The sequence below is a fragment of the Paenibacillus camelliae genome (assembly GCF_023715345.1).
GTDB lineage: Bacteria > Bacillota > Bacilli > Paenibacillales > Paenibacillaceae > Pristimantibacillus > Pristimantibacillus camelliae.
Genome location: NZ_JAMBNY010000012.1, coordinates 57,672 through 115,342 on the forward strand (window position 1 = coordinate 57,672; position 57,671 = coordinate 115,342).

Here is a 57,671-nt window from a genome sequence, read left to right on the forward strand (position 1 = left end):
TGCGAACGGAGTATTAATGATGTGACCAATTAGGAAATAAGCTTCTTGAGACAAGCTTAGACCGTTAATACCGTCAGCTTTGAACTGCTCTAATTGTTGAACTAGAGAATTTGTATCCGTTACTTTAGAAGGGTCGTAAAGCTCTTTGTTGTACACAAGACCGAAGCCTTCAACACCGATTGGCATACCCACCACTTTACCGTCAATTTCTAGTGCCATGTTAGGAGAAATATACTCCGCATACGGCTCATTCGTCATATCATGGTAGTAGGAAGCGAATTTCTCAGCCTCTGCACCTGGCTGTACGGAGAAAATCGTTGGGCCTTCATTAGCTGCAAGCTTTGTTTGTAGCTGTGTAATGTAAGAGTCACCAGCGGATCCCCATACTTCAACTTCATTACCTGTTTCTTCTTTATACTTAACCACTAGATTTTCAAGTGCTTCAGCAATTTCAACTTTACTTTGGAACAACGTAATCTTTTCTAATTTTTCGCTTTGGTTAGCGTTGTTTCCTGTGTTGCTTGTGCCTTCATTGGCTTTGTTGTTTGCATTGTTGCCACAAGCTGACAATACAATTAACATCGCAGACAGTAGGACGAATGCCCATCTTTTCTTCATCATTGTAATACCCCCTAAAATTATCTTCCTTTTAATTATATTTTTTATCATCTACTGACCACAGGTGTTATATTCACCTAAATGAGTAATTTTTGAATCTGCTGTCCGAGTAAATAAATAAAAGCATCCAGCAACAGTGACAATCCTACAAATTCAGTAAGAGTTTGTCATTTATTGCTTGCTGGATGCTAATAAGTATTAAGTATTACGGCTTATACGTTTTTCTATAAGCGGTAGGCGTCATGCCTATATGCTTTTTGAACACCTTGCTAAAGTAATTAAGCTCTTCGAAGCCACTCTCCTCTGCTACTTCGTGTATCGTTAAGTCAGTGTGTACTAGCAGTGAGCAGGCCTTATCCATTCTAAGCTGAGATAAATAATTCATAATCGTTGTCTGATATTCTTCCTTAAATCGCTTAGCTAAGTATTGAGGAGAGAAATGAAATTGCTCGGCAAGACTTGCCAGAGTAATATCTTCCTTCATGTGGTCGTTTATATAGTTACGAACGGCAGCAATTGATTGTACAGAACCACTCTCAACTTTACTGTAATCGATAAGCTCGACAATGTCGCTAAAGGTCTGCTTCAGTCTCGCTGACCATTCCTCCATCTGAGCAAGCCATAAAGGCATCGTAGCATGAAAACGATCATCACTTAATTGAACATAGATACGCATCAATAGCAAATTTATCTCCACCGTATAATGCTGCAGCTCTCTTAACGTTAATCGGCCCCCGGCCGTCAATTCACGTGTAAACTCATCGACCAGCTCATGAAGGTATTGCTTATTTTTTGAGCGAACGGCTTCTACAATAACACGCTCCTTATCAATGAAAAACAAGGATGCCTCGGACTTTTCAATCTGCTTCGAGCTACTAAGGACATTGCTATTGAGGATCACGGACTTCTCCTCAAGCAATACTTGCTGAAGCTTATCTGCGGCTAAAGCTACACTGCGAAAGCCTACAAAGGAGGAAAGTCGAAGCGTGCGCTGCCATGCCTCCTGAAGTCTATAAACAGATTTCTCGATGTCATCGGGCAGCATTCTCGTGCTAACAAACAATATAATGAATGATTGGTACTGTAGCGAATACCAAGCTCCAAGCGGCGTGAATAACTCTTCTATTATATTTTTGACGGCAAAGTTGAACAATTGCTCGTCGCGTTCATAATATTGTTTAACGATAGCATCTTTATTTCTTGGTAGATATGTGATGACATAGAAACGATCAGGGTCAATGCCTAAGGTAGCTAAGAAGTCTGAAATCGCACGGCTTCCGTTCTGCTCTTCCTCGATTAGGCTTGCAAAGCGCTGTTCATTAACTATATTATTTACCTCATTTAAACGAAAATTGTTGCTTAGCTCTTTAAGCCGTGCCTGCTGTTCCTCTCTTATTTGCTTGCATGCCTTCTCAATCGCTTGATCAAGATCGCTAATTTTGAATGGCTTAAGCAAATAATCTATACCATTGGCAAGCAGTGTTGCGCGTGTATAAGTAAACTGCTGATATCCGCTCAACACAATAACCTTGGATGTCCAACCTTCCTCTCTTAGCTTCTCTAGAAACTGTGGACCATCCATAATATGCATGCTCATGTCCGAGATGATTAGCTCTGGATGATGCTGCCTAACCAGCTCCAGTGCTTCTAGGCCGTTGTCAGCCATTAGTATTTGATTAATCCCGTGCTTTGACCAATCAATGGAAAGCTCTATGCCCTCACGCACATGCTCTTCATCATCAACAATCAGCAGCTTCATGCTCGTTCCCCCTAGGTGTTTCGATTGGCAACCGTAATGCTACAACTGTGCGCTCATAAGACTTGCTCTCAATAGACCATTGGAACGCTCGGCCATAATACAGCGATAATCTTTTTAGTACATTGGACAAGCCAATTCCTTGTCTTTCTGTTACGATAACCTGCTGCTCAACGTAGCTTGCTTTTACTTGCTCAATTTGCTGCTCTGTAAAGCCTTTTCCATTATCTATTACTTCAACTAACATGTCATGCTGAGACAATGTAATATCAACAACGATATGAATATGTCCTTGCCCACGCTCCAACCCATGGATAATACTGTTTTCAATAAGCGGTTGCAGCATCATCTTCGGTACGTGAATGTGATGTGCTTCTTCAGGACACTTCAGCTCGAATTGGAGCTTTTGCTTATATCGTCCCTGCTGCAGCACCATATAATGCTTCAAATGCTCGATTTCCTCCCATAGCAGCACATCTTCCTTTTCAATATCCATAGAATAACGGAATAATGCGGCAAATTCAGCCAATCGATCACTCACCTCACTAGCATTAGATTTAATTGCTAGCGTGCCAATCGATTGCAATGTGTTGTAGAAGAAATGCGGGTTAATTTGTGCCTGCAGCATTTTTAGTCTTGCCTGAGACAGCTCTAGCTGATGACGATATTGCTTATTCCACAGCTCATCCAGCTCAATCGCCATTTCTTGAAACCGAATCTCTAGAAGGTCAAGCTCATCCGGCGTGGCAGGGGCAGCCTTCTTCATTAGTCGGAAATTTCCCATTTGCAGCTTTTTTATATTTCGCAGCATATGCTTAATTCTGCGCAGCATATAATACGAAATGATTGCTGCCAATATCGAAACAAATACAATCGAGATCACTTGAATCGACAAGGTCTTGCCTAATGCAGCGGTAAGTGCCTCATTAATGAGTGCTTGCGGTATGAACTTCACAAGTGTCACAGTCAAGCCATTATCTACTGTTTCCCGATAATAGACATAGCTGCCTTCCTTCGCTTGTAATTCCCCTTTGGATATGCCTATACTCGAAGCCTGCAATGCTGCCTCAAGCTCATTATGCCAAGCCAAGCTATGTTCTGTTAATGATGAAACTGCTTCACTCTCCGTTGCATAGAGCAGCTCCATCTCCTTACCGATAAACATGTATACCGGACCTTGCTCGCTTGTCGTTAACGATGCAAGCATGCTCTGTATTTGCGTGGTCTTCACATCAAATGTCGTGATCCCGATAACGTCTCGAGTAGATATATCAATGAAGGGCTTATTCACGCGCAGTCTTAGCTCGCGATTAATATTCGTTACTTGAAAGGGATGCTGAAGCTCGCTATGAGCATACGACAGCTCTCCATTTCGAAAGTCAGGTATCGTAATTTTCGAATTGTAAGTATTGCGAATATTGAATTGCTTATTCGTAAGTGCACTCTTGTAGGAGACCGTGCCTACTTCCCCGTAATTTGCATAAATTTGCCCAAGCCTTTGCGCAATATATACGCTTTCTGCCGGTGATTGTGGCTCTGTCGATGAAAGCAGTCTTACAAGCGCAGGATCAGAGAAGTACGATAAGCCAAGCAACGACAAATCATGGAGATAGGATTGTAACGCGGACATCGTAATCGACATTGAATTTTGATTCAGTTCTACGTACTGCTTCTTGATCTCTTTACCTGTAATCTGATAAGACAAATAGTTGGATATAATAAATGGTATAGTGGTCGCAATAATTAAGCTAATAATAATTTTAGATATGATGCTTCCTTTAATAAGCTTCATTCAAGCATCCTCCCCAGTATGCAAACATGTCAGTATTCGCAGTTCATTGTAGCATAGCAATGAGAGAAATGGATAGAAGAGCTAATTTGCAGTTTACTTCATTATTGGAACATAACGGATGATTATAGAGTGATAATAGGCATCGTTATTATACAGACTCTGCATCGATCCCTATACAGTATAGGAGGTGATTAATATGTATTTAATTACAGCTGTGTACATCATCATTCTTATTGCTTTTATCGTACTATTAGTATTGGGTATTATTCAATGTGCGAAAAACTCGTTCAAGGCTGGACTCATCTTCTTTAGCATGATGATCTTGCTGAAGGCTTACTCTTACATCTCTCCGCAATTTATCAATCGTATGCTACAATCTCGAGCATTCGATATAAGCATAGGCTTATTCATAAGTATTCATAATCTAGTGATATTATTGGTCGAAATCAGTGCTTACGTCATACTAGTCATTGGGCTCTACAATCTGTGGAGTAGTAAAAAAGCTAATTTCCATCGTTAGCACCATAAACAAAACACTCCTACAGTCGTGAGCTGTAAGGAGTGCTTTGTTATGTACATGGATATATTGTTTCTGCATGCTCACTGCAGATCTTGAGTGAACAATTTATCTATTGTGTTACAGGCTGGCTTGCTCAATCCAAAGCTTACGTTTCTCATACATCATCGTCAACTCATTTTCTTCTGCCCGTATACTAGCTTCAAGTGTATTAACGACCATCCTTACTTGATGAAGAGCATTCAATGTCTGCTGCTGAGCATCGTTGATTCTACCCTGCACAATCCAATCCGCAATTAACCCATCAAACCAGTAATCAGCCATTTTAAGTATTCCGCCTATATCTACTTGAACATCAATAGCTTGCTTCAGATCAGCAAGCTCCTTATGGAAGACTTCTAGCTGTCGATTAGCGTTATGAATATAGCTGCGCGCATCATCGATATGTTCGTGCTTAATATGAGTGCTTATTAATCCGCCGTTTGCCCACATATCCCAATTTCCCCAGTTCTCAGCTTTCTCTAAGCTATTGGAAGCATCACTTAGGTGTGACATTACACTTTTCCCAGCCGATAGTGCTTCACGCAGCTCTTTAAGCAACAGACTTTTTTCTGCAATTAGCAGCTCCATCTCATCAAGCTCAAGCGCTGATTGCGGGCATGTTCTTAGCCATTCTTCCTTTTCGTGCATTAGTCGGTTGTATTCGGATTCTGCATTAGCCAATTCAGCTAATTTCAAGCCGTTCTCTTTCTGCTCTTCCTTTAACTCTGCCAGCGTTTGCTCAGCTTCCTGCAGCTTCAACGCTGCTGCCAAGGCCTCCTGACGTTCAAGCTCTAACTGCTCCTCTTTGCTGCGCAAAATAGTATGAAATAAATTCGTTAGCGACATTGTTGTTAGCTTCTCTACATCCCGCTGCTCCATATCAAGCTTCACCTTAAGCTCAATAATTAGCGCTTCCTGCTCTCTCATGCGCTGAGCTAGCAGCTGTCGTCTGCTTTCCAACCGTGAATGCTCATGCAACCGTTCCTTTGTTTCAATCAACTGCTTAAAATCTATCGCCATCAAGTACCGCCTCCCATTACCGAATCTTTTATGTTTAATACGTAAAATTTAATTATTGGATTCATATAGTAGAAAATAATGAAATTTATGGTTAAAATTATATGAAAGAGGTGATTTGCTATCTTTATCAATTATTTGCAATTTGCATTTCCTATTATATTATTCATCTGTTTTATTGTCGGACTAATCTTAAGCAGCAAGCACGCTTTTCGAGAAGGCACTGTTTTTTTTCTATTATTAATAGTCGTCGAGATTATAAAATTTTTCATCTCTCTATTATCCGAACGGATTATTATATCGGCTCAAGACTTGTTTGGAATAAGTGGGGGGCAGCTTATTAGTATCATACACACTATGCTGACAGCTATAGAGCTCATTGCCTTTATTACCTTAATTCAAGGACTTTACCGCCTATGGAGAAAGAAGGAGAGCAATCCAGCATGATTGTTCTCTTTTACTTACATCTATTATATGATAACTAATTGTAACGTCTAATTTTTGCTGTAAGATAATGGTAGACTACTGCAGCTCCAGTGAGAAGCTAAAGAGCTATATAAAAATATAGCAACCTAAAAGGAGTAACTTAATGAGAAAAGCAAAACTCATTTTATGTGTTACCATTTTGTTTTCCATGCTTACGGGTTGTAGCACGAAAGATGAATCGAATAACTATTCGAACGTTCAGTTAATCCTTTCGAATGAAAATAATTTCCGATTAGAATTATTAGAGATTATCCACGAATATAGAGTCATCTTACAGTTCATTGTCGATGATCAAGAGCGAGAAAACATCGAGTATTTGGAAGGGCGTATAGATGGATTTCTAAGTCGCAATAATCAGACCATCTATAGCACACTAAATCAAGATAATATTAATAAGACGACTTTAGATGCTATCGTGCGAGACGAATTGCAAAAACCTTTATCCAGATTTATTAGTTTAATGTTTAATTCGTTAACTGAGATTAAGAATATCGGTATTGATAAGCTAGACGATTCTTACATTAAATATTATGACTCCGTACTCAGTCTATTAGAGGTATTCGACCATGCTCCTTCTAATCTATTTACAGATGAAAACTCCTCGAAATCGAAAGAAATACTAACTGCGATTCATTCAATCATTGAAAGGTATGAGGGTAATCACTAGTAATCACAAACTAAGCAAATAAGGCGAGGACAACAAATGTGATTTGTTGCCTCGCCTTGTCTCCGCTTATATTTATACCAAAACCGTGAGCAGCTCTCTCCCTACTTCAACAGAATCGCTCTTTAAGATCTTCACATCTGCGTATTGTTCTGAATTCGTACATCCACGTAAACTATAAGTTCAGTTGTTTCACTATATTGCTCTCTATACGATGTCGTGTGCTTTCATTTTGAGCAGCTCTTTTTCTTGTTTGTTTTTAAATGCTTTTCTCCCTTGTACCCATTGTCCTAAAAGAAAGGCAAGTCCAACAGCTATAATTAGTATTTGTGCTAAAACGTTATTATTCGTTGTGAAAAGTAGCGTCCCTCTCCAAATGACAAAAGCAGCAGGTAGTAATGCACCCCAAAATATATGATGACGGCTAGCTAAAAAATATTGCCCCCCTAAACAAGCTGCAATAATAAATACATCTGCTATATCTCCAAATCCAAACATTAATTTTCATTCCTTTCTTTTTTATATTTCTCAATAATTAATTTTGCTTCTTCTAATTCAATTCGATCATCAATAACAAGCTGTTTTACAAACTGAATAAAGTCTTCATTTTCCGTTTCGTCATTTAATTTGATTTTTTCAATTAAACGATCAAGCTTGATTCTCACAGTTGGATAAGACACTTCGTAAAGCTTTGCAACTTCCTTTAATGAGCCTGAATGAATGACAAATTTTTTGATAAACTCTATATCCTCTTTTTCTAATGCATAAATCCAACTAGGAATATCTTTACTTTCCATTCCTTCACCTCCACCTCACATTAATTAAATTTATTTATATTTTAATTTATAGTTAAATAAAAATCAAGTTTATTTTAATTTTATTAATCTTTTCATTTTTTATTGATAGTTATTAGAAGACCACAAAAGGACGATATTGACCGATCGTCCCTTTTAATGAGAGCTACACGTACGAGTAGTGACCTTCCCCAATATATTTTCGACTAGTCTTTCCAAAAAGTAAGCATCTGTTCCTTCTCTTACAATCCTATTCGTTTGAAACAGCGTATCGTCCAAATCAATTATGTACAAGCATCGTTATTCAACTATAATGACTTAAAACAAAAGCAAGGCACAGAGCGCAATTTCAGCCTCCATGCCTTGCTTCCAAACAGATTGTCTAGTTTAAGAGAACAAGCTTTAACTTTATCAACCAACCTACGTTGTACGGTATGACTTCAGGAATTTGACCGCTAGCGCAATATCCGCTTCAGGATTCGTGCCTACCTCTCGTTCTATCGTCAAATAGCCCTTGTAGCCAATATCATTTAACGCTTGTAAATAGTCGTTCCATTGTACTTTGCCTTCTCCAAGCGGTACTTCACGGAAGGATGGACCGCTCGTTGCCATCTCGGCAATTTTGTCGTGGTCTAATTCTGATTCGTAGCCATATTCACCGTAAACTTCTCTAGGGTCGACTTCAGCAGCCAGCTTAATGCCATCCTTAGCATGCGTATGAACGATATAATCCTTCAGCGTATATACCCCCTGCACCGGATCATCACCTGTAACCATGACCATATTGGCGGGATCGAAATTAACCGCGACTCCCTTCGAGCCAAGGCCATCTAAAAATGATTTCAGCTGTACTGCTCTTTCTGGACCTGTTTCTATCGCAAAATAAGCACCTAATCCGCTGGCATAGCTGCTTAATTCCTCACAAGCCTCATGCATCGTCGCATAAATTCTACTATTCTTATCCTCTGGCACGATTCCGATATGCGTAGTTACAATGTTCGTGCCAAGCTCCAATCCGAGCTCCATAATCCGTTTGGACTTTTCAATTTTTTCTTTATTTTGAGCAGGGTCCTGAAAGCCATGACCACCAAGATCGCCTACCAAAGCAGAGATTTCTAGACCTAAGGATGAGATGTAATCCTTCCATTCCTTGCGCGCGGCTGCTGATAGGTTCGCAGGATCGAACTCTCCCTTTACTGCATAAATTTGCACTCCATCTGCACCCAATTGCTTTGCCTTGAGCAGCCCTTGCTTCACTCCAACACCAAAGCTGTCAACAATAACACCAATTTTATTAGTCATGATTGGCCTTGTCATCGTATTCTCACACTCCTTAATTTTCAGATTAAAGCTCATCCCACATCCGTTTCACATAATCGAAGCCAAGCTTTGTACCTAGCTTGCATTCTTCCATTCCTTCAAACTCTATAGATATATAACCGTCATAGCCACTACGCTTAACGATCTCAACAATGCTTGGCATATCTATATCACCTTGCCCAACGATAGCGCCTCTGAGCCATCTTCCACCCGAGGAGCTGAACCAGCCTGCACCAGGCTTGATTCGTGCTGAGCGAACATAGAAGTCTTTAAAGTGCACCATCGAAGCAAGATGAATATTGTTAGCAACCGCGATCACAGGATCCTCATCGGCACATAGGAAATTACCGATATCAAGCGTCGTACGGAAATTGTCACGTGCCACTGCACCAACAATTGCTTGCACTCGCTCACTATGCTGAACAAAAAATCCATGGTTCTCAATACTCGTTGTAATTCCGTAAGCTGCAGCATAATCAGCGATCTGGCGGCATGCATCAACGAGTCCTGGCAGCTCTTCTAAAAAATTGCCGATCGATAGGTCATCACTTTTCGCTACATCATGACGCATACGCTTAATACCGAGCGTTGCGCACACATCAACCTCTCGCTTAACTCTTGCAATCTCCTGCTCTCTTTCCTCTTCATCTAGGCCAGAAAAGTTAGCACCAATGGCGTAATTAGACAGCTCTAACCCTGCATTGTTTGCTGTTTGCTTGATGACTTCGATCAGCTCAGCCTGCTCAACAAGGTTATATCCAATCGGGACGATCTCTGCATGCTCTGCACCAAGCTCCGCAATCGTTTCAATAACTCCTTCTAGCGTAAGCTCACCTGACTTGTAAGCGCCATGAAGGCTGTACGTGCTTATTCCTAGCTTCATTGTTCGCTCGCCTCCTCTACCGGACTTGCTATCTCGATCCACTCATCGCGATGTGCAAGAGCGGTTTGACCTGCCTCGATAAGCGCAATGACTGCCAACGTCTCCTCTGGCTGTACCGGCGGCTTGCCATTCTCGAAGAATTTTAATATAGCATCCATCAGCTGCTCAAACATGTTCGAGCATTGAGCAATAAGGCTTCCTTCACCGTTACTCCGTTGAATAATAGCCTGAAACGGTGCGCTTTTCATCTGAAGATATGAGGCCTGCCGCCCATCCGGCAGCTCTACAATGAGAAGGCGTCCATTTTCAGTCGATAGACTCTTTATTCGTTTATAGGTCGTTCCCATCAAGGTTACGATCATTTCAAACTGATGAACAGCATAATTCTCATATCTACCTGGTCCAGCTACGGCTAAGTATTCAATAGCATCCGCTTCGATTCTCGCCGCATGATCTTGAATTTCAAGCGCATAGCGTAGTGCTGATGTTGAGAATAGCGGTGTATTCCCTTCCTTCGCGTGCTTGAATATACGCTGTGCAGTCGCTAGATCAGGTGCAAACGTCTTATCCATATAGACGGGCTTGCCAGATTGTAGAGGGAGCTGAGCAAGACGTTCATGATGCTCCGGATGGTCAGGCGATAGGATGATGATTGCATCAGATCGCTCGATCAGCTCCTCAATCGTCGCTACTTGCTGCACGCCTTGTTCGATGCACCACTGTTCCGATGTCATACCGTTAGGCTTGTCGATTTCTGCCCATGCGTAGGCAACCTCCCATTCTAGCCCAAGCTGCTTAGCCCGCTCGGCAATCCATGCTGGATAGTTGTTAGCATGCCATTCATCTAGATAGTAATCTATGAAGCCTATCTTTTTCATAGAGTAACCTCTTTTCCGATAGCAGCGGACTCGTAGAGAGCATCCATCACTTGAGTTGTCACCAACGTATGATCGATATTGGCACGATTTTTCTCCATCGATTGAATCGACTCTAGAAAAGCTTTAACCTCAGCTGCGAACATATCCTCATGTGTAAAGCTTGCCGCTGTCTCATATAGCATGCCATTTTTACTTGTATATAACGTAAATTCACCGCCATATTGCAGCTTGATTCCAGCCTTACTTCCTAAAAATTCTACAAACATCGCCTTCTCGCCAATGTTCTGTGCCCAAGCTCCGTTCATACTAATCGTTGGACCCGACGTGCGGATTAGCCCCGTAATGAAATCCTCAACATCAAACGTTCCGTCTAGCAATGGTGGGCCTGCCCACATGCTCGTAAAAGCATACTCTTTAATATTGCGCCCTAGCTCACCATAAGCTGCACCTGACACGGTATGTGCCTTAATGTCATTACCTAGAATATAGAAGATAAGATCAAGGAAATGCACGCCCCAATCGATTAGTACGCCGCCGCCTGATTTCTCCTTCATTGTAAATGGGCCGCCTAATCCTGGAATTGAGCGATGTGAACGGAAGGAGCAATACACATGATAGAGATTGCCAAGCTCACCAGCATCTATAAGCTCTTTAATTTTGTTGACCGCTGTATTGAAGCGATTAACGACTCCAATGTTAAGAATTTTGTTGTTACGGTCTGCTGCCAGCTTCATCTCAGTTGCTTCCGCATAGGATAACGCAGCTGGCTTTTCGCAAAGCACGTGCTTACCCGCATTCAACGCTGCAATCGTAATAGGAGCATGCGAAGCATTCGGTGTACATACGGAGATCGCATCGATTTCCGGATCAGCCAGCACCTTCGCCAAATCAGAGGTCGGATGAGGGACGCCATATTCAGCAGCTAGCTCCTCTGCTCTCTCAATGACGTCATCTACCAAGTATTTAATGTCAGCTAAGCCGCTTTTCACATATGATGGTACGTGCTGCGTACGTGCAATTTGCCCACAACCGATAACTGCTACCTTTAATTTTTTCATTTTTGCCAGCCTCCTGAGCTTGATTTAGCTTTGTATAAAATTCGCTTATTACAATTGCACATTCTCATTTATATCAATTTATCGCTTTCTATCTCGAAACATCACGCGTACTATTTTTCATCGCATCCAGCACTTCCTGCTCTGTGGCTAAAGGCGTATCACCTGCAACCGTATGAGCGAGCATTGCTGCATATGCTGCAAATTCTACGGCATGTGCTGGCTCTGCTTCTGTCAGCTCACCATGAATGATGCCACTCGCATAGGCATCACCTGCACCTACACGATCATAGACAGCAAAGGTTAACGGATGAGAGTAGTAAAATTGACTATCCTTATATAAATATCCTCTTAGCGTGTGCGTATGATCAGTGTTGATCGTTCGATGTGTGCCAGCAGCTGCTTTAAGCTTATACTTCTCTGCTACGAGAGGAATCAACTCCTCAAGCTGCTCCGCTCGATCTTCCTTATGAGTAGACATGCCGAGCACATGCAGTGCATCTTTTTCATTCATAAATACAAGATCAGCAAGCTGCAGCAGCTCCTCATAGTGAGGCCTTGCTAGCTTATATCCGTCTTCTCCCCACAGTGATGGACGATAGTTACAATCAAATATAACCGTTCCACCTGCTGCCTTAACGGCCGCTGCCAGCTCCTTCATCGCTGCACGTACATTATCGTTCATTGCTAGCGTAATACCGCATAGATGCAATGCATCGATGTCACTGGCAACTTGGGCAAAGCTCGCAGCATCAAACGTAGCTGTATTAAAGCTGCTCCCCCAGCGGTCTGTATAGGTTACGCGGCTTGGCCTCGCGCCGAAGCCGTGCTCCAGAAAATAACTGCCGACATATTTGCCACCACGAGCGACATAGTCTGTGCTCAAGCCTAACCGCCGTAAATAAGCTACTGCCGCATCACCAAGCGGATTGCTTGGCAGCACTGTCACCATCTGCGAATGATGCCCATAGCGTGTTAATGCAGAGCCTACATTCACACCTGTACCTGAGAAGGAGTAAGTTAGTTGATCGCTTTGCGATAGCGTAGCATAGCGTGGTACCTCTAATCGCATCATGACCTCGCCAAAAGCAGCTACCTTACTCATAACGATTAACCAGAGCCTTCAAGGATGCATATAGCTTAACGACATCCGGAACCTTCGTTGCACCAGTCGCCGGATCGATGATGGAGCTGTATACGTGCGGGATTACTTGAGGTACACCAGCCTGAAGGGCTATCTCTACAATAGCCTCAAAATTATCAAGATCAATTCCGCCTGTAGGCTCAAGCGCAAAGCCTTCTTCACCGCACGCTTGTGCCACTGCGCGATATTCCTCCTCAAGCTTTAAGCCGCCCATTGGGAAATATTTCAGCGCATTCCCCCCCATATCACGAACAAGCGCAATGGCTGCCTTCACAGGAACAATCGCCTTTTCGCTAATTGCACTGCTTGCTACTCCTGTTGAGATATTGACGTAGCCTGGCTTACCGCAAGGAGATACTAAGCTGTTAACCCAGCTTTCTCTTCCGTTTAGATTAGCTCGCGTCGCTCCAACGGCAGGGAAGATTTGATTAATATGTGCGCCCGCATAGCTTTTAACGATCTCGGCGACAACAGCGGCCTGGCGATTATCTCCCGCTCCGAGTCCAATAGATACAGCATCGTCTATCGCAGCACCGTATTCCTTCATGGCCTCCACAGCTGTCGCTGCATCTGGGTAGGACTTGGAAAGCACACCAACTAGCACATGTCCCTCTGCTGCTTCAAAGATTTCCTTCGCATTCGTTATAGAATTCGTCAGTACATTTAATGCGGCTTTACCTTTGTACATTCGTTTGTTCATTATGCTCGTCCTCCGATGATTTCACGTATTCTGCTAGCGATAACTGTCATATCGTCACCTTGCAAGGAGCGAGGATCAATATCAAAATATCCTTGCTTCACGCCATAATCACGCGTATAAACGGCGATGTCCCCTTCGCGCAGTTGATCATTTACCACAGCTGCATTCATTCCTGCTTGACCTGCATCGATATGAATTCGACTACGGAATATAGCTCGACCCGCCTCATCCTGTACTACATTGACAGTAACACCTGGTAATTCTGACAAGCTGTCTAGCTCCGCGAGCGCAGCCTTCTCCTGCTCGCTCTTATCCAGCTTCACCATATACTCATCAAGCGCCTGCAGTAAGCCGAAGATGCTCTCCTTGCCGACCTTCATGCTTCTTCCGATACCGTGCAGCTGAGTTCTCACCCAATCCGTATATGGCTGCTTGCCAGCAACGATACCCGAGGTCGGACCTTCAATCGCCTTAGAGCCGCTATAAATGGCTAGATCGGCATAACGGATATATTTACGCAGATCCTCTTCCGCTGCAGCATCAACAATTAGTGGAATGCGATGACGGCGAGCTAGCTCGCTTACCTCTTCAACGCTGGCCATATTTTTTTGCACGCAATGATGTGATTTAACGAACAGAATAGCAGCCGTTCGTTCGGAGATGGCCTCCTCGATATGCTCTGTTCGTCCCTCGTTGGCGTAGCCCACCTCGATGATCCGACCACCACCAAGCGCCACCATCGTCTCAACTGGAGCGCCGTACTGCACATTGTGACCCTTGAACATAATAATCTCGTTCACGTAGATGGGATCTTGATGCAGGCGCAGACTTGCTCGTTGCTGCCCCTTCGTTACAACTGCCGCTACAGATAATGCAATTCCACTTGATGCTGAGTTAACAGCAACTGCACCTTCTGCCTCCAGCACCCGAGCAATATGCTCCCCTGATTTGATAACGAGATCTGCCATCTCAACATACTGCTGACCACCCTGCTTTACAGCCTCCATTACCGTATCCGTTGGGGCGGATACCCCTAAAATGCTCATTCTGCCGCTAGCATTGACTACTCGCTTCAATCCGTATTTAGCATGCATTGTATGTTCCATCTCTTACCACTCCTCTTACCTTTATATGCTGCTCAGCTAGTCGTTCCTGTCCTTCCGAATCAACGAGTCGCTTCGCTTCCTGTCTTAGCTCGAACAGCGTAATATCAGCTGCCCCACCTATACTGATACTGCCTAGCTCAGGTCGGTTTAGAATAGCGGCGGCATGTTCCGTTACCATCATCACGACCTGCTGCAGACTGTAGCCTAGCAGTAGAAATTTGCTCATCGTATCTGCCAAGCTATATACAGGGCCATTCATCCGATTATTTCTATATATATCTGTACTGATTGTATCCGGATGTATTCCAGCAGCTTTCGCTTTTTCAGCAGTTTCGAATGAAAAGCTGGCCGTGCCATGACCAACATCGAGGCGAATTCCCCTTGCAATTGCAGCTAGCAGCGCTTCAATAGGCTGACCAGATTCAGAGAATAGATTATTCGCCTTCCCATTGAGAAAATGAGTAACGATGTCATCACGCTGAAGCTGACCTATCACATCTGTAATATTGGGCGGACCTGAGCCGATATGGACCATAAGCGGGAGCCCATAGCGCTTAGACCACTTACGTGCAATCGTTAATGGCTCTAGCCCGAGCTCCTTCACTACACTGCGGCTAATTCTTGCCTTTAGGCCTATGATAAAATCTTTATGTCTATTCAATGCAGCAGCAAGTCGCTGCTCATCCAACCACGCTAAGCGGGAAAGCTCATCCACTCGCTCGAGACCGATATGAGAAATATTCAAGAACGATAACACTCGAGTCTTAGCAGTGGCAGCTCTCTCCTGCAGGGCATCAATCCGATCAGCACCGCAGCTGCCTGCATCTACAATCGTTGTTACGCCCTGCTTTATGCCGATCTCGTCGATGTCATCTCCATAAGGCGCGAGCTCAGCCATCGCGTGCACATGTAGATCAATCCAGCCTGAGGATACGTAAAGTCCTGAGCAATCAATGCTCGTCTCTGCTTTACCTTGACCTGCCGCTGCAAGCTCTACGATTATTCCATTGGCAATGACGATATCTACCGTCCTGCCATTAACGAGTGTTGCGTGCTGCAGCACTAATTCCATATACTCTCCCTCCTATCCGTTGCTCCAAGAAGCTTGGTCGCTAGTAGATAACGAGTCGCACAGCGTACGGTTTTGGTACATGAGCAACAAAGTTTTCGCTAGCGTCCAACTCCGCTAAACATCTCTAACGCTCAAACCTTCGGCTCCGCTTATGATTCTCTAATGCTCGAACCTTCGGCTCCGCTTATGATTCTCTAACGCTCGAACCTTCCTTCGTCAGGAGGTCGCTTTTAGAGATCATAAGCTCCGCAGTGCTAAAAGAATATTAGCGTCATCAAAGTCGGACGTATTAAACTACCATTTCCAATAAAGGGGAAAAAACTTGGATTTCAGTACCAAGAAGATGGAGCAAAGCTAGAAATTACGGAGCGCAGCGTACGGTATTGGTACGTGAGCACCGTAAATTTCGGCTGAGTTCCATATTCGATGCCGACTAAGCTACAATGATTTACTTCGTAATCAAATTCGAGTTTTTGCCCTACCCATTCAAATAAAGGTTTAATTCGTTCGGCTTTCAGGACCAAGAAGATCGGTCGCTAGTAGATAACGAGTCGCGCAACGTACGGTTTTGGTACGTGAGCAACGGAGTTTTCGCTAGCGTCCAAGCTTCGACGTCGAGTAAGCTACAACGAAGTTACTTCGTCATCAAAGTCGGACGCATTAAACTACCTCTTAATGGTGATACGACACAGTTCTGGAGCCAGCGAACTCCCCCCAGCAAACAACGTCAGCTCACAAGGCTCGACCTTGTATTCCATCTCTCGGTTCCAGATTGCCAGCTCATTTTTGCCAAGCTCAAATTGTATCGTGGTCTGCTCTCCGGGCTGAAGCTCTACCTTGGCAAAGCCTTTTAGCTCCCTTGTTCTTCTAGTGATCGGGGAGCCCTGCGCTTGTATATACAGCTGAACTGCTTCTGCTCCTGCGTATTGGCCTTCATTGACTACTTTCACAGAAACGATAAGCTTTGCACCGTTCTCCAGCGCTTCAGCTGATATAGTACTCTCCACTGACTCCTCGAGCGCACAGCTAAACTTGGTGTAGCTGAGGCCATAACCGAATGGATATAGTGGCTGCTCAGACATGTCGACATAAGGACGTCGTCTGCCTTGATTTTTCTGATTATAATAAACGGGCAGCTGGCTAGATGATCTCGGCATGGAGACAGATAGCTTACCGCTTGGATTTACATGCCCATACACTATCTCCGCTAGTGCTGTCCCTCCTTCAGGCCCTGGATAAAACGCACATAGAACGGCTTCGCAATAGCGTTCAACGACTTCCAGCACATGAGGTCTGCCTTGAATAACAACTGCAACAAGCGGAGTGCCCGTAGCTGCTAGCTGTTCAATTAACTTCTCCTGCATACCGCCAAGCTGCAGGTTTGCCAGATCGACTCCTTCACCGCAGTCCATCTCTCCTGTATGATGACCGCCCATCATAATAGCTCCATTGCTATCAAATTGATCGCCAAAATCTCTTGCACTGCTGCCACCAATAACAACGATTGCAACCTCGGAAGCCTTGGCGGCTGCTACCGCTTCTGCTAGCCCTTCATCCTGCATATCACGTATGCCACAGCCTCGTGCATAAATAATTTCAGAGCCTTTTGGTGCAAGCTGTTGAAGACCTTGCAGCACGGTCGTGCACGTTCCAGGTCGCTGGATGCTCGTATAGTCGCCAAGCTGATTGTATACGTGATCTGCATTTGGACCTATTACCGCTATACGGCGCGGCGAAGCAACCAGTGGCAGAATGCTATTATTGTTTTTTAGCATAACGACTGATTCCCGTGCCAGCTGGACATTAACATCCTTCGCCTGATCTGCGCCAACATTCGTTGCAGCTAACGTTTCATCCACCAGAGGCTTGTCGAATAAGCCGAGCTCGAATTTAAGCTTAAGCACTCGCCGCACGGCTCGATCGACATCCTCGATAGCGACTAAGCCTTGCTCAACCGAGGCCTCAAGCTTAGTAAAGGATTGATCCCACAGACTAAGATCTACTCCGGATTGAAGCGCAAGTGCTGCGGCCCCTTCAAAGCTTCCAGCAATGGAGGTTAATCGATCGATGGCACAGCCGTCGGCCATTACGATTCCCTCGAACTCCCACTCCTCGCGCAGCACACGCTGCAAAAGCCACGAATTAGCATGACACGGTACGCCGTCAATCTCATTGTAGGCCGCCATGACTCCTAGCGCCCCAGCCTTAATGCCAGATAGAGCAGCTGGCAAATGAATTTCACGGAGCTCGCGTTCTCCGATATTCGCAGGACCAGCATTGTGACCACCCTGCGCAGCTCCTTGCGCACATAAGTGCTTTAATACAGCGGCCACCTTATGACCAGATCTAAGCTCTTCCACATTATTGCCTTGCAGCCCGCGCACAACTGCCTCTGTGAATCGAGAAGCGAGAAATGGATCCTCACCATAGCATTCTTCCGTTCTCCCCCATCTCGGCTCCTGCAATATATCCAGTGCAGAAACTAGCCCAAGATGTGCGCCTCGACTACGGATCTCAGATGCGACATACGAATAAGCCCGCTCAGCCAGTGCAGGATTCCAGGTCGAGCCTACTGCCAGATTCACGGGCAATAATGTCGAATCCAGCGCCTGATGACCATGCGGGCATTCTTCAGATAGCAGCACAGGGATACCAAGACGAGTATGCTCGCGCACATACCGCTGAATAGCGTTCGCCACCTTACCACTTTGTGCAGTTGGAATTCCGTTATCATGTGTAACTGCGGACCAAGGATCTGCTCGAAACAGGCCATAGAGCGCACCCATTCCATCACCGAGCTGTACCTGCTGCTTGAATAGCTCCGTTAGCTCGATATCGTCTCCAGTACGCTTATAAGCGTCCCAGCCGTACATATGCTGATTAAGCTGTCCAATCTTCTCCTTCAGCGCCATACGAGCAAGCAAATCCTCAACACGCTGCTCGATCGGAAGCTCAGCATTTTTATAGACAGCATCCATTCCACTTCACTCTCCCTGTTAAGCCTCAACTTCATCGTGCAAATCTACCTACATATGTGCTTAGACGCCTGCACTGACCGCACGATATTCCTTCGGAGTCATGCCTGTTACTGTCTTGAAAACCGATACAAAATATTTGTATTCCTTATACCCAACCTGGTCAGCTATTTCAAATACCTTATCATTTGTTGATGCAAGTAAGCGCTGCGCCTGAGAAATGCGAACATCATTAATGAATTCCTTAAAGTTTTTGCCTGAGTTTTGCTTAAAAATATAGCTAAAATGATTCGGTGTAATATTGAGCCATTCTGCGATTTCGGATGCCTTCACATCCTCGCTGTAATGCTCTCTTACATACTTCATCGCCTTCTCGACGATCCAGTACGATTTAGTAACGGATTGATTGCGAATCAGCTCTAACCAAGCGTGTAAATCATCAAGCAATAATTGCTCCAGCAATTCGTAGCTATTGTACTGATGCAAATCAACAGATTGACGTTCGCCATTTTGCTCAAATTGTAAAGCATTGTTGCGCAGCCGCTGACGAAGAAGTGTCATTTGCTCCTCATAAATTTCGAGCAGCTCTGGCAGTAACAGCTGGTGTTCTCGCAGCTCAGCAAGCAACGTCTTCACCATGGTCCTTGCTTCATCACACTCTTGACGGTATAGCAGTCCGCTTAAGCGAGTAGCCCAGTCCGCTGGTGGTGTATAGCTATGAATAGATGGTCTGCTCGATTCTATTGCTTTACACCTTGGCATCGTTAGAATCGATTCGTTCTGTGGCAGTAATATATGATAAGGAAGCATTTGCCAGACCTGCTCACACAATACTGTCGTTTGCTCCAGATCATTAAAGCAATCAGAGGCAGCAATAATGATCCGTCCATCATGCTTCCAGCCTGCTGCGATCTGCTGCAGTAATTCGTTCCAATCCTTCTCATGCAAGGTACGATGCTTATCGTAAACAAAGGTGTAGAGAAGATTGGCATTCGTAAATACAAATATCGAACCCAGTCCAGCAGCGTCCAAAGCTGACTTTATGTCCTCTGTCCATTCATCCTGCAGCCTTTTGAGTGCATCTGCAGAAAGCTCCCCATAATGAAGCTTAAATTCAGTTAATTGAGTAGCAAGAATACGATAAGTGCCTTTAAATTTCTTTAGCTGTTTAACGAGCTCCGTCTCAACAAATTCTGATTTGCTATATATCGCGTTCATAAACCACAGCTCTGCCTCTTCGGGCGAAATCGTATTAGCCTCTTCATGAATTCGTTCAATCACTTTGCTAACGACAGCCTTCAGCTCGTCAATGTTAACTGGCTTCAGCAAATAATCGATAACACCCTGTCGCATCGCGCGGCGAGCATATTCAAAATCCTCATAGCCGCTAATCATGATCATATTGATATCTGGGTAATGATTGCGCAGCTGCTCAGCCAGCTCCAGCCCATCCATGCCATCCATGCGAATGTCAGACAAGACGATATCGATAGCCTCAGCCTGAACAATCTCTAATGCCTGTTCTCCATCCCAAGCAACGCCTACTACCTCAACGCCAAGCTGCTCCCAGTCAATCGTTTGTTTAAGCCCTTCGCAAATGATCGGTTCGTCATCGACAATAATCATTCGAATATTAGCATTTGGTTTTTTAGTGTAATGATTATGCTTATCCATCTACTACTCACCACCATTAGAATTGACGTATGGAATTTTTAGCCTTACCCAGGTGCCTTGTTCCTTAACAGGCATCAGCTCCAGCCCGTAGCCCGTACCGAAGAAAATAGTTAAGCGCTCATTAATATTTTGCAGAGCACCAATTTTGTCTGACTTTTGCTGCCGTTGCTTCAGCATAGCTTGAAGCTGCTGTACCTGCTGAGCATCCATTCCTTTTCCATTGTCACGAACATCTATCCAGATCTCATTGCCTCTCTGATAAGCGATCACCTTGATCCAATTGTCATTGGATTTAGTTTGGAAGCCGTGAATTAAGAAGTTCTCTACCAGCGGCTGAATGATCGTTTTCGGAATTTTGACATCTTCTAATGTATACTCCATAAACAATGTATAGTGCAGCCGAGTACCTAGACGTACCTGATGCAGCGCCAAATACGATTGAACAAACTGCATCTCTTGCATCAGCGTCGTTTCGTATTGCCCATTGTTCACGCTAGACCTGAAGAAGCGCGAGAGCATTTCAATAAGGTGACTCGCTTTTTCTGCATGCTCCAGACGCGCAGTCCAGCGTATCGTATCCAGCGTATTATATAAGAAGTGCGGATCCATTTGGCTTTGCAGTAGCTTTAGCTCCGATTCTCGCTCTCTTATTTCCAATTTATATTTATGATCGATCAGCTCTTGAATGGTATCAACCATCGCATTGAATTTACGACCTAAGTCAGAAATCTCATTCTTAGAATGAACGGGTACCCTTGCACTAAAATCTCCCATCATTACGCGAGTCGTTTCATTTTTCAGCCGCAGAATCGGTAGAATGATCATATAATGAAAGCCTACGAGTGCCAGAGCAAGCAGCAACAATATGCCTAGCAGCACGGCTGACATAATCCAGCGTACACCTACTAATTGCTGGTCAATGACGGACTTAGGAATCGCGGTAACGATAGTCCAGTCTGTACCGTCCATATGACGACTAAACGTATAATAGGAGGAATCGCCTGCCTGGTAGCTTGTGTCCCTAGCTCCTGTGCTTCTCATCGACTCTAATATATGATGTGGATCGAGATTCAACGCCGCCTGCGCGTTTTCGGATTGCAGCACCAGCTCGTCGTTAGGCCCGATGACATATACATATCCTTGCTCCCGATACTGTTCATTCTCTAGTAGCTTGACGATGCTTTGCTCGTCTAGTCGAATGACTAGATTACCAAGCGGAGTTGTTACGTCCTTGTATTTATTCAGAACACGAAACAGGGAAATGATTCTAACTTCACCATTCCAGCCACTGTTAGCAGTGTAGCCTTCGCTCCAGACAATTTTGCCTCGCAGCTCTAAGGCCTGCTGCAGCCATTGCTGTTCGTCCCCATATACCGGTTCTCCCATTTCTATTAAGCCACCGTTCAAACCATCGATCGTAATCGAACGAATATACGGCTTGGAAAACAAGTGAAAGCTTAGCAAGCCCTCTACTGATTCTTTTAGATCATCGACATATTCACTATATTGGTACGGATTAGATTGCAGATAATCGTTGAGATCCGGATTGTAAATTAAGTAGTCCGCTAGATCCTCAACCATTGAAAATTGCTCTTCCAGCTGATTAACGACTGCATCCAAATTTCGAACCGTCGACTCTACATATTGATCTTGCAAAATTTTAGTGTAGGTTGATTGAACGAGAATGCCTACTCCCAAAGTCGGTAAAATTACTAGCAGAAAAAAGATAAGTATTGCGATTTGCTTGAGCCCATAGTTTCTGAATATTCGTAATTTACCGGTCATGGTTAACATCCCCCTCGATGACTTACAGCTTAGCCTTTGACAGCTCCTGCTACCATCCCGTTAACAAGCTGCTTTTGGAGCAGCAAATAGAAGATAATAATAGGAACTAAGGCAATTGTAAGCGCCGCCATCTGCAAGGTCAAGCTAGCGGTTTCTATCCCTACAAAGTTAGCAATACCAAGTGGCAAGGTTTTTAGTGACTCTGAGCTTATCAATACTAATGCGAATAAATACTCGTTCCAGTTGTAGATAAAATTCAAAATAACGACGGTAGCGATGGCTGGGCGAGTAATTGGCAGGATGATCGACCAGAAGATTCGATAGATTCCTGCTCCATCCATAACCCCCGATTCTTCGAGATCACGCGGAAAGCTGCGCATAAAGCCTTCCAGAATAAAGATGGTTAAAGATAGATGAAAGGCCGTGTAAGGCAAGATCAACGATAAATACGTGTCCAGTAAGCTTAAATTTTTCATGATCATAAAGATCGGAATAAGTGTTGCGTGAATAGGAATGAGCATGCCGAGCAGAAATAATCCATACAACGCTCCACGCAGCTTGAATTCAAAACGAGATAGGAAGAACGCTGCCAATGCTCCAAGCATTACGGTCACGATGAGCGATATGAACGTAATGAGCAAGCTATTGAAAAAGTAAACGTCCATATTGGCGACTTCCCATGCCTTGCTATAGTTAGAAAACTGGAGTACTTCAGGCAATGCGAATGGGCTTGCTGCATACTCCTGTTCTGTCTTGAAGGAGCCGACGATCATATAAAAGATCGGAATGATGTTGAATAAGGCAAACACTCCAAGGAACAAATAAGCAAAAATATAATACAGGGGTGATTTTTTGGTCATCATGTTCAGCTCCTTTCTAGTCCTTTTCCCTACCGACTCTGTTTGCGATCACCACGACGATCAGGCTGAACAATAGAATCAGAATAGAAACTGCGCTACCGTAGCCGAACTGTCTGCTCAAAAAGGCATTGTTGTACATATAAATCGTCATGACTTCAGTCTGATGAGCAGGTCCACCACCGGTCAAAATTTGAATCAAATCAAATACGCGGAACGAATTGCTTATGCTGTATATGACCGTTACGAGAATGGTGGCACGAATCATAGGAATCGTAATTAAAATTACTTTTCTTAAGCCAGTAGCTCCATCAAGCTCTGCAGCCTCGTTCACTTCACTAGATATGTTTTGCAGTGCTGCTAGAAAAATGATCATGTACAAGCCACAGTTTTGCCAGATATATGCTAGGCTAATGGAAAGCATCGACCAATCAGGATCACCAAGCCAGTTGCGTTGCCAGCCTTCCAAGCCAATGACGCCTAAGACGCTGTTTAGAAAGCCATACTCTGTGTTGTAGATCATTCCCCAGATAAGTGAAACCATTACCGAGGAAATAACGACTGGGATAAAGCCTACCGTTCTAAAGAAGCCATTTCCTTTCAAGCTTCGATTAAGCAATAGTGCAAGCAGCAATCCAAGAGGAAGCTGTCCGATCAAGCCGGTTAACATAATGATGACGTTATTTTTAACAGAGAGCCAAAAAATATCGTCCTGAAAAATGTCACCAAAATTGTCCAAGCCAATAAATACTTTGGCAGATATACCATCCCAATTAAACAATGAATAATACAAGCTGAGAATGATGGGGAGAATGGCTACGCCAACATAAATAATTAGCGAGGGGAGCAGCCCTACAAAAATTGCGAGCCTAGTTTTTTTTAACGTATGCATCAGGTACCCTCCTCCAAGCACAGTCTATCTTTGGGTAAAACAAGCTAGTATACGTCTATCAATATACTAGCTTGTTTGTCTCCTTTTATTGGATCGTTAATATGCTTACTGTCCGATTAATTCTTGCGTATCCTTAGCGACTTCCTCTGGTGTTCCTCTTCCTACAGTTAACGCTTGTAAGCCGTTCTCAAACTCTTTTGCTGCTTGCGTATTGATAACAGCGTCGAATACAGGAGCTGTACCGTTGCTTGTCAGCTCATACATTTCCTTCAGATACGGGCTAATATCGTCGCCCATCTCTACGTTAGCTGGAACGAGAATACCTGCTTTTGCTAGGTCAGTATAAAGCTCTTCATTTACAAAGAATTTCATAAATTCAACAGCTGCTGCCTTTTTCTTCTCGTCTAGTCCATTTTTAATGGCAATACCAAATTGCGGTACACCTGCAGCCATTTTTTGATCACCTAAGCCGCCAGGAACACTTGGGAACAAGGCGATTCCGAACTTGTCACCTTCTTCATTCGTTGTACGAATGCGTCCGTCCACTGTAGCAGATGAAATATGCATCGCTGCTTTACCTTGAATCAGATAGTCCTGTGCTTGAACAGAATCCATATTGTTTGCATCGATATTGAATGCTTCTAGCTTTGTCAGCTCGTCAATAACCGCGATTGCACTTACATACTCTGGGTCTGTTAATTGCGCTTCTCCTGCCATTACCTTATGAAGGAAGTCCTCACCAGCAAACCGTTGACCAATAATGGACATATAGGATGATTGAAGCGGCCATTTTTCTTTGTTACCTAGAGAAATTGGTGTAATACCTGCTTCCTTCAGCTTTTTGATCATCTCAATAAACTCCTCATACGTAGCAGGGAATTCATTGTAGCCAACCTGTGCCAAATACTCTTTGTTGTAATAGATGATGTCTACAAAGTTACGCTTTGTCGGAATCGCTAGTTGATTGCCATCCACATTGTAGCCTGCAAGCGCATCTTCACGAACAAGATCATTCCAGCTGTCCATATGATCGTTCAGAGGCATAAGCAAGTCACCTTTTACAAGTGGATCAAGGTCAGCACCTGGCCAAGCAACGTTAATGTCTGCTAGGTTGTTCGCAGTTGCTAGTGTAAATAGCTTCGTCTTGTATTGTGCTGCTGCTACACCGTCCTGCTCGATTTTAATGTTAGGAAATTGCTCTTCAAAAGCTGCAATGCGCGCCTTGTAAACCTCGTTATCCACGTTAGGTGATGTCCAAGGATGCATCATCGTTAATGTAATAGTCTCTCCACTAGCACTCTTTCCATTATTAGAGCTGCCCTCATTACCGTTTTCCTTTGAATTACCACATGCTGCAACGACAACCATAACTGCAGCTAAAACTAGTGACAAAGAAATTCTCATCCAATTGCTTCGTTTCATATCATCGACTCCTCTTTTTTAATGATATATCCACTTCCTCAGGAAGCGTTTACAATTACTTTAGAGATTGCTTATGCTACTCTTTCTAGATAGGGCTGTACGATAGAGCATGCTACAGTACACTTTCATACAGCCTAACCTTGCTTTCCATCATGTTCAAATGTAACCGCTGTTAATTTCCTGCAACAATGTAATCAACTAATTCATCAAGTGGCACAGTAGCAAGAGCTATCGCTGTATCCGTTACACCATAATAGATATACAGCAGGCCATCCTTCACTACATTGGCTGTTGGAAAAATAACGTTAGGAACTTGATAGCCGAACTTCTCATAATATGGCTCCGGCTCCATAATGAAGTTCTTCGTTCTAGCAATAATTTTTTCCGGATTTTCAAGATCTAGCAGAAGTGCACCGACACGATATACACTGTCCATGTCTACGCCATGATACAGGACAAGCCAGCCTTTATCTGTTTTGATAGGGGGAGTAGAGCCACCGATTTTTTTCTGTTCCCAAGGTTCAGTACCAGCCTTCGCCAATAGCTTAGGCTCTTCCCAATGAATAAGATCATCGGAATAAGTAATCCACATGGCAGCTTTTTCTGTGCCATATTCAGGACCAACGTACTCCTCAGGGCGACGCAGCAGCACATATTTATTATTGATTTTCTCAGGAAACAAAATATTGTCTCGATCATTAATGTCGAGTGGTGTTGTGTCGCTGAGATATTCCCAATGGATCAGATCCTTTGATGTTAGAATACCTGAGCGAGTGAGCCAATGCTGTGGATCATCACCCCAACCGTCTGGATATTCAGGTATCGAACGTTCTGGCAATCCTGTGCCTGTTGGGTAATAATTCATCGCACATGGCCGAAGCGCATAGTTTAGATAGAATGTATCGTCTATTTTTACAATACGCGGGTCTTGAACACTGCCATAAGGGAAACCAAGCATATCTGGTGTTACGATCGGCTCATCCTTTACATGGGTAAAGTTAACGCCATCATCACTTTCCAGTAAGCCTAAGAAGTTTTTACATGGTGTTAAGGAACCCGCTGTGCGCTCGATCATATAGAACTTCCCATTGTCGATAATGACTGCAGGATTAAATACAGTAGCCTTGCGCCATTCGAATAGTCCTGGTACAACGATCGGGTTTTGGGGATGTCTCGTTATTTCCATTGCTAGCTATACCTCCTTATAAGATGTGTGATCGACTTATGAGTTAAATTATATAGCCCAGCGTTTGCGAATTATATCCGATAAATCTTCGATTACATCCGATAACATCCGATTTATAGATTTTTCCATTGTATCCGTTTACACAATCTGGATGATGCTATTCATTTTAAATATGATCATGATCTGTTGAAACAACATTAACAATAAAAAAGCTCTCTTTCATTAGTGAATAATCACCAATGAAAGAGAGCTAAAGTTGAAACTTGCCAGGTTGTAGAAAAAATCCTATTCAAGCAGCTTCGTTAGTCTTAGATGTCATCTCATATACAACGCGGTTACACACCGTCTACTTTACCATCGATACGGACAGGCATTCTCTAATTCATCAGTATGTCTAGGCCTATGACTTTGAGCTTGTTGCATTCCCCTCATTGCCAGCTGATTTGTTTTTAGTGCCTTTACTTTTATAAGGCTTAGGAGAATTAGCAGCTCTGCGCTCCGCGGCCTGCCAACGGTTCCATCCTTTTTTACCTGTACCTCTACCTGTACCCTTTGCTTTACTCAATTGATCACTCCGTTAATTAGTGTGTCTTCCTATGTAATATCATAGCATTGGTGTCAAATGGTGCGGTTATACATGGAGCATGAAAGTTAAGTTTTAGTTATAGATTTGTTTGTTTGTCTCTTTCGGTTAGATAAACTCGATCTTCTAATAAAGGCATCTTATAAACAAAGGAGGAGATTGCAGACACCTTATATAATATTATAAAAAAGGAGATTACATATGAAAAAAATAACAGTGACAATTGCGATACTAATACTCTTAGCACTTACAGCATGTAATACTAAGGATAGTAGCTATACAGCCCCCGACGGAAAAGAATATAAATATAAATTAGAATTAACAGGTATGATGCCTAATGCATCGAAAGAATCGAAATATATTATTTTGACAAATGACATAACATTGACCTTTGATAAAGTAGCCAAGAGTATTTATAGCAGCAATAGTAAAGACAGTGATGGATTTGATTATTACTTATTGTTAACGGAATAATGGTTGACCACGAACTAGAGTGACTCTGAATTATGTATGATTCTTCTCTATTGCAGCTTCCTAGACCATTCGTTGCAGTTAACTAAGTGATTTACTTTCAAAAAAACTTGGAGAAACCCTGTACTGAACCAGGCTCTCCAAGTTTTTTTGTATGTTAATTGTTATTCCCACTCATCGTCGCTGATGGTTTTGAAGTAATGGTAATTTCATACACCACGCTCTTAACGTTGTCTACTTCATTTACGATACGAACGGAGATTTTCTCTACAACTTGCCATCAACCGATGTTACTACGTTTGAATAAAATTTTAATTAGAAAAAACTTGAAATATCAAATTAATCAGTTATACTGATTATATATTTAACTGATTAATTGTGGAGGTGAGCAAAAAAGTTGGAGCCTTGGAATCAATCATATGGTTTTTTACTTGGAAAGGTTCTTCAGCAAATGGAAATAAAATTTGCTGAAGGTCTTGCAATGTATGACATTAATGCTAGACAATACGGTGTTCTTTTATTTGTAAAAGGAAACCCTTACTCATCACAGAAAGATATATCTGACAACCTACAAATTGATCGGACAACAATGGTAAGTCATATCGACCATTTAGAAGCTTTAGGTTTTGTGGAGAGAACAAAGAATTCTAATGATAGAAGATCCTATAGCCTTTTGATTACATCTAAAGGAAATGAGGTAGTGGATTCGCGTTGGGAATTTTTAAATACAATTGAATTAGGAGTTTTAGCCCCATTAAATGACCACGAAAAACAATTATTGAAGGAATTTCTGGTTAGAATTTGGAGTTCACTTTGAAACGGGAGGCAATATTTCGATGCACGCACTTGATTATTTTAACGCACGTTTAGAAGCTACATTTAGCCCTATGGATTATATGAGAGCGACGCAATTGAATCCGGATAAATACTTATTGATCGATGTTAGAAATGGTCCTAGTCACGTTAGAAGTTTAACTATTAAGGACGCTGTGATTATCCCACAACAAGAGCTATCCAATCGATTACATGAAATACCAAAAGAAAAGGAAATTGTTGTTTACTGCTGGGATGTATGGTGTAATACTGCTGCCAAAGCAGCCATATTCTTAATTGAACATGGCTATACAGTGAAGGAGCTATCTGGAGGAATTGCTGCTTGGAAAGAAATGAACTTTCCAGTGACAGATGCTTCACAAGGTGAAGACAATTTTGATTGTGGATGTTGATTTTCACGAGTAAGGTTCGTTTTTGAATCAGCTTCTATATACAAAGGCTCTCTTCTATTTGTGCTATTCACAAGTAAAAGAGAGCTTTTTTAGACCAATCGTTGCAGTTGACTAAGTGATTTAGTTTCACTCAAGAATAGTAGTAGCAGGTTACTTAGAAGCCACATCATACACGATTCTGTAAAATTACGAATCAATTCATCTTATTCATTGATCGCGAACCTTTTTGCTGATCTAGCTCGGGCGCGTTCAATTTCAACCTCGCGATTTCGAGGCTCCGCTTTAGTCTCTAGCGCATCCAATAAATTTTGGGATATAAGCTGAATTTCATAAACAGCACGATTAAATGCTTCCTCATTTGCCTTTGACGGCTTGTTAAAGCCCGTTATTTTTCTCACGTACTGGAGAGCAGCTGCCTCAATTTCTTCGTTAGTAGCAACTGGCTCAAAGTTGAATAGCGTCTTAATGTTTCGGCACATCATTATCTCCTTTAACCTTTTTTATTTATTTTACTATGTTGTACTAGCCTTAGCCAGAACTACAAAAAAACTTGGAGAAATCCTGCACTAAAGCAGGCTCTCCAAGTTTTATTTTTGTATGTTATATGTTATTCCCACTCAATCGTTGCTGGTGGTTTAGAAGTAAATTCGTACACAACGCCTACGCTTTCTACAAAAACATATAGTTTATTATATTTGTCTACTCAAGAACTTTTGATTTATTATAATCTAAATAATCAGTTGTAATTTCTTTAATAATTCTATCTAGTGCAATACATAAAACTGATAGTCCTGAGATAATAAATATTTCTACATCGTTACTATTATTAATATCATTCAAATAAAACTTGAATTCTATGAAAAGTTGGGATACTGCGAGGATAAGTATAAATAAATACATAATAATTCTTCTAATAAAAACCTCTTCTTTAACCCGATTAATGGTAATTACTCTATTAAAATACACCCAATAATTAAAGAAAAATGGAATAAAACATAATACTAAAAAATAATGACTATAATTATGCGACCATTTTAATTCCGTTAAAAATGTTAACACTATAACTAATAGTGACAATATTATTGTAAAACTAAATATTTGTTTCACTAGTAACTCAAACCTATTGACCAAATATAATCGTCTTAACCAATTAAGTCTTTTTAATTGATTATTTATCCAATAATTAATTGAAACATAAGTAGGATTACTCTTTTTATATTCAATAATAATTGAATCCCTAATAAAAATAATAAAAAGAAAACTAAATAACATAACTGCAAATTTAATTGCAAAATAATCTAAGTTATTCCTTAACTCAAAAAACAACGATAAAGCGTAAATTATAAAAATAACAGTAACGATTAAAGAAATCAGTTCTGTTGCGATTACTATTCCCTTTCTTTTTATTTTAGATCCTAAAAATTTTCCGAACTTATTTGCAACAACACTAAAAATCATATTATAAAAGAATGTCAAAATAAGAAGTAGCACTCCCATTATAACAATATATACAATAATGATAAGTATATTTGACCACAAGTTATTCTCAGTGCTTAATAGAATAGTAGCTACCAAACTATAAACTCCTCTCCTATTTTAATCATTCTATTCTAAAAAACTCCCTAATTATTCAAATAAGAGAGTAAATCTTGAGTCAATGTCCAAGGTTCATATAGTTATCTGTTCTTGCAGAGATAAATTCCATTTAAAATCTTTAAGGTATTCCAATTGTCTCATAATTCCTATATTGCACTACTTCGTTAACTAGTTAGTATTAATATTCTAACGAGTAGCTAGGGATACTTCCCTAGTGTACATTCAATACCAACGGTTTATTTTATTGTGCGAGAGCCCTACGCGACTAAGATTAAGATAGTAAAAGTACAATATCTAGAATGGTAAATCATCATCACTAATTTTACTTACTTTTTGCATCTTAATCCATTTGTCATTCCAATCAAATTGTGTAAATATTTTCAATTTATCATTCTCATCGAAAATAACTTTATTAATAGTTAAATAGAAGTAAATATTATTTTGTTCTAGTACGTATTCATAATGTTTATCATAGTCATCATAATCAAATAAATTCTTCTCTGTAAATTGTCTAGCTTTTAACCAAACCTCTAATTCTTCCTTATTTGAAAAGAAGATTCTATATGGGGTATTCGTCGCTTCTTTTAAATTAATAAATGCAGGATGATTGCTCAACAATATTTCTTTAATAGCAGTATCAGAGTTTTTTCTTTCTTCCGTTAAGAAATTAACTAACTTATTTAACGTTTGGGCAGTAGCATTAATATTCTCAAGTGTTTTTACTTCTCCAAGTTTAGCTTGCTGTTGTAACAATCTTTGAAATAATCCCGCCCATTGTTCTCTAAGAAAAAATATAATTTCTTGTGAATTTTCAAACGGTGAAATTGGGTTGTTATGAGACAATCCCTCTATTTCTTCAATAAATGCAAATATTTTAACATCATCTACATAGCTATACTTAATATTTTCTACATCTTTATTTAATAGATACATTCTGTACTCACCCATTACTGATTTGTCAATAAATATGTAGACTTGCTTTCCTAGTTTATGAGCTGTTTTTATTTCCATCTGAGTAATAGAATAAGGTTCATTTTTCGACCCACTTCCATATCTACCACCTATAATAGCAATTAGAATGTCTGTATTATCTACTTCTCTGTAACAATAATCTTCTAATTTTTCCTCACTACCGTAAGGTATATTTCCCTTTTCATTTAATACAGCATCGTAACCCAAATCTTTTATAAATCTTTCTAAATCTGCTCTTACATATTTTAAATCATAAAAAGTTGAGCTGACAAACACTCTTGGTCTAGCCATTACTTCACCTCTGCATATCTTGTCATTAACTTCTTAGAATACATATTAATAAAATATACTAAATTTAATCTTTTTTTACAACTTTACAAATAACATAATGCGATAGGGTAATTAGACATTAAAAATATGTAATGTATACAATATTACAATAGGAGCATTACATTCATTAACTCATTAATTATATAATTTATTCATAAAAAACTCCCTTCTATTTGTCGAATAAGACAAATAAAAGAGAGAATTTTTTTAAGACCAATAGTTGCAGGTGAACGAATCATACTCTCAAGTATTGTGACTAAAATCCCTTGCTACACAAGGCTTGTCAGCTACAAAAGCCTACTCCCATTCAATCGTAACAGACGGCTTAACGTTACGTCATACACGATAAGGATAACGTTATCTACTTCATTGACGATACGAACAGAAATTTTCTCTAGCACACCCTAAAGGATACGTGCCCAGGCTACTGTCATACCTTCAACAATAGATATTACTGCACGGATACCTACAGTATAAGAGTAGGTAAAAGCGTTGTCCATTCCCCCTAGGCAGCGCATATGCTCCACAGTCAATTTATTAATTTATCATTTTTACTATGCTCTAGGTTCACTTACTTGTGTAATGATATCACTTACAAGCCATTTACCGTTTTCAAGTACTAATGTAATATTACGCCAGTAGTAATTTGGATATAGGTCCTCTGATAAATGAGGGTAGTCTTTATGATAATTAAGTAATGGTTGCTAAATGATGCATAAAAAATTCCATTAAATTACTATACTGTATAAAAAAAGCCTGCTAATCCAAAAAGAATTAACAGGCATTAATATTCTATAATCCTATTCCCACTCAATCGTCGCAGGTGGTTTAGACGTAATGTCATACACAATACGGTTAACGTTATCTACTTCGTTAACGATACGAACAGAGATTTTCTCTAGCACGTCCCAAGGGATACGTGCCCAGTCTGCTGTCATACCATCAATGGATGTTACTGCACGAATACCTACCGTGTAGGAGTACGTACGAGCATCGCCCATAACGCCTACAGACTTCATGTTAGGCAGCGCAGTGAAGTATTGCCAGATCTCACGATCAAGACCTGCTTTTGCAATTTCTTCACGAAGGATATAATCAGAGTCACGAACGATTTTCAGCTTGTCCTCTGTTACTTCGCCAAGTACACGGATCGCTAGACCTGGACCTGGGAACGGCTGACGCCATACGATTTCAGCAGGTAAGCCGCACTCTTCCCCAACCTTACGAACCTCGTCCTTGAATAGAGCTTTTAACGGCTCTACAAGCTCGAATTTAATATCTTCAGGCAATCCACCTACGTTGTGGTGAGATTTGATTGTTTGGGCAGTTGCAGTACCACTTTCTACGATATCTGTGTAAAGTGTACCTTGTGCCAAGAATTTGAAATCGTCGAATTTTGCAGATTCCTCTTGGAATACATAGATAAATTCGTTACCGATGATTTTACGTTTTTGCTCAGGATCATCAACGCCAGCTAGTTTACCTAGGAAACGTTCTTGAGCATCGATTTTAACAACCTTCATATCAAATTTACCAACAAAGGTTTCCATTACGCTTTCAGCTTCGCCTTTACGCAATAGACCGTGGTCGATAAACATACAAGTCAATTGATCACCGATTGCTTTATGAAGCAAGATCGCAACAACAGAAGAATCTACACCACCAGAAAGTGCGCATAGAACTTTTTCGTTTCCAACTTGTTTACGAATGTCAGCAATCGTATCCTCGATAAAGCTTTCCATTGTCCAATTTCCTTCGCACTCACATACGTTATATAGGAAATTACGGATCATCTCATTCCCCTTCAAGGAGTGACGGACCTCTGGGTGGAATTGGACAGCGTAGAAGCGACGTGCTTCATCACTCATCGCAGCGATCGGCGCGTGCTCTGTGCTTGCGTCTACTCTAAAGCCAACAGGTGGCTCAATAACAAGGTCGCTATGGCTCATCCATACCGTTTGTGAGCATTCAAGACCTGATGTAAGTGTGCAATTATCAATAAAGGTAACGTCTGCTTTACCATACTCACGCTTGCCGGCACGCTCAACCTTGCCGCTTAGCTGATGAGACATCATTTGCATTCCGTAGCAGATACCTAAAATTGGAATATTCAAATCGTAAATCGCTGGATCAACAAGTGGAGAATTTTCTTCGTATACACTTGCAGGACCTCCAGAAAATACGATACCCTTTGGATTAATTTCGCGAATCTTTTCAACAGAAGTATTGTAAGGCAATAGCTCACTATATACTCCCAAATCACGAATACGTCTTGCAATCAATTGGTTGTATTGTCCTCCAAAATCGAGAACAACGATGATTTCGTTTTGCTTCGTCATGACCGAGCCTCCCATAATTAATGTGATAATTATAGCTATTTCGATTCCACGTAGTCAAGCAACTTCGACCGTTCTCCACAAAAACGTCGCGAACTACATAAAAAGGTCGTGTTATATGTCAAAACATCGACGTATAACACGACATTCCTTGAATTTTCTGATTTATACATTAATTTCAACCATTGGTTAAATCGAAGAAATTTTATCTCGCTGCCACTGACGTATCAGACTCATATTGCTCGTTGCCAAGAGGCAATACTTGATCCGTATCGACCTTCGAACGAATGCTAGATTTACGACCCTTACCGCTTTTACCACTTAGCCCTTGTAACATGTGGACAAGCTCTGCTGGCTCAGGAGGAGTCATCTGCTTGCTGTAGTAAAACCTTTCAAGCTGAGAGATTAGCTGCTTCAGTGCTTGCTTTTGCGCTTCGCCATCCACACTATCATAAAGCGACTCGAGTCGCTGTCTCCATGTTAAATGTGCCAAATCATCACTAATCCCTCGTTCTAAGGATCTAATGTGACGGGTGATGAGCAGCTCCATCGTATGCTGCAGTCGACTTTGCAGCTTAGGCAGCTCCGCTCTAGCCTGCTGCTGCATGCTTAACCGCTTTTTATTACGCGATGGGTAGCTGATTGGAAGTGCTAACAGCTGCTCATAGCTGCCCAGCAACTGGTAGCCTCGTCGATATCGACGAATTAACCTTTGCTGCCTCATTGGCTGCCATGCCAAGCGAATAACTAGGCTGATCAATGTAAGACCAGCCGCAGCTGCGCCTATTAGCTGCCACTGCATCGGTGTAATGCTGGAGCCGATGCGATATAGCTCTGTCCAGATGCGGTCACCTAGCTGTCCAAGCTGAGAGGCAATACCTGCCGTTGCAGCTTCATCTTCCTCAGCGCCTGGTGTTGGATCAAATGCTACCCAGCCAACGTTAGGGAAATACACCTCTACCCACGCATGAGCATCCTTTGCGCTCACTTTATACTGCGTCTGAACAACACCGCTATCTAGCGTTCTCTCTCCAACTGCTTCTCCCATCTGATAGCCTTTCACATATCGAGCTGGAATATCCTGTGACCTTAACATAACGACCATAGCTGTAGCGAAATGAACACAATAGCCCTTCTGCTGCTCAAACAAGAAATGATCTACGAAATCTTCATCCTCTTGCGGTAGCGAGCTTTTCAAGCTGTATGTATAGTTTTCCTCGAGATATTGCTGGATTGCCATTACTTGATCGTACCTGCTCGTTAAGCCGCCTCCAGATACTTCCTGCGCAAGAGCAATGACCCTTTCCGGCAGCTGCTCTGGCAGCTGCAAGTAGGCTTGAAGCATATCGCTTTCCCACGCACGCTGCGCCAGCTCCTTATCTGGTGCTTCAAGGTCATTGAGTTCCTCTACATTGACGATAGGCAGCTCAGTCAGCACCGAATAGCTTTTTATCGGAGCATCCTTTATAGGGGAATACAGCGTGCCTGTTGCCGTCTCAGTAATATAATTGCTTAGGTTACGCTCAGGATCGCTTGCGATGAGCTCAAGCACAACGCCTTTTGTTCCTGATTGCATTAGCGGCATACCGATCTGAGGCTCAACATAGGAGATTGATTGCTGCAGGCGAATGCGATTGCTGGTTGAACCAAGCTGCGCACCTGCCGTTGCCTCCTCAGGAATTGTGTGTAGAGCAACCGCTCCATTCTGGTCACTCCAGCCCTTGCCTGTATAGGTCGATCTGATCTCAGCGCGCCAATTGCTCCTCTGAGCAGACCAACCGAAAAATACGACCTCATCCGATGTTCTTAGCGTCTGTCCAAGCACGGAATCATCGTGACCGTAGCCTGCCATTCCAACCGCACCCTCTCGATAGCTGCTGCTTGTGACATTTTTAAGCGGAAGGCCGCTTGTCTGCTGCGCCCATACAGAGAGATCTTCAGTAAAGGACGGTGAGAATAGGCTTGACCAAGCAACTGGCTCGCTTCGCTTTTCTTTATTATGACTCATCGCCATCCCTCCAGCGATAATCGTAACGGCAAGCAGAAAAATACTCACATATTGATACCTGACCTGCTTACCCCAGCTAGCCGTTGTTAGCTGCCTGCGCTGAAGCTTCGGTAGAGTTGTGAATGCGACAAGCAGCAATCCTTCAGCAATTGCTCGCAGCATACCCTGCCATATATCAATGCCTAAGGATGCATGCAGTGTAATAAGGTACAGCAGCGTCACAGCTGATAGAGAAAGAGAAAACTGGTAATACCATACAATGGACTGCAGTGATGGCGCCAGCAGCAGCCAACCTGTAAATAGTAGAATCGTACGGATCTCGTCATTCATCGACCATATGCCGTAATGCAGCATATCCTTCACATTTTCAGCCAGTAACGGTCCTAGCTCCATGGCCCATCCAGAAAGCGATTGCTCGTCCCCTTTATAAATGAGAAACATTGCTCCGAGCCCTGTCACTACACCAATCAAGATGAAATAAGCGATTCTCGGCTTAAATAAACCGAATGCAAGGATAATAGCCGTCATCCATATCAGTGCCTGTGGGTGTAGAAGGCTGCTCCATTCCCCTGCACCTACCCAGGGCAAAAGCCACTCCAACAGCAAACCAAATAGTAGCAAGGTCGTGATGACTCGATAGGTAAAGGAGGGCTCTAATGAATCACGCTCCTGAAGCATATCGCTCACTTCCTTTCTCAATCTCAATGACCGGCTGCGGCTTTTCGCAGCTATAACGCCAGACAATTTGAATACCTGCCTGCTCCATTATTTTTTGCTGCTCACGCATTGCATAGGTCATCACTCGATTCGTCGTTACAAACTGCAGCTCTAATCTGCTGCCTTTTAGCAATGCGGCCTCAGCAAGGGCAAGCCAGCCCTCGTTATCCTTCCAAGCACCAGAATAGACAACAATATGTCCACCCGTCGGCAGCAGCATCGACATATGTGCTACTCGATCCTTCATATGCGCCGTTACATCTGGACGTGTGATAGCAAGTAAATATTTAAGCTCAGCGGCACCCTGCTCATCTGTATAATCAAAGCTCCAATTATCGCACAGCACAGAGACTCGTTGACGTTCTCCCGCTTCCACGGTGTCCGCCAAGCACCAGCTGATTAATGAGCCAAACATCTGATCTTGCTGGGCATCGCGATAAGGCAAATCATATTGGTCAAGCACGATGCAAAGTCGTGGTGCCGCTTCTTTATCTTCAGCCATTCGCGTATGCAGTCCTCTACCTCTTGCTGCGGCACGCTGATCAATTCTGCGGTAGCTGTCACCGGCCATATAGGGCCTTGTCATAGCACTCAATTCATCCTCGTTCTTACTTGTAATAGGTTGTTGAGGATGCAGGCTGCTTGTGCTCGGCGGACGATAGCTGCTATCTGCCTGCCTCTTCAGCCATCTACTGCTTGTATGACGCGCAACATAGCTTTCCTCCTCAGGCTGCTCAAGCCTCGGAAGAACAATGAGCTGAGCTTTTTGGATGCGCTCAACTTTTATACAGGTGAGCCCTAACCAGTCCCCGACGCGAATAATGGTAGGGGCAGCGTCATAGTTGCCTCTCTCCATATCTTGGATTCGATAGGTAAGTGACATCGAACGGTGGAATAGTGGCATAAAGCCTGCACGCAGCTTTAGTCGATGATCACGCATCATACTGGTGTTATGAAGCTGATCATCAATCGCGTACCATAAACCAGGGAGCGGCAAGCTGCGTTTCATGCGTACGGAAACCAACAGCTCACCTTGCTCCAGCATCAAAGCCGACATATCGCGCTCATAGCTGAGCTTATATGCTCCAAGCCAAGGAAAGACTCCGCTGAATATGATCACCATAGAAAATGTCGTAAGCAGCAGCCACTCAGGTGCATCACCACGCAGCAGCACAGCCGTTACTGAAGCAAGCCAAAGCAAGATAATGCCGCACCACGCTCCGTAACGTGTTCGATAGCTTGGCTCAAGCTCAATCACATGGCTAACTGGCTCTGTTCTTGTGCTAGCCTTCTCGTTGTCAATGTCACCAGCAGCTATTGCTTCATGCTCACCTATGCTCTCATTGCTCATTGGCATGCTGCTTGTATGATCGTGATCGATTGATTGAGCAACTGTGCTCCAATCTGCATTCGTATTGGCTGTATTCTGACTTGCACTTAAATCTCCATTCGATTGGACAGAAACTAATTTGGCTTCAGAAGCCCTTACTTTTTTCTTTTGGTCTGCCTTCATCTTGCTCTCCCCTTTAAATGGCTAGAGATCGGAATATGCTGCAGCAACCTCATCATCATATCCTGCTTCTGGGCATGAGCTGTCGGATAGCCCCTGAGCTCAATACGATGTGCGAGCACCGTTACGCCAAGCTGTAGTAAGTCATCAGGGACGATAAAGCCTCTATCCTGCATATATGCACTAGCCTGTGCCGCTCGCAGCCAGTCACGCAATGCACGTGGGCTTAGTCCTAGCAATAGCTCTTCGTTGTTCCTTGTTTCTGCAGCAACCTCCGTCATGTAGGCGAGCAAGGATGGATGGATATATACCTGCTGCAGCTCGGCCTGCATCTGCTGCCATTCCTCGTGTGAGATGAGTGCACGCAACAACTCAGGCTGTGGTCGTCTTGATGCAGCGAATTGACCGAGCAGCTCCTGCTCTGACTGCTGACTAGGATACCCGATACTGAGCTGCATCATAAAGCGATCAAGCTGCGCCTCCAGCAGTCGATTCGTTCCTTCATAGCGAATCGGATTTTGAGTAGCGATAAATACAAATGGCTGGGGCAGCGCATAGGTTGTCCCTTCAATACTGACACTACGATGCTCTAATGCTTCAAGCAGCGCAGATTGCGTTCTCGTGCTAGCACGATTCAATTCATCAGCGAGTACCACGTTAGCCATAATAGGACCCTCTCGATATACAAGCCCTCTGCCGCTGGCATCGACAACCATTCCGCCAACAATATCAGCAGGCATAAGATCCGAAGTGAATTGAATGCGATGAAACTTTCCGCCAAGCAATCTAGCAATCGCTGTAGCGAGCATCGTTTTTCCTACTCCAGGTACATCTTCGATTAGTAGATGTCCTCCAGCTAGCAATCCGACCATTACTTCGCGAATCGTCGCTTGCTTGCCTAATAATATTTGTCCGAGCCGTTGCTCCATGCGCTGCAGCAGCACGCTTGGCGGCTGGGCCCAATGAAACTCCGAACGTATAGAAACAGCTTCTTGCTCCGTCATTGGAGCGGCGTTAGAGGAATTAGTCATCGTTGTACCTCCTAGTATCATTTCTACCTCTAGTATCGCCACTCTCTCAATCTTTTAATCAGCTAGAGACGCTGTATTCATATAAAATAGGGCAGCTTAAAGGTCACCTTGAATGCCCCTTAAACTGCCCTAAAGTCTCATATAACGCTAAGCTGCACAGCCCCGAACATTTAGCTCGATGCTTGCTTTCTCAGCAGCTCCATTTTCTCCTTCAATCGCTTTGCTTGCTTTTCATTCAGAACCTTTCGATCCCATTTAATAGATTTCGCTAGTCGAGAGGTAACAGGCTCTGTTTCTTCCGTTATCGCGAGAAATTCATACTTCAGAGATTGAAAATAGTCGATAATGTCGGGTAAGGCAGCTACTGTTTCCGCATGCGTAGCACTGTCATGCAACAGGACAATCATGCGCTCGGCTACAGTCGCCTTCTTAATCTCGGCGATGATTTCTTCTGCGGTCACATCTCGGGAGCGTGAGTCTCCGCTATCCACATTCCAATCGAACACCGCATATCCTGCTTCCTCAACAGCCTTCAAATAGCTGCTGTCGAAATTCCCATGCGTTCCACCAGGCGCACGAAATAAGTAGGGTACCTTACCCGTCGTCTCGTAAATGGTCTCGGCTGTATCGATAACTTGATCGACAAATTGTTCTGGATGCTCATACAGCTCAGGATAGCGATGATTGTACGAATGATTGCCGATGCTATGTCCTTCCTTCACGATGCGTTGAGCAAGCTCAGGATATTGTGCGGTTTTTTCGCCTAGTACAAAAAAAGTAGCTTTAATATTTGAATCTGCGAGCAAGTCCAGAATTGGTGCTGTCAGCTTGCTAGGTCCATCGTCAAATGTTAAATAGACTCGTCCTGCATAGGAGCTGCTTGAATCGGACTGTTTAGAAGGTGCTTCTGACGTCAAGTCTTCCCTATCCCTGCTAGGTTTACATGCTTCATGCTCTGGGCTAAAGCTTTCGGACTGCATCGACAGCTGTCTTAAACAGCCTAGCTGTTCAGCGGCACCGTAATATATTTTTCCCACTGTGTCACGCTGAACGTTTTCTCCACGCTTCACTTGGAGAATATCGGTTGCTTCAAGACGCTGCTTGTTACGTTCTTGTGAGTATTGTAAACGGCTGTCTGTTTCTGCAGATGCCAGTGCTATACCTGTAGCTTCCTGCACCAGCATGTGATTAGCAGGCACAAGGGAGTATAGCTCGCCTATCGTCCATAGCGATGTAGCCATAACTAATGCTATCGCAGCTAGCAACACCCATTTTCTCCATCCTTTGCTCAACTTGCTCAACGACAACGCCTCCTGTATTGAACACTTCCTTCAATATATGAAGTACATGTAGGACGCATGTCTTATAATTCGTATTTACAGAAATATCACCAAAAGAAAAAAACGAGCATAAGAGAGCAGCGCTTACAGCCACATCCCTAATACTCGTTTCTTAATTACTTTATTCTTTATGACTTTTTACTCTTTGCAATTTATTATGCCGACACACGATCAATTGGTCAGTGTTATTCGTTAGCCTTAACGCGTGTAGCCACATTTGTATTTTTAGATCAGTCGTCCCTCTATTGTTTGCTGTGCATCTTAACTGCTTCAAGCACAGCATCGGCATGGCCTTTCACCTTAACCTTTAGCCATTGCTCGATTAGCTTGCCCTTTTCATCGATTAGAAACGTAGAGCGAACGATGCCCATATATTCGCGTCCATATAGCTTTTTCAGCTGCCACACTTCATACTTCTCGCACACTTTATGATTCGTATCTGAAAGCAGTAGATACGGAAGCTCCTTCTTCTCAATAAAATTACGATGTGACTTTTCGGTGTCCATGCTGATGCCAACAACCTCAACACCGAGCTGCTGCAGCTCTGCATAGCGATCACGCAGATCACAAGCTTCCTGCGTGCAGGCAGGTGTCATATTTTTAGGATAAAAGAAAATAACAACCTTTTTTCCACGCTGCTCCTTCAGCGACCAGATGGTACCATCAGACGCAGGGAGACGAAATTGTGGTGCTGTTTTTCCGATTTGTAACATCATTGTAAGTCCCTCCTAAAGAGGAAGTTCTAAAAGTCCCTCTTTGATCACGTTGTAACACTGTAAGCTTATTCGACTTCGAATCTTGAATTCAGCCGGGTCTTCCGGTACTCACGTACCAACTACGTACGCTGCGTTCCTCAGCCTCTAGCTTCTTACAACCTTCTTGGTGCTGAAAGATGAACTTTTTGAACGATTATTGAAGAGGTAGTTCAATAAGTCCCTCTTTGATCACGTTGTAACTCACTGTATGCTTACTCGACTTCGAATCTTGAATTCAGCCAGGCCTTCCGGTACTCACGTACCAACTACGTACGCTGCGTTCCTCATTCCCTAGCTTCTTTCAACCTTCTTGATGCTGAAAGATGAACTTTTTGAACGATTATTGAAGAGGTAGTTCTAAAAGTTCCTCTTTGATCACGTTGTAACTCACTGTATGCTTACTCGACTTCGAATCTTGAATTCAGCCAGGTCTTCCGGTACTCACGTACCAACTACGTACGCTGCGCTCCTCGTTTTCTACTAGCGATCAACCTTCTCGGTGCTGAAAGATGAACTTTTTGAACGATTATTGAAGAGGTAGTTCAATAAGTCCCTCTTTGATCACGTTGCAACACTGTATGCTTACTCGACTTCGAATCTTGAATTCAGCCAGGCCTTCCGGTACTCACGTACCAACTACGTACGCTGCGTTCCTCATTCCCTAGCTTCTTTCAACCTTCTTGATGCTGAAAGATGAACTTTTTGAACGATTATTGAAGAGGTAGTTCTAAAAGTTCCTCTTTGATCACGTTGCAACTCATTGTAGTTATTCGACGTCGAATCTTAACTCGAATCTTGAATTTAGCCTGGCGTTTAAGAGCCCGCTCCACGGTAGCGTTTCACGCCACGATTCCATATGAACAGGCCGATGCCAAGAACAACTAAGCCGACGACTGGTGTTAGCAGCGCTAGCTTAGAGATATCATCTTCCTTTGGCTCGAGAAAATAAGAAGCTGGAATGATGCCAACAAAGGCGAATGGCAATATCCATGTCAATACAAAGCGAATTAGCTTGTTGTATATATTTACCGGATAGCGACCGTAGTTTTGAATGTTATACATGAGCGGTACAATGCCTGTTGGTGAATCAGAATAGAACGACAGCGCACTTAGAGCCGTATAGATACCACCGTATATAAACACTGCGCCTAACACAAGCACAATAAATACGACAATATCGATAGCTTGCAGCGTCAATCCCATCTCTAGCCAGCAAACAGCCATGACGATCATCCCGACAATTGAGCCGAACAAGGATGGCGGGTCCATGTTTTCCAGCAGCACCTGATATAAACTGTGCGCTGGTCTTGTTAGCACACGATCCATCTCACCCTTCACGATGTAACGCTCTCCAAAATTCCATATGTTGAAAAATGTATTGAATACGCCAAACGGTACCATAAAGAAGCCATAGACGAAGATTACCTCAGATTGCGTCCAGCCGCCTAAGAGCGGTGTGTGTTGGAAAACGATAAGTATAAATATAAGGTTCATCCCCTGCTGAAGCAGATCAGAAATTACCTCAATCCAAAAATCAGCACGATAGGTCATCCGACTTTTGACATAGTTTTTTAAGTACTCAAGCATTAGCTTCATATATCGCATGTCGATTAACCTCCCTGCACAAACAGACGTTGTCTAGCTGCCCGCCACATGACCACAATCGGAATAAGCAGAACAACAAGCCAAACAAGCTGAATAATAAATACAGAGCCTGCTTCAGCCAGTGGTGTACGTCCAGTGAAAATTGAGCTTGGCAAATAAGTGATGGCTTGAAACGGAAGCCAGTTCATCACCGAGGATAGCCAGCCTGGAAAGAAAGCAATCGGTATAATTACACCTGAAAACAAATCAACCATGACTCGCTTCATGCGCATAAGCCCCTCATTGTTCTCGACAAAGAAAGCAAACAGCCCAGTCATAATATTAAGCTGTGAATTAATAAGGAAGCTGAACACGAGCATCGCAAGATACGTTAACCATACGACTGGATCTGTCGGTAGATCGACAGGGAATATGAAGCAGACGATAGCTAAGCCTGGAATCATAAATAATAGAAAACGGAATAGTCCTTCCCCAAAGCCTTGCATTAATTTGACGATCAGATAGTTGTATGGACGAATCATTTGAATCGCTACGCTGCCATCACGAATTTCATTGGCAATATCGCGATCGAGATTATTGAAGTAAAAGGCTCTTGCCATCCAAGATATCGCTAGATAGGTCGTCATCTGATCGATAGAGAACCCTGCCAGCGTCTCCTGCGAGCCGTAGATGGCCTTCCATAAAAAATAATACGCACCAATATTAATGGCATAAATAATTATTCCACTATAATAATTTACGCGATAAGCAAGCATCATTAAAAATCGCATGCGGATAAAATCAAGATAAGCAGACATCATGACAGCACAGACTCCTTCTCTTGGACGTGATCCGCCTGTGTATTGTCCTCGCTCTCCTTCACCTCTGCTGAGCCTGTTTGATAAATTCCACGTACGATATCATCCGTGTTCGTCTCAAATATTTTAATATCGCGAATTTGCGCTCCGCCAACAACAAGACCCATCGCTTCAGAGAAATTTACCTCGTGCGGTACGAATAACGTTGCGGTAAATTCATTCTCTCTCGTCCAAGCTACATTCATCGTGCTCGTAAGCTGGTGTAGTCTGCTAATTGACATTGCCTCACCGAACTGGAACTGAATTTCGCGTCCTTTACTCCACGTCGTTTTCAGCTCCTCCAGTCCTCCATCATAAATGATCGAGCCGTCATCAAGCATAATGACGCGAGAGCATAGCGCCTCGATATCCTGAAGATCATGCGTCGTCAGCAATATCGTTGTTCCTTCTTGCCGATTCATCTCTAATAGAAAGTCTCGAATTTCTGTTTTTACGACAATATCGAGTCCAATCGTCGGCTCATCGAGAAATACAATAGCCGGATTATGCAGCAGCGATGCAACAAGCTCACATCTCATCCGTTGCCCAAGACTTAGCTTGCGGACCGGACGATTCAACAATTCTCCGAGATGAAGTCGTTCGACCAATTGATCTAAGCGCCGATTAAAGTCGTTTAATGGCACATCATATACCTTGCGCAGCAGCTGGAAGGACTCTATCACTCCGATATCCCACCATAGCTGAGAACGCTGACCAAATACGACACCAATTCCTTTAACAAACTTCTCACGATCTCGATGAGGCACATAGCCATTAACGTTAAGCTCTCCTGAGGTAGGAACGAGTATGCCTGTCAGCATTTTAATGGTCGTTGATTTCCCTGCCCCGTTCTCACCAATATATCCGCATATTTCGCCTTGCGGGATTTGGAACGTAATATCATTAACTGCCGTGACATGTGTATATTCACGCTTAAATAAATCCTTGAATGCACCAGACAGACCTACTCTGTTCTTCTGCACCTTAAACTGCTTACGCAGGTCTTTAACATCTATTGCTAGCATATGACAATGATAGCTCCTTTCATCGACATTTCCTGGGAAATATTATGGTAATACGAAAAACTTGCAACAACTTGTCTACTGCCATTATAATTTGGTGATATGTAATCATACAAAAACTTCTAGCTAAATGTAAATGTTGTTCAGGTTCAAAATTTTGGCGATTACAAAGCACTCGGCGCTGCTTTGATCAAGAGTAGACTTTTTGAACAACCTATAGGCAAACATAGTGGTGATTCAGTAATATGACCATGAACTAGTTTACCATAAAAGTAGCGATGAGGTTGTCTATGATACGCATGAACATTATACACAGATATTGAAAGGGGACCAAACACGCGATGCGTACTCGGTCAAAAAAACGCAAATCAAAGTGGTTATTAACAATTATTCTTATCGTCATAGCACTTATTATTGGAGCAGCAGTTTATTGGGGATCAGGTGTTTTTAGTTCACTCGATGGACTACAGAAGGACTTAAAAGACTCCTTAATTAATCCAGAGAAGCCAGCCATCGAAGTCGAGGTACCAAAATGGGAAGGCAAAGAACGAGTGAACATTTTACTATTAGGCGGTGACGCTCGAGAGGCAGAGGAAAATGAGATGGCTCGCTCTGACTCGATGATCGTCGCATCCATCGATCCTGTTACGAAGCAAGCCAATCTGTTCAGTATTCTTCGTGATACGTACACAGACATAGAGGGCTACGGTAAAGGGCGAATTAATACAGCGATTACGCTTGGCGGAGCACCGTTAGCGATGCAAACTATTGGAGACTTGCTTGATCTAGAGATCCAATACTATCTGTATACCGATTTCGAAGGCTTCAAAGCACTAGTCGATGCGATTGGCGGCGTATATTATACGGTAGAAAAAAATATGAAATATACCGATAATGCCGACAAAAACCGCTATGATATCGATCTAAAAGAGGGCTACCAGCTGCTTGATGGCGATAAGGCGCTACAGTATGTCCGTTTCCGTCATGACGCCATGAGTGATTATACGCGCACAGAGCGTCAGCGCAACTTCTTAATGACCGTTGCGAAAGAAATGCAATCGACTTGGAATATTATTCGCATGAAGGAAATTATCGATAGCGTCTCACCTTATATCGATACTAATATTAGTGTGAATGATATGCTGAAGCTTGGTCAGCTGGGAGTAGGCCTACAAATCGGAGATAGTGCACAAATTCCTCCGTTTGACCTGCTTCGTGAAACGACAGTAGGTGGTGCTTCTGTATTGGGCTACTCAAGCAAGGAAGACATTCAAGGCTATGTCCAAGAGGTGCTAACACCAAAGCCTGATCCAACCAATGATCCAGATGCTGCACTTAGCGACGCTGATGCACAAGCCGATGGGGCAGATAGTGCAGGCAGCACGAACTGACATTAACAAACTCGGCTTAGAATATGTTAAACTAAAGAGCAGTGATGCTCTATCATTACACGCAAAGCAGGAGCGATCAATCGCTCCTGCTTTTATCGTTGTTGGACTGAGCCAATCCCTTATGTAAAAGGAGAATATTTATGTTAAACGAAAGAAAACGCTCAGAGCAGCTTTATGAGGAGGCTCTGCAGCATATCGTCGGAGGAGTCAATTCTCCTTCGCGTTCATATAAGGCTGTCGGGGGTGGTGCACCCGTCTTTATGGAGCGCGCACAAGGCGCTTACTTCTATGATGTCGACGGCAACAAATATATTGACTACTTAGCAGCCTATGGTCCGATCATTACCGGACATGCTCATCCTCACATTACTGAAGCGATTATTAAAGCTGCAACTAATGGTACGCTTTACGGTACACCGACAGAGCTTGAAATCCATCTTGCTAAAATGCTCAAATCTGCGATTCCTTCGATGGACAAGGTCCGTTTTGTAAACTCGGGAACTGAAGCCGTAATGACGACCATTCGTGTAGCACGCGCATATACCGGAAGAAACAAAATTATTAAATTTGCAGGATGCTACCATGGTCATTCAGATCTCGTGCTTGTCGCTGCTGGCTCCGGTCCATCGACACTGGGCATCCCTGACAGTGCTGGTATTCCTACTAGCATCGCACATGAGGTCATTACCGTTCCTTACAACGACATTCCTGCTTTGAAGGAGGCTTTGGAGCGCTGGGGAGATGAAACCGCCGCGGTTATGATCGAACCGATTGTTGGTAACTTCGGCATGGTTATGCCACATCCAGGCTACTTAGAGGCTGTATGCTCTTTGTCTAGAGCAGCAGGAGCACTAGTCATCTACGATGAGGTCATTAGCGCATTCCGCTTCCATTACGGCTCATCTCAAACGTATGCTGCTTTCCCTGACCATCAAGCAATCGAGCCGGATCTTACCGCTCTTGGGAAAATCATTGGCGGTGGTCTTCCAATCGGTGCTTATGGCGGACGCAAGGATATTATGGAGAAGGTTGCACCGCTGGGCCCTGCTTATCAAGCAGGAACGATGGCAGGCAACCCTGCATCTATTTCTGCAGGTATCGCATGCTTAGAGGTGCTGCAAACTCCAGGCATCTATGAGCGCATGGATCAACTAGCGACTAAGCTTAAGCAAGGCTTGCTCGATGCAGCTAAGCAGTCTAATATCGCATTAACCGTTAATCAGATCCGCGGCTCGTTATCGACACACTTCTGTAATCATGAGGTGACAAACTACGATCAGGCACTTGATACCGACGGTGAATTGTTTGGACGATTCTTTAAAGGTATGCTCGAGCGCGGCATTAACCTTGCACCTTCGAAGTATGAGGCATGGTTCTTAACGACAGAGCATACTGAAGCAGATATTGATCAAACGATCGAAGCGGCACACGAGGTTATGTCGAAACTATAGTAGAAGCAGGTCTGTATTGTATTGAGGTTAACTGAATAAACTAAAGCATTTGAATACAACAACATTAGACTACATATAAGGAGGTGCTTTATGAATATTCAATATTTACATCCTTCAGATCAAATTGTCATGATGATGGAACGAATATACAGGTATGGTATGACAACGACCTCCGGTGGAAATCTATCGATCGTTGATGAGAACGGCGATATGTGGATTACACCTGCCGGCGTAGACAAGGGAGAGCTGACACGTCAAGATATCGTTTGTGTAAAGGCTGACGGCACAATTGTTGGAAAGCATCGTCCATCTAGTGAGTTTCCATTCCATAAGCTAATCTACGAGCAGCGACCAGATCTTAAAGCAGTCCTTCATGCACATCCTCCTGCACTTATTGCATTCAGTATTGTGAGGCAAATTCCAAACGTTGCTATGCTGCCTCATGATTACCGAGTGTGTGGCACAGTTGGCATGGCACCTTATGGACTGCCGGGCAGTATGGAGCTTGGAAACAATATCGCGCAGGTCTTCTCCACTGGCATTAATACGGTCATGCTTGAGAATCATGGTGTCGTCGTAGGCGGCGAAACGATGTTCGAGGCGTTCCAGCGCTTTGAGACATTAGAGTATTGTGCACGTCTAGAGATTAATGCTAGACGTATCGGTACGCCAGTCGAGCTTATTACGAAGGTCGACATCGTTGCCCATGAACCAGAGCTCGATGAGTTCGTACCGTCAGTGATTAGCAGTGAAGAGCGTGAGGCTCGCCGTGAGATGTGCAAGCTTATACATCGCTCCTATGAACAGCAGCTCTTTACGAGCACGCAGGGAACCTTCTCACAGCGCTTATCTGATGGCTCTATCCTTACGACGCCATTCGATATGGACCGTAAATATTTGCAACCTGAAGATCTCGTCCGTATTAAGGACGGCAAGCGAGAAGCAGGAAAAGTGCCTAGCCGCTCTATTAAGCTGCAAACAGCTATTTATGAGGCTCAGCCTCATATACGCTCAATTATATTGGCGCACCCACCGAACATTATGGCCTTTGCCATTACAGGTGAGGTATTCGATTCGCGCATGATTCCTGAGAGCTACATCCTGCTGCGTGATATTCCTAAGGTACCGCATGATGATCTGTACACGAAGGAAAATGAGGTTGCTCAGCTGCTGACGCCGCAAACCCCGATCGTAATCGGTCAAAATTGCTGTGCCATCGTAACGGGCACTAGTCTGCTAAGCACCTTCGATCGTTTGGAGGTTGCCGAATACAGTGCGATGGCCGTTATTTCTGCTAAAGCGCTAGGTAACATTATTCATATGGAGCCTGCGCGTATCGAGGAAATCGACATAGCCTTTAAGCTAAAATAATATGAAATAGATAGCGCCGATAAGCATGTATTCAGTATGGAATACTAGCTATCGGCGCTTTTGCATAGGAGCTTATATCATCAATAATGCTTCAACTGGACCATTCACTGTTTACTCGCTAGCCTCTGTCTATTAACTACGTTAATGAGCTGCTTCCGAACAAGCTTGCTCATGGCTTAGCAGCTTCTCTTTCATTCCAATTCCCCCAGCACTAAAGCCTGTCAGCTTGCCGTTGGATCCGATAACACGGTGACAGGGGACAACAATCATGACCGGATTTTTGCCGATGGCACCGCCTACTGCTCTGACTGCGGCGCGATTTCCAACGGAAACTGCAATGTCTAGGTAGCTTACCGTCTTGCCATACGGAATAGTTTTCAGTGCATCCCATACTCGCTGTTGAAATGTCGTTCCACGTAAATCTAGCGGACAATCGAAGGAGCTTCGTTCGCCACTCCAGTATTGCAACAGCTGCTCAATATAGCCCTGAAGCTCCGCATCGTTTTTAATCAATTCCGCTTGCTCAATATGCTTGCTGCACCAACGTTCTAGCTGTTCGACATCATCATTTACATCGATGTAGCATAGTCCTTGCTCTGTCGCTGCAACGATATAATTAACATCATTAACATCTAACTTGCTCCAATATACGTTCAAGCAATTATTCCTCCAATCTCTAACTTTATTAAAATAAAGTTCAATAAGCTCAGGCTTCAGGACCAAGAAGATTGGACGCTAGTAGAAAACGAGTAGCGCAGCGTACGATTTTGGTACGTGAGCAACTACAATGTTTTTGCAGAAAACATGTATCGGAAGCATAATCTTCGCTAGCGTTCAATATTCGACGCCGAGTTTACTACAAACTCGTAACCTCGTCATCAAGCCAGTGCTTATTGAACTTCCTCTAAATAGAAAAATGGGACAAGCTGCTTGCAGCAAGTCCCATCTTGTCCTATGTTCTAAAGTATGAGGCCTTCTCTAATAATTCTGTTGACTTCATGCGCAGCTCGTCCGTCGATGCCGCAATTTCCTCCATGATCGCAGCTTGCTGCTGAGACGTATCATGAACGCTTTCCGCACCTTCACGGATGTTTTGCGCAACCTGAGCAACCTTACTTGTTTGCTCACGTGATTCCCTAACTTGCTTTGCTTGAATTTCAAGCAGCTGAGCCATTTTTTCAACGGTAGCAGACACACTTTCTGCTTCCTCTTTTACTTCTTGGAAGGCTTTAGCGAACTGTTCGCCATTTTCAGCTTCCTGACTCGATAGCTCATATTGCTTCGTAATCGACTGAACTGCTGCCGATACTCCATGCTGCACCTGCTCAATGAGCTGGCGAATTTCATCAACCGCATGACCACTGCTATCTGCAAGCGTCTTGACTTCCTGTGCAACGACAACGAAGCCTCTCCCCTCTTCTCCTGCACGTGCTGCTTCAATCGCTGCATTCAGTGCAAGCAGGTGAGTTTGCTCAGCGATACCGCCAACGACACTCGATATATTTCCTATTTGTTCAGCAAGCTCACTAAGCTGCTGAATCGTTTCTAGTGATCCTCGATTCAATTGCTCTAAATGACGCATCCCTTCAACTAGTGAATGGAATACCTCTTCACTTTGTGTAGCTGCCGCATTCATATGCTCCGTGCGCTGCTTCGCAACGCTTGCCTCTTCCTGCATATTTAATGCAGACTGATATAGCTCGTCTGCTGCAGTGTGAAGCAGATTCGTCGAGCTTGCCTGCATCGAGGTACCGGATGTAATTTGCTCTGATTGAATAGTTAGCCCCTCTAGCTGTGCCGCAGTTTGACTAACAGCTCCTTGCAGCTCTTGCACATGTCGGTCAGTGAGCGAGGAATTCGCTTTAATGCTAGTAACGATCGTACGCAGCTGCTCTGTCATTTTATTAACAGCCTCTGCAAGCTGATACATTTCGTCACGTGAACGAACCTCGATCGCAGCAACATTCAAGTTCCCTTTCGCTGCTTCAGTCACCGTATCGGTAACAGCAACTAATGGCTTAAGCATCCAACGTGATGCAACATAACCGAACAAGCCTGTCCAAAAAACACCTACTGCTAATGTTCCTACTACGAATAGCCATGTTGGTATACTAGAGAATAGATCTAGCTGACCAAGAATAAGAAGTACAAACGCACTTGTCGCATATGTAATCGCGGATACGATCGTAATTCCAAGTACCATTTTTCTGACGATACTTTTACGAATAAACATAAATTCGCTCCTTTTTATTTAGAGTATCTATTACTTATTATAGTTATCAAAAGAGCTTTGCAGCTGCTGCAGCAATGGTTGATGGATATGACCGTTCGATGCTACAACATCTCGTGCTTCAAGGTGATAAGGCTGACCATGGCGATCGGTTACTGTGCCGCCTGCTTCTTGAATAATAAGCGAGCCAGCTGCCAAATCCCAGCTATTCAAGTTATATTCAAAAAAGCCCGTTAATCGTCCTGCAGCGACATAAGCAAGATGCAGAGCGGCAGATCCAACTGCACGTATATTGCGGACCTGTGGTGCTAGCTGGGCAATCGCATGCAAATTAAGCGGAAGGGCATAGCTCTGATCCGGTGGAAATCCGGAAGCGATCAAGCTTTCTTGTAGCGTCTGCTCCTGGGAAACGGCAAGACGTTTACCATGTACGTAAGCACCTTTCCCTTTCTCCGCAACAAACAATTCATCAGAGCTCGGATCGTAGATCACGCCAACGATAACTTCGCCTTTATGAGCAAGTGCGATCGATATACAATAGTATGGAAAGCCGTGGATATAGTTCGTTGTCCCGTCAATGGGGTCAACAATCCACAAGTACTCTGCATCCTTCGCACTAGCAATCGCCTTCGAGGATGCCTCTGCGCCTGGTTCAACGCCTTCTTCTCCGAGAAAAGCATGCTGTGGGAAGTGTGTACTAATTAAATTGCGAATCAAACGTTCTGAGCCTTTGTCGATTTCTGTAACTAAATCAGATGCAGAAACCTTTTGATTCAGCTTCAGTGCAGTGCCAAGCTTCGTTTTCACCCATTCTCCTGCCTTAGCAGCACTGTTAATGGCTACAGCTGTAAAGCTTTTGCTGCCTACAACGGAGGGCAATTGTTTCTCGTTCATATATGATCACCCTTTCATTGATGATTACTATCTATTGACTCTATGCTATAGCTATTAATGCCTTCAAGTATTTCTACATAGCTGTCTGTCTACTTCCATATTAGTACAAAATTCGATAACACTCAAACATTGTTTCATAGAATTACAAAAATAATACCTCTTTATTAAAACGTTTACAAAAATGTTCATATAAACGTGAACCAGCATAATAGCTTGATGCTTTATGCTGGTTCACTTCTTCTACTTTTTTAGGTCAACTCAATCGCTCCATTATTTAACACGACGATATGCTCATGCTGCTGAGCTTTCACTCGAAAATCATCCATTAGCTGGAATAGAGCAGCATCTTTAGCCTTCGCCTCTAGCATACAATCGATAGCCGATGCATGCTGCTTGGCCTGCTGTAAGAAATGAAGCAGCGGCTCTACCTCAACATAATCGGCATGACCACGCGGATCGCTTAAGCTTCTCGGACTGGACGAGTGAATTTTAACTGGCAGCTCATCAAGCGTAACATTAAGCCTCTCACACTCGCGTGTCCACGTAGCAACGATACGCGGCCAGTAGTAATGGATTAGCTCATCCTCCGTTATCGAACCTGGATTGACCCAGTGATGATGGATATCGAGCACCATTGGTACGCCGACAGCCTCTGCAGCCGCAAGAGTTTCAGCTACATTGAACGTTTTATCGTCATTTTCCAGCGTAACTCTATGTCTAATCCTTGCGGGCAGCTCACTAAATTGCTGTATGAATCGTTTCCCTGCCGTCTCCTTATCACCGTACGCGCCACCCATGTGGATGTTGCATTTGCTTTTCTCATCTAGCCCCATTGCCTCAAGCATGGCGACATGGTATTCCATATCTCGTATAGAGCTCTTGAGCACCTCTTCACGTGGCGTGCTGAATACACAAAAATGGTCGGGGTGAAGGGAAACACGCATCCCTTTATCCTTCACAAACTGACCGATCGCTTGAAACGGCTCAGCAAGCTTGTCGTAAGGGACCCAGTCCTCGAGCGCTGCATGGGTAGCAAGTGGAATTAGCTTAGAGGAAAAGCGGTACACCATAATGTCATTGCCGTAGCAATGCTTAAGCAGCCGCAGCGTATTGTGCAAGTTCGTATTTGCGATTTGCTCTAAACGCCCAAGCGCTGCCTCACGGTCTGCAAGCTTGGAAAAGCTGGCATAGGTCATCGTTTTGGACGGTGACGATTCCTTTAGCTCTAAGCTTAATGCAACAAAGCCAAATCTAACTCTTGTCATTACTGTTCTCCAAAAAACATCTCCTCGGCAAGCGCAGTTTGTACACGTGCCTCTTCTTCTGTTAATTTGCGAACGAGCTCCATCTCAACCTGAGTCACTTCTTCACCTTGAAAGTTAATTTCAGCGATAGAAGCTAATACACGAACAATAGCAATTGCTTGATTGGAGGGGGTATATGCTATAACCTTTTGTCCGGTTGGATAGACTCGAAAGCCCTTCTTCACCATCTTACCCTTTCCGTACTCCAACAATTCATATAATTCCTGATCTGATTTGAATTTACATACTGAATTAAATTCTGTTTGAAATCCCATTCATATCCCTCGCGATCTATAATCATCTTATTTCATTGTATAATGTTTAATCTTGTTCAGTATATCGAAAATTAGCCCATATAGCCATAAATTCATCATGATCAAAGGTACTTTCTCCCCTACACTCGCAGTTGTTTAAGTAGAAGGCTGCATGAAAAAAGCATCCTATAGCATGTATTCGTTTTTCGATCGAATCATGCCAATAAGATGCTTTTAGGTTGTATGGACTCTAGTAATCGCAATGCTATTGCAGGTCACCAGTATAATCAATTAATTGCTTCTCTGCGTGTCGGTCGAAGGCAAGCTGGATTAGCTTATCAAGCAAATCCTTATAGCTTAAGCCTGTTTCTCTCCACAATAGCGGATACATACTGAATGGTGTGAAGCCTGGTAAAGTATTCGCTTCATTCAAATACCAGTTACCCGTTGTACGCTCTAAGAAGAAATCGATTCGGGACAGGCCCGTGCCATCAATCGCTTGAAAGGCAGTTATCGCCATCTCTCGCACTTGCTCCATCTGTTCCTCGCTTATTTCAGCTGGAATAGCCATTCTTGATTTGCCATCAATGTACTTCGCCTTGTAGTCATAGAAGGCGTTGGAGGAAATAATTTCCCCTGCAATAGATGCCGCTGGCTCCTCATTGCCTAGTACAGCAACCTCAATCTCACGACCATCCACGAACTCCTCAACGATGACTTTACGATCAAAGCGGAATGCATACTCAATCGCTTGAATCAGCTCCTCACGATTGTTTGCTTTAGAAACACCTACACTAGAGCCTAGGTTAGCAGGCTTAACAAAGCAAGGGTAGCCGAGAGCGATCTCGCATTCCATTAAGTAAAATTCTTGCTGCTTCAGCCATTGCGGCTTCGTGAAGTAACGAAACACACATTGAGGCAAGCCAGCATCAGCAAATGCCTTTTTCATAAATACTTTATCCATGCCAACAGAGGAAGCTAATACACCTGCACCAACATAGGGAATGTTCGCCATCTCGAACAGACCTTGAATCGTTCCATCCTCGCCAAATGTACCGTGCAGCAATGGCAGCATCACATCGACTTGATCCTCATGCACAATTCCATCTATAGCTGAAAATAAAGAAAATAGTGCAGCATGTGTCGTTCCTTTTCCAGTGCTAGCTGCAATACGCAGCTGTTCAGCGGATTCAGGTGGCTGATTCATGGCAGGGCCAGACAGCCATTGCCCTTGCTTCGTAATATAAAACGGCTTAATCTCATATTTGCTATAATCAAATTCCTTCGAAACGGCAAATGCAGTGGACAGAGATACCTCATGCTCCCCTGACTTACCGCCGTAAACTAGGCCTACCTTAATTTTACTTCCCATTACTGTTCCTCCGCTGCTTTCATTAAGCACACGATGTGTACCTTCTTTTTGATAAATGAATGAGGTGGACAGCTGCAGTTTGCTTACAAATAATCACTTATATGAAAGAAGCGATAACGTGTATTCGGTGTCCAGGCATAGGAATCCTGATAGTCCCAGTAACGATGCTTGCTTGCTACCGTATTGGCATTAACAAGCGGCTGCCCTTTACTATCAAAGGCGGTAACAATTGTCGAATGCTGAAACGTATTGTTCCCGTTCCAATCGTAGACAATAATATCACCAAGCTCAAGCTTATCTGCACGATCAACCTCGACTGCACGCAAGCCCTTGCTGCGTGATTTCGATAGAAATGCAGTCAGCGAGCGAGATACTGCCCAGCTGTAGCTCCACCATTCCTTACCCTTTTGCTGTCGTCCTTTGTACCACCATCCACTATCTCTTCTATTAGTATAGTGCATCGGTACTTCACCTGCAAAGAGACATTGGGAAACATAATTCGTGCAGTTGGCTTCGAACTCCTCGTACTGTGGATTCGGTTGATTCCACCAAGTATCGGCGTATGCTACTGCTTGCTCCCGACGATAACGCTTCATATTACGCATGTTGCGGAAATTAATAAGCTCAGGATTTAGGTATGGTCTAGGAACCAACGGCTCCTCCTCTTCCTCGATGTCATTTTGAGCATTCCAATCGATGGCTGTGGATGCATAACGAGGCTTGCGTTCAGGAGTAATGGGCTCGATCCTTGTAATACGCCAGCTGTCTTCCGTGCTTGATAGCCATATCCGCTCCTGATCAACGCGTTCCTCAAAATAATGCTGATCATCCTGAGCGATTTTCCGTTTCACATATAGCTTTACATTTAAGATGACTTCATTCTCGAGCTCATTTACACTTAGTATTTCTGCCTTCATCTCACTTCCCGCTACATGGGCTCCGCGATATAGATCCCGTTCACGTAGTCGGTTCAATCGCTCGCTTAAACGCTCATTATGTAGCTGGTCAAGTGAAAACTCGCTTAAACGATAGCTGTGCTGCTCTGTTTCTGCTTGATTGTAGCGCGTAATATATTGCTGAAACAGTGGCCTCCAATCTGTTACCTTCTCTCGTTTAACCTTACTCGTTAACGGCGGTAATGAGGCTTTAATTGTGCCTGTTCTGGTAGGCTGCTGATCCATGCTTGGAGCAAAGTTAGAAGCTTGCACATGCTTGGATTGCCCTGTAATCATCGTTGAGCGCTGTGCAGCGTGAATAACTGCCTGCTGCTGCTTGCCTTTTGTCTTTTTTCTTCTGCGTCTTGTGTGGACTGTGGACCTGCTCATACTTCCCCTCCTCACAGCTTTGAATTGTAAAAAGTCTACCGTGGTTGGATAACTGCTTCATTATATGCATAGACTTGGCTATTCATGTTGAATTCAACATACGATGCATGCCGAATATGCTACTGGGTGTTACTTAAAGCTAGAGATTGAGAAGCGCAGCGTACGTTATTGGTACGTGAGCACCGGAAAGCTCGGCTGAGTTCAAGATTCGACGCCGAATATGCTACCTAGTGTTACTTCGTGATCAAAGTCGGACTTTTTGAACTTCATCTATAATAAGCGTTCAAAAAGTTCAGGCTTCAGGACCGAGAAGATGAAGCGATACTAGAGAGCGAGTAGCGCAGCGTACGTTATTGGTACGTGAGCAACAGAGCTTTCGGTAGAGCTTCATATTCGAAGCCGACTAAGCTACAACGAGTAACGTCGTCATCAAGCCTGGACTTTTTGAACTTCATCTAAGAAAGGTTACATTTACACTTTACGTCCGCACTCATTTACCGCTATACTATAGATATAGGTTATTTTGAAATACAGTTTCACCTAATGAAACTGTAAATAAATGAACAAAGGAGACTTACGATGGCTACACAAAACGAATATTCCGTTCGCTCCACGCTTGTATCTGGCGGTAAAGAGTATGCTTACTACCAGCTAGCTGGACTTGAACAACAAGGCTTTAAAGATATTTCCAAGCTGCCATTCTCCATTAAAGTATTGCTTGAAGCAGCTGTTCGTCAATTTGACGGCCGTGCCATTACACCAGAGCATGTTAAGCAGCTTGCTAACTGGGCGAATGGACGCGAGGATAAAGAGATTCCTTTCATTCCAGCTCGTATCGTTCTACAAGACTTTACAGGTGTTCCGGTTGTTGTTGACTTAGCAGCAATGCGTGACACTGTTAAAAAAGCTGGTGGAGACCCTAAAAAAATCAATCCGCTTGTTCCTGTTGACCTTGTTATCGACCACTCTGTTATGGTTGATGCATTCGGTACTCCAGAGGCGCTTGAGTATAATACTAAAGTTGAATTTGAGCGTAACGAGGAGCGCTACCGTTTCCTTCGCTGGGCTCAAACTGCATTTGATAACTTCCGTGCTGTTCCTCCAGG

The 57,671-nt window shown here is 43.4% G+C and carries 50 protein-coding genes and 2 pseudogenes (2 of these 52 cut by a window edge); 9 read left to right on the forward strand and 43 right to left on the reverse strand.

The genetic code is table 11. The annotated features are described in order from the left end of the window. From M3180_RS17030 to M3180_RS17040, 3 genes are all read right to left on the reverse strand, one after another. Positions 1-621, reverse strand: partial view of a sugar ABC transporter substrate-binding protein gene (locus M3180_RS17030; protein ID WP_251669702.1) — the beginning only. It extends 645 nt beyond the left edge of the window; only the first 621 of its 1,266 coding nucleotides appear in the window; its start codon is at positions 619-621; its stop codon lies off the left edge, out of view. Between the two features lie 202 nt (positions 622-823). Next, complete coding sequence (locus tag M3180_RS17035; protein WP_251669704.1) at positions 824-2,377, reverse strand: helix-turn-helix domain-containing protein; 1,554 nt, start codon at positions 2,375-2,377, stop codon at positions 824-826. Then, positions 2,358-4,166, reverse strand: a complete 1,809-nt coding sequence (locus tag M3180_RS17040; protein WP_251669705.1) for a sensor histidine kinase — start codon at positions 4,164-4,166, stop codon at positions 2,358-2,360. The genes M3180_RS17035 and M3180_RS17040 overlap by 20 nt, the downstream gene beginning before the upstream one ends. Before the next feature lie 196 nt (positions 4,167-4,362). Between M3180_RS17040 and M3180_RS17045 the strand changes: the two genes are divergently transcribed. Further along, the gene (locus tag M3180_RS17045; protein ID WP_251669707.1) at positions 4,363-4,686 is read left to right on the forward strand and encodes a hypothetical protein; all 324 of its coding nucleotides are present in this window, start codon (positions 4,363-4,365) and stop codon (positions 4,684-4,686) included. 117 nt (positions 4,687-4,803) lie between these two features. Here the strand turns inward: M3180_RS17045 and M3180_RS17050 are convergent, their stop codons facing one another. Next, on the reverse strand, positions 4,804-5,745 hold the full coding sequence (locus M3180_RS17050; protein WP_251669709.1) for a hypothetical protein: 942 nt from the start codon (positions 5,743-5,745) through the stop codon (positions 4,804-4,806). A gap of 586 nt (positions 5,746-6,331) precedes the next feature. Here M3180_RS17050 and M3180_RS17055 point away from each other — a divergent pair. Next, positions 6,332-6,895 (forward strand): hypothetical protein, encoded by a 564-nt coding sequence (locus M3180_RS17055; protein ID WP_251669711.1) that lies wholly within the window; start codon positions 6,332-6,334, stop codon positions 6,893-6,895. 204 nt (positions 6,896-7,099) lie between these two features. Here the strand turns inward: M3180_RS17055 and M3180_RS17060 are convergent, their stop codons facing one another. From M3180_RS17060 to M3180_RS17145, 18 genes are all read right to left on the reverse strand, one after another. Further along, positions 7,100-7,390 (reverse strand): hypothetical protein, encoded by a 291-nt coding sequence (locus M3180_RS17060; RefSeq protein ID WP_251669713.1) that lies wholly within the window; start codon positions 7,388-7,390, stop codon positions 7,100-7,102. Further along, positions 7,390-7,689 (reverse strand): DUF2089 family protein, encoded by a 300-nt coding sequence (locus tag M3180_RS17065; RefSeq protein ID WP_251669714.1) that lies wholly within the window; start codon positions 7,687-7,689, stop codon positions 7,390-7,392. The genes M3180_RS17060 and M3180_RS17065 overlap by 1 nt, the downstream gene beginning before the upstream one ends. A gap of 417 nt (positions 7,690-8,106) precedes the next feature. After that, a complete protein-coding gene (locus tag M3180_RS17070; RefSeq protein ID WP_251669715.1) occupies positions 8,107-9,003 on the reverse strand; it encodes a sugar phosphate isomerase/epimerase family protein in 897 nt (298 codons plus the stop codon). A 28-nt stretch (positions 9,004-9,031) separates the two neighbouring features. Beyond that, a complete protein-coding gene (locus M3180_RS17075; RefSeq protein ID WP_251669716.1) occupies positions 9,032-9,889 on the reverse strand; it encodes a sugar phosphate isomerase/epimerase family protein in 858 nt (285 codons plus the stop codon). Further along, on the reverse strand, positions 9,886-10,767 hold the full coding sequence (locus tag M3180_RS17080) for a Gfo/Idh/MocA family oxidoreductase (RefSeq protein WP_251669717.1): 882 nt from the start codon (positions 10,765-10,767) through the stop codon (positions 9,886-9,888). The genes M3180_RS17075 and M3180_RS17080 overlap by 4 nt, the downstream gene beginning before the upstream one ends. After that, positions 10,764-11,825, reverse strand: coding sequence for a Gfo/Idh/MocA family protein (locus M3180_RS17085; RefSeq protein WP_251669718.1), 1,062 nt, complete (start codon positions 11,823-11,825; stop codon positions 10,764-10,766). Before M3180_RS17085 ends, M3180_RS17080 begins: the two co-directional genes overlap by 4 nt. Before the next feature lie 88 nt (positions 11,826-11,913). Further along, complete coding sequence (locus M3180_RS17090; RefSeq protein ID WP_251669719.1) at positions 11,914-12,927, reverse strand: sugar kinase; 1,014 nt, start codon at positions 12,925-12,927, stop codon at positions 11,914-11,916. Continuing rightward, the gene (dagF, locus tag M3180_RS17095) at positions 12,920-13,666 is read right to left on the reverse strand and encodes a 2-dehydro-3-deoxy-phosphogluconate aldolase (protein ID WP_251669721.1); all 747 of its coding nucleotides are present in this window, start codon (positions 13,664-13,666) and stop codon (positions 12,920-12,922) included. Before dagF ends, M3180_RS17090 begins: the two co-directional genes overlap by 8 nt. Next, the gene (locus M3180_RS17100; RefSeq protein ID WP_251669723.1) at positions 13,666-14,772 is read right to left on the reverse strand and encodes a DgaE family pyridoxal phosphate-dependent ammonia lyase; all 1,107 of its coding nucleotides are present in this window, start codon (positions 14,770-14,772) and stop codon (positions 13,666-13,668) included. Before M3180_RS17100 ends, dagF begins: the two co-directional genes overlap by 1 nt. Continuing rightward, positions 14,750-15,844 carry an amidohydrolase/deacetylase family metallohydrolase gene (locus M3180_RS17105; RefSeq protein ID WP_251669724.1) on the reverse strand — a complete coding sequence of 365 codons (1,095 nt, stop codon included), beginning with the start codon at positions 15,842-15,844 and terminating at the stop codon, positions 14,750-14,752. Before M3180_RS17105 ends, M3180_RS17100 begins: the two co-directional genes overlap by 23 nt. 665 nt (positions 15,845-16,509) lie before the next feature. Then, positions 16,510-18,822: a glycoside hydrolase family 3 N-terminal domain-containing protein gene (locus M3180_RS17110; protein WP_251669725.1), complete on the reverse strand. Its 2,313-nt coding sequence runs from the start codon at positions 18,820-18,822 to the stop codon at positions 16,510-16,512. Positions 18,823-18,882: 60 nt separating this feature from the next. After that, entirely contained in the window at positions 18,883-20,493 is a 1,611-nt protein-coding gene (locus M3180_RS17115) for a response regulator transcription factor (RefSeq protein WP_251669726.1), read from the reverse strand. A 3-nt stretch (positions 20,494-20,496) separates the two neighbouring features. Further along, positions 20,497-22,278 carry a cache domain-containing sensor histidine kinase gene (locus tag M3180_RS17120; RefSeq protein ID WP_251669727.1) on the reverse strand — a complete coding sequence of 594 codons (1,782 nt, stop codon included), beginning with the start codon at positions 22,276-22,278 and terminating at the stop codon, positions 20,497-20,499. 29 nt (positions 22,279-22,307) lie between these two features. Next, positions 22,308-23,141, reverse strand: coding sequence for a carbohydrate ABC transporter permease (locus M3180_RS17125; RefSeq protein WP_251669728.1), 834 nt, complete (start codon positions 23,139-23,141; stop codon positions 22,308-22,310). A 13-nt stretch (positions 23,142-23,154) separates the two neighbouring features. After that, complete coding sequence (locus tag M3180_RS17130; protein WP_251669729.1) at positions 23,155-24,027, reverse strand: carbohydrate ABC transporter permease; 873 nt, start codon at positions 24,025-24,027, stop codon at positions 23,155-23,157. Positions 24,028-24,132: 105 nt separating this feature from the next. After that, on the reverse strand, positions 24,133-25,449 hold the full coding sequence (locus tag M3180_RS17135; protein ID WP_251669731.1) for an ABC transporter substrate-binding protein: 1,317 nt from the start codon (positions 25,447-25,449) through the stop codon (positions 24,133-24,135). Positions 25,450-25,621: 172 nt separating this feature from the next. Further along, complete coding sequence (locus M3180_RS17140) at positions 25,622-26,635, reverse strand: glycoside hydrolase family 130 protein (RefSeq protein ID WP_251669733.1); 1,014 nt, start codon at positions 26,633-26,635, stop codon at positions 25,622-25,624. A 400-nt stretch (positions 26,636-27,035) separates the two neighbouring features. Next, a complete protein-coding gene (locus M3180_RS17145; protein WP_251669734.1) occupies positions 27,036-27,200 on the reverse strand; it encodes a DUF3934 family protein in 165 nt (54 codons plus the stop codon). Positions 27,201-27,419: 219 nt separating this feature from the next. On the opposite strand from M3180_RS17145, the gene M3180_RS17150 reads away from it, so the two are divergent. Beyond that, the gene (locus M3180_RS17150) at positions 27,420-27,692 is read left to right on the forward strand and encodes a lipoprotein (RefSeq protein ID WP_251669736.1); all 273 of its coding nucleotides are present in this window, start codon (positions 27,420-27,422) and stop codon (positions 27,690-27,692) included. A gap of 154 nt (positions 27,693-27,846) precedes the next feature. Here M3180_RS17150 and M3180_RS23065 read toward each other — a convergent pair. Then, positions 27,847-27,969 (reverse strand): annotated as a pseudogene (locus M3180_RS23065) (GMP synthase (glutamine-hydrolyzing)); the annotation flags it as partial. Positions 27,970-28,086: 117 nt separating this feature from the next. Between M3180_RS23065 and M3180_RS17155 the strand changes: the two are divergent. Both M3180_RS17155 and M3180_RS17160 read left to right on the forward strand, forming a co-directional pair. Continuing rightward, positions 28,087-28,506, forward strand: coding sequence for a MarR family winged helix-turn-helix transcriptional regulator (locus M3180_RS17155; RefSeq protein WP_251669737.1), 420 nt, complete (start codon positions 28,087-28,089; stop codon positions 28,504-28,506). 19 nt (positions 28,507-28,525) lie between these two features. Continuing rightward, positions 28,526-28,915: a rhodanese-like domain-containing protein gene (locus M3180_RS17160; RefSeq protein ID WP_251669738.1), complete on the forward strand. Its 390-nt coding sequence runs from the start codon at positions 28,526-28,528 to the stop codon at positions 28,913-28,915. A 203-nt stretch (positions 28,916-29,118) separates the two neighbouring features. On the opposite strand, the gene M3180_RS17165 is transcribed toward M3180_RS17160, so the two are convergent. The 13 genes and pseudogenes from M3180_RS17165 to M3180_RS17225 form a co-directional block, all read right to left on the reverse strand. Beyond that, positions 29,119-29,394 (reverse strand): DUF2277 domain-containing protein, encoded by a 276-nt coding sequence (locus tag M3180_RS17165; RefSeq protein ID WP_251669832.1) that lies wholly within the window; start codon positions 29,392-29,394, stop codon positions 29,119-29,121. 220 nt (positions 29,395-29,614) lie between these two features. Next, positions 29,615-30,490, reverse strand: coding sequence for a ligand-binding sensor domain-containing protein (locus tag M3180_RS17170; RefSeq protein ID WP_251669739.1), 876 nt, complete (start codon positions 30,488-30,490; stop codon positions 29,615-29,617). Positions 30,491-30,805: 315 nt separating this feature from the next. Next, the gene (locus M3180_RS17175; protein WP_251669740.1) at positions 30,806-31,774 is read right to left on the reverse strand and encodes a DUF4062 domain-containing protein; all 969 of its coding nucleotides are present in this window, start codon (positions 31,772-31,774) and stop codon (positions 30,806-30,808) included. Between the two features lie 336 nt (positions 31,775-32,110). Next, a pseudogene (locus M3180_RS17180) lies at positions 32,111-32,313 on the reverse strand (GMP synthase (glutamine-hydrolyzing)); the annotation flags it as partial. Between the two features lie 300 nt (positions 32,314-32,613). Then, positions 32,614-34,152 carry a glutamine-hydrolyzing GMP synthase gene (gene guaA / locus M3180_RS17185; RefSeq protein WP_251669741.1) on the reverse strand — a complete coding sequence of 513 codons (1,539 nt, stop codon included), beginning with the start codon at positions 34,150-34,152 and terminating at the stop codon, positions 32,614-32,616. A 202-nt stretch (positions 34,153-34,354) separates the two neighbouring features. Beyond that, positions 34,355-36,835 carry a transglutaminase-like domain-containing protein gene (locus M3180_RS17190; protein ID WP_251669744.1) on the reverse strand — a complete coding sequence of 827 codons (2,481 nt, stop codon included), beginning with the start codon at positions 36,833-36,835 and terminating at the stop codon, positions 34,355-34,357. Beyond that, positions 36,819-38,387 carry a DUF58 domain-containing protein gene (locus M3180_RS17195; RefSeq protein ID WP_251669746.1) on the reverse strand — a complete coding sequence of 523 codons (1,569 nt, stop codon included), beginning with the start codon at positions 38,385-38,387 and terminating at the stop codon, positions 36,819-36,821. The genes M3180_RS17190 and M3180_RS17195 overlap by 17 nt, the downstream gene beginning before the upstream one ends. Next, entirely contained in the window at positions 38,384-39,415 is a 1,032-nt protein-coding gene (locus tag M3180_RS17200) for an AAA family ATPase (protein WP_251669748.1), read from the reverse strand. Before M3180_RS17200 ends, M3180_RS17195 begins: the two co-directional genes overlap by 4 nt. A gap of 170 nt (positions 39,416-39,585) precedes the next feature. Then, positions 39,586-40,716 (reverse strand): polysaccharide deacetylase family protein, encoded by a 1,131-nt coding sequence (locus tag M3180_RS17205; protein ID WP_251669750.1) that lies wholly within the window; start codon positions 40,714-40,716, stop codon positions 39,586-39,588. A gap of 281 nt (positions 40,717-40,997) precedes the next feature. Then, positions 40,998-41,471, reverse strand: a complete 474-nt coding sequence (gene bcp / locus M3180_RS17210; protein ID WP_251669751.1) for a thioredoxin-dependent thiol peroxidase — start codon at positions 41,469-41,471, stop codon at positions 40,998-41,000. Between the two features lie 852 nt (positions 41,472-42,323). Further along, on the reverse strand, positions 42,324-43,115 hold the full coding sequence (locus tag M3180_RS17215) for an ABC transporter permease (protein ID WP_251669752.1): 792 nt from the start codon (positions 43,113-43,115) through the stop codon (positions 42,324-42,326). A gap of 5 nt (positions 43,116-43,120) precedes the next feature. Further along, positions 43,121-43,915, reverse strand: coding sequence for an ABC transporter permease (locus M3180_RS17220; RefSeq protein WP_251669753.1), 795 nt, complete (start codon positions 43,913-43,915; stop codon positions 43,121-43,123). Next, positions 43,912-44,976, reverse strand: a complete 1,065-nt coding sequence (locus M3180_RS17225) for an ABC transporter ATP-binding protein (RefSeq protein WP_251669754.1) — start codon at positions 44,974-44,976, stop codon at positions 43,912-43,914. Before M3180_RS17225 ends, M3180_RS17220 begins: the two co-directional genes overlap by 4 nt. Before the next feature lie 338 nt (positions 44,977-45,314). Here M3180_RS17225 and M3180_RS17230 point away from each other — a divergent pair, with 338 nt between their 5' ends. The 3 genes from M3180_RS17230 (at position 45,315) to M3180_RS17240 (ending at position 49,186) form a co-directional block, all read left to right on the forward strand. Continuing rightward, positions 45,315-46,364: an LCP family protein gene (locus M3180_RS17230; protein WP_251669755.1), complete on the forward strand. Its 1,050-nt coding sequence runs from the start codon at positions 45,315-45,317 to the stop codon at positions 46,362-46,364. A gap of 140 nt (positions 46,365-46,504) precedes the next feature. Next, on the forward strand, positions 46,505-47,815 hold the full coding sequence (locus tag M3180_RS17235) for a glutamate-1-semialdehyde 2,1-aminomutase (protein WP_251669756.1): 1,311 nt from the start codon (positions 46,505-46,507) through the stop codon (positions 47,813-47,815). A 90-nt stretch (positions 47,816-47,905) separates the two neighbouring features. After that, positions 47,906-49,186 (forward strand): class II aldolase/adducin family protein, encoded by a 1,281-nt coding sequence (locus tag M3180_RS17240; RefSeq protein ID WP_251669757.1) that lies wholly within the window; start codon positions 47,906-47,908, stop codon positions 49,184-49,186. Positions 49,187-49,327: 141 nt separating this feature from the next. Here the strand turns inward: M3180_RS17240 and M3180_RS17245 are convergent, their stop codons facing one another. The 7 genes from M3180_RS17245 to M3180_RS17275 all read right to left on the reverse strand — a co-directional run bounded on the left by M3180_RS17245 (position 49,328) and on the right by M3180_RS17275 (position 56,565). Continuing rightward, positions 49,328-49,843: a methylated-DNA--[protein]-cysteine S-methyltransferase gene (locus tag M3180_RS17245; RefSeq protein WP_251669758.1), complete on the reverse strand. Its 516-nt coding sequence runs from the start codon at positions 49,841-49,843 to the stop codon at positions 49,328-49,330. 295 nt (positions 49,844-50,138) lie between these two features. Continuing rightward, complete coding sequence (locus tag M3180_RS17250; RefSeq protein WP_251669760.1) at positions 50,139-51,419, reverse strand: methyl-accepting chemotaxis protein; 1,281 nt, start codon at positions 51,417-51,419, stop codon at positions 50,139-50,141. Positions 51,420-51,449: 30 nt separating this feature from the next. Continuing rightward, positions 51,450-52,310: an inositol monophosphatase family protein gene (locus tag M3180_RS17255; RefSeq protein ID WP_251669762.1), complete on the reverse strand. Its 861-nt coding sequence runs from the start codon at positions 52,308-52,310 to the stop codon at positions 51,450-51,452. A gap of 248 nt (positions 52,311-52,558) precedes the next feature. Continuing rightward, positions 52,559-53,575 (reverse strand): UV DNA damage repair endonuclease UvsE, encoded by a 1,017-nt coding sequence (gene uvsE / locus M3180_RS17260; protein ID WP_251669764.1) that lies wholly within the window; start codon positions 53,573-53,575, stop codon positions 52,559-52,561. Then, positions 53,575-53,889 carry a hypothetical protein gene (locus tag M3180_RS17265; protein WP_251669766.1) on the reverse strand — a complete coding sequence of 105 codons (315 nt, stop codon included), beginning with the start codon at positions 53,887-53,889 and terminating at the stop codon, positions 53,575-53,577. Before M3180_RS17265 ends, uvsE begins: the two co-directional genes overlap by 1 nt. Before the next feature lie 244 nt (positions 53,890-54,133). Further along, positions 54,134-55,240, reverse strand: coding sequence for a D-alanine--D-alanine ligase (locus M3180_RS17270; RefSeq protein WP_251669768.1), 1,107 nt, complete (start codon positions 55,238-55,240; stop codon positions 54,134-54,136). 83 nt (positions 55,241-55,323) lie between these two features. Then, positions 55,324-56,565: an amidase domain-containing protein gene (locus M3180_RS17275; RefSeq protein ID WP_251669770.1), complete on the reverse strand. Its 1,242-nt coding sequence runs from the start codon at positions 56,563-56,565 to the stop codon at positions 55,324-55,326. Positions 56,566-57,144: 579 nt separating this feature from the next. Between M3180_RS17275 and acnA the strand changes: the two genes are divergently transcribed. Then, a protein-coding gene (gene acnA / locus M3180_RS17280; protein ID WP_251669772.1) for an aconitate hydratase AcnA crosses the window boundary here: on the forward strand, positions 57,145-57,671 show its beginning. Its footprint extends 2,185 nt past the window's final position; 527 of the gene's 2,712 nt are visible here — the first part of the coding sequence; the start codon lies at positions 57,145-57,147; its stop codon lies off the right edge, out of view.

Excerpts from the sequence above, each read along its gene's own strand:
- M3180_RS17085 (WP_251669718.1), bottom strand. The coding sequence starts at position 11,825 with ATGAAAAAATTAAAGGTAGCAGTTATCGGTTGTGGGCAAATTGCACGT.
- M3180_RS17055 (WP_251669711.1), top strand. The coding sequence starts at position 6,332 with ATGAGAAAAGCAAAACTCATTTTATGTGTTACCATTTTGTTTTCCATG.
- M3180_RS17140 (WP_251669733.1), bottom strand. The coding sequence starts at position 26,635 with ATGGAAATAACGAGACATCCCCAAAACCCGATCGTTGTACCAGGACTA.
- M3180_RS17250 (WP_251669760.1), bottom strand. The coding sequence starts at position 51,419 with ATGTTTATTCGTAAAAGTATCGTCAGAAAAATGGTACTTGGAATTACG.
- M3180_RS17060 (WP_251669713.1), bottom strand. The coding sequence starts at position 7,390 with ATGTTTGGATTTGGAGATATAGCAGATGTATTTATTATTGCAGCTTGT.
- dagF (WP_251669721.1), bottom strand. The coding sequence starts at position 13,666 with ATGAACAAACGAATGTACAAAGGTAAAGCCGCATTAAATGTACTGACG.
- M3180_RS17275 (WP_251669770.1), bottom strand. The coding sequence starts at position 56,565 with ATGAGCAGGTCCACAGTCCACACAAGACGCAGAAGAAAAAAGACAAAA.
- M3180_RS17225 (WP_251669754.1), bottom strand. The coding sequence starts at position 44,976 with ATGCTAGCAATAGATGTTAAAGACCTGCGTAAGCAGTTTAAGGTGCAG.
- M3180_RS17195 (WP_251669746.1), bottom strand. The coding sequence starts at position 38,387 with ATGAAGGCAGACCAAAAGAAAAAAGTAAGGGCTTCTGAAGCCAAATTA.
- M3180_RS17045 (WP_251669707.1), top strand. The coding sequence starts at position 4,363 with ATGTATTTAATTACAGCTGTGTACATCATCATTCTTATTGCTTTTATC.
- M3180_RS17160 (WP_251669738.1), top strand. The coding sequence starts at position 28,526 with ATGCACGCACTTGATTATTTTAACGCACGTTTAGAAGCTACATTTAGC.
- M3180_RS17230 (WP_251669755.1), top strand. The coding sequence starts at position 45,315 with ATGCGTACTCGGTCAAAAAAACGCAAATCAAAGTGGTTATTAACAATT.
- M3180_RS17070 (WP_251669715.1), bottom strand. The coding sequence starts at position 9,003 with ATGACAAGGCCAATCATGACTAATAAAATTGGTGTTATTGTTGACAGC.
- M3180_RS17190 (WP_251669744.1), bottom strand. The coding sequence starts at position 36,835 with ATGCTTCAGGAGCGTGATTCATTAGAGCCCTCCTTTACCTATCGAGTC.
- M3180_RS17105 (WP_251669724.1), bottom strand. The coding sequence starts at position 15,844 with ATGGAATTAGTGCTGCAGCACGCAACACTCGTTAATGGCAGGACGGTA.
- M3180_RS17065 (WP_251669714.1), bottom strand. The coding sequence starts at position 7,689 with ATGGAAAGTAAAGATATTCCTAGTTGGATTTATGCATTAGAAAAAGAG.
- bcp (WP_251669751.1), bottom strand. The coding sequence starts at position 41,471 with ATGATGTTACAAATCGGAAAAACAGCACCACAATTTCGTCTCCCTGCG.
- M3180_RS17050 (WP_251669709.1), bottom strand. The coding sequence starts at position 5,745 with ATGGCGATAGATTTTAAGCAGTTGATTGAAACAAAGGAACGGTTGCAT.
- M3180_RS17200 (WP_251669748.1), bottom strand. The coding sequence starts at position 39,415 with ATGACTAATTCCTCTAACGCCGCTCCAATGACGGAGCAAGAAGCTGTT.
- M3180_RS17120 (WP_251669727.1), bottom strand. The coding sequence starts at position 22,278 with ATGACCGGTAAATTACGAATATTCAGAAACTATGGGCTCAAGCAAATC.
- M3180_RS17175 (WP_251669740.1), bottom strand. The coding sequence starts at position 31,774 with ATGGCTAGACCAAGAGTGTTTGTCAGCTCAACTTTTTATGATTTAAAA.
- uvsE (WP_251669764.1), bottom strand. The coding sequence starts at position 53,575 with ATGACAAGAGTTAGATTTGGCTTTGTTGCATTAAGCTTAGAGCTAAAG.
- M3180_RS17075 (WP_251669716.1), bottom strand. The coding sequence starts at position 9,889 with ATGAAGCTAGGAATAAGCACGTACAGCCTTCATGGCGCTTACAAGTCA.
- M3180_RS17220 (WP_251669753.1), bottom strand. The coding sequence starts at position 43,915 with ATGATGTCTGCTTATCTTGATTTTATCCGCATGCGATTTTTAATGATG.
- M3180_RS17165 (WP_251669832.1), bottom strand. The coding sequence starts at position 29,394 with ATGTGCCGAAACATTAAGACGCTATTCAACTTTGAGCCAGTTGCTACT.
- M3180_RS17135 (WP_251669731.1), bottom strand. The coding sequence starts at position 25,449 with ATGAAACGAAGCAATTGGATGAGAATTTCTTTGTCACTAGTTTTAGCT.
- M3180_RS17255 (WP_251669762.1), bottom strand. The coding sequence starts at position 52,310 with ATGAACGAGAAACAATTGCCCTCCGTTGTAGGCAGCAAAAGCTTTACA.
- M3180_RS17080 (WP_251669717.1), bottom strand. The coding sequence starts at position 10,767 with ATGAAAAAGATAGGCTTCATAGATTACTATCTAGATGAATGGCATGCT.
- M3180_RS17240 (WP_251669757.1), top strand. The coding sequence starts at position 47,906 with ATGAATATTCAATATTTACATCCTTCAGATCAAATTGTCATGATGATG.
- M3180_RS17150 (WP_251669736.1), top strand. The coding sequence starts at position 27,420 with ATGAAAAAAATAACAGTGACAATTGCGATACTAATACTCTTAGCACTT.
- M3180_RS17090 (WP_251669719.1), bottom strand. The coding sequence starts at position 12,927 with ATGAGTAAGGTAGCTGCTTTTGGCGAGGTCATGATGCGATTAGAGGTA.
- guaA (WP_251669741.1), bottom strand. The coding sequence starts at position 34,152 with ATGACGAAGCAAAACGAAATCATCGTTGTTCTCGATTTTGGAGGACAA.
- M3180_RS17270 (WP_251669768.1), bottom strand. The coding sequence starts at position 55,240 with ATGGGAAGTAAAATTAAGGTAGGCCTAGTTTACGGCGGTAAGTCAGGG.
- M3180_RS17110 (WP_251669725.1), bottom strand. The coding sequence starts at position 18,822 with ATGGATGCTGTCTATAAAAATGCTGAGCTTCCGATCGAGCAGCGTGTT.
- M3180_RS17100 (WP_251669723.1), bottom strand. The coding sequence starts at position 14,772 with ATGGAACATACAATGCATGCTAAATACGGATTGAAGCGAGTAGTCAAT.
- M3180_RS17130 (WP_251669729.1), bottom strand. The coding sequence starts at position 24,027 with ATGCATACGTTAAAAAAAACTAGGCTCGCAATTTTTGTAGGGCTGCTC.
- M3180_RS17265 (WP_251669766.1), bottom strand. The coding sequence starts at position 53,889 with ATGGGATTTCAAACAGAATTTAATTCAGTATGTAAATTCAAATCAGAT.
- M3180_RS17040 (WP_251669705.1), bottom strand. The coding sequence starts at position 4,166 with ATGAAGCTTATTAAAGGAAGCATCATATCTAAAATTATTATTAGCTTA.
- M3180_RS17035 (WP_251669704.1), bottom strand. The coding sequence starts at position 2,377 with ATGAAGCTGCTGATTGTTGATGATGAAGAGCATGTGCGTGAGGGCATA.
- M3180_RS17215 (WP_251669752.1), bottom strand. The coding sequence starts at position 43,115 with ATGCGATATATGAAGCTAATGCTTGAGTACTTAAAAAACTATGTCAAA.
- M3180_RS17115 (WP_251669726.1), bottom strand. The coding sequence starts at position 20,493 with ATGGATAAGCATAATCATTACACTAAAAAACCAAATGCTAATATTCGA.
- M3180_RS17235 (WP_251669756.1), top strand. The coding sequence starts at position 46,505 with ATGTTAAACGAAAGAAAACGCTCAGAGCAGCTTTATGAGGAGGCTCTG.
- M3180_RS17125 (WP_251669728.1), bottom strand. The coding sequence starts at position 23,141 with ATGATGACCAAAAAATCACCCCTGTATTATATTTTTGCTTATTTGTTC.